General features: G+C 50.7%; 45 protein-coding genes and 2 pseudogenes (1 of these 47 running past the window's edge). 10 read left to right on the top strand and 37 right to left on the bottom strand.

Translation table 11 applies throughout. From position 1 onward, the window contains the following. The 6 genes in view from DU002_RS09400 to DU002_RS09375 are tightly spaced (at most 60 nt apart) and all read right to left on the bottom strand, a layout consistent with a single transcriptional unit that may run on beyond the window. On the bottom strand, positions 1-2,243 hold the 5' portion of the coding sequence (locus DU002_RS09400) for a YhdP family protein (RefSeq protein ID WP_114338128.1). It extends 1,846 nt beyond the left edge of the window; only the first 2,243 of its 4,089 coding nucleotides appear in the window; the start codon lies at positions 2,241-2,243; its stop codon lies beyond the left edge, outside the window. Beyond that, entirely contained in the window at positions 2,244-3,719 is a 1,476-nt protein-coding gene (gene rng, locus DU002_RS09395) for a ribonuclease G (RefSeq protein ID WP_114338127.1), read from the bottom strand. Then, entirely contained in the window at positions 3,697-4,323 is a 627-nt protein-coding gene (locus tag DU002_RS09390) for a Maf family protein (protein WP_130567137.1), read from the bottom strand. The genes rng and DU002_RS09390 overlap by 23 nt, the downstream gene beginning before the upstream one ends. 11 nt (positions 4,324-4,334) lie before the next feature. Further along, a complete protein-coding gene (mreD, locus tag DU002_RS09385) occupies positions 4,335-4,823 on the bottom strand; it encodes a rod shape-determining protein MreD (protein ID WP_114338126.1) in 489 nt (162 codons plus the stop codon). Then, positions 4,820-5,674 (bottom strand): rod shape-determining protein MreC, encoded by an 855-nt coding sequence (gene mreC, locus DU002_RS09380; protein ID WP_114338125.1) that lies wholly within the window; start codon positions 5,672-5,674, stop codon positions 4,820-4,822. Before mreC ends, mreD begins: the two co-directional genes overlap by 4 nt. Positions 5,675-5,734: 60 nt before the next feature. Beyond that, positions 5,735-6,778 carry a rod shape-determining protein gene (locus DU002_RS09375; RefSeq protein WP_114338124.1) on the bottom strand — a complete coding sequence of 348 codons (1,044 nt, stop codon included), beginning with the start codon at positions 6,776-6,778 and terminating at the stop codon, positions 5,735-5,737. Between the two features lie 216 nt (positions 6,779-6,994). Between DU002_RS09375 and DU002_RS09370 the strand changes: the two genes are divergently transcribed. Beyond that, positions 6,995-7,471 (top strand): YbaK/EbsC family protein, encoded by a 477-nt coding sequence (locus DU002_RS09370; RefSeq protein WP_158538016.1) that lies wholly within the window; start codon positions 6,995-6,997, stop codon positions 7,469-7,471. Between the two features lie 27 nt (positions 7,472-7,498). Here the strand turns inward: DU002_RS09370 and DU002_RS09365 are convergent, their stop codons facing one another. The 18 genes from DU002_RS09365 to pilM all read right to left on the bottom strand — a co-directional run bounded on the left by DU002_RS09365 (position 7,499) and on the right by pilM (position 26,855). Then, positions 7,499-12,541: a DUF6701 domain-containing protein gene (locus tag DU002_RS09365; RefSeq protein WP_114338122.1), complete on the bottom strand. Its 5,043-nt coding sequence runs from the start codon at positions 12,539-12,541 to the stop codon at positions 7,499-7,501. Beyond that, positions 12,538-13,038 carry a hypothetical protein gene (locus DU002_RS09360; protein ID WP_114338121.1) on the bottom strand — a complete coding sequence of 167 codons (501 nt, stop codon included), beginning with the start codon at positions 13,036-13,038 and terminating at the stop codon, positions 12,538-12,540. The genes DU002_RS09365 and DU002_RS09360 overlap by 4 nt, the downstream gene beginning before the upstream one ends. Then, positions 13,028-13,870 carry a PulJ/GspJ family protein gene (locus DU002_RS09355; RefSeq protein WP_114338120.1) on the bottom strand — a complete coding sequence of 281 codons (843 nt, stop codon included), beginning with the start codon at positions 13,868-13,870 and terminating at the stop codon, positions 13,028-13,030. Before DU002_RS09355 ends, DU002_RS09360 begins: the two co-directional genes overlap by 11 nt. Next, positions 13,870-14,499 (bottom strand): type IV pilus modification PilV family protein, encoded by a 630-nt coding sequence (locus DU002_RS09350; RefSeq protein ID WP_114338119.1) that lies wholly within the window; start codon positions 14,497-14,499, stop codon positions 13,870-13,872. Before DU002_RS09350 ends, DU002_RS09355 begins: the two co-directional genes overlap by 1 nt. Then, the gene (locus DU002_RS09345) at positions 14,489-14,998 is read right to left on the bottom strand and encodes a pilus assembly FimT family protein (RefSeq protein WP_158538015.1); all 510 of its coding nucleotides are present in this window, start codon (positions 14,996-14,998) and stop codon (positions 14,489-14,491) included. Before DU002_RS09345 ends, DU002_RS09350 begins: the two co-directional genes overlap by 11 nt. A 184-nt stretch (positions 14,999-15,182) precedes the next feature. Beyond that, the gene (locus DU002_RS09340) at positions 15,183-15,695 is read right to left on the bottom strand and encodes a prepilin-type N-terminal cleavage/methylation domain-containing protein (protein WP_114338117.1); all 513 of its coding nucleotides are present in this window, start codon (positions 15,693-15,695) and stop codon (positions 15,183-15,185) included. 189 nt (positions 15,696-15,884) lie between these two features. Beyond that, positions 15,885-16,409, bottom strand: coding sequence for a type II secretion system protein (locus tag DU002_RS09335; RefSeq protein ID WP_114338116.1), 525 nt, complete (start codon positions 16,407-16,409; stop codon positions 15,885-15,887). Between the two features lie 30 nt (positions 16,410-16,439). After that, positions 16,440-17,039, bottom strand: coding sequence for a type II secretion system protein (locus tag DU002_RS09330; protein ID WP_114338115.1), 600 nt, complete (start codon positions 17,037-17,039; stop codon positions 16,440-16,442). A 53-nt stretch (positions 17,040-17,092) separates the two neighbouring features. Then, the gene (locus DU002_RS09325) at positions 17,093-17,620 is read right to left on the bottom strand and encodes a hypothetical protein (RefSeq protein ID WP_114338114.1); all 528 of its coding nucleotides are present in this window, start codon (positions 17,618-17,620) and stop codon (positions 17,093-17,095) included. A gap of 1 nt (position 17,621) precedes the next feature. Next, the gene (locus DU002_RS09320) at positions 17,622-18,848 is read right to left on the bottom strand and encodes a type II secretion system F family protein (protein ID WP_114338113.1); all 1,227 of its coding nucleotides are present in this window, start codon (positions 18,846-18,848) and stop codon (positions 17,622-17,624) included. A 10-nt stretch (positions 18,849-18,858) separates the two neighbouring features. Continuing rightward, positions 18,859-20,607 carry a GspE/PulE family protein gene (locus DU002_RS09315; RefSeq protein WP_114338112.1) on the bottom strand — a complete coding sequence of 583 codons (1,749 nt, stop codon included), beginning with the start codon at positions 20,605-20,607 and terminating at the stop codon, positions 18,859-18,861. After that, complete coding sequence (locus tag DU002_RS09310) at positions 20,607-21,797, bottom strand: tetratricopeptide repeat protein (RefSeq protein WP_114338111.1); 1,191 nt, start codon at positions 21,795-21,797, stop codon at positions 20,607-20,609. The genes DU002_RS09315 and DU002_RS09310 overlap by 1 nt, the downstream gene beginning before the upstream one ends. After that, complete coding sequence (locus DU002_RS09305) at positions 21,794-22,693, bottom strand: ExeA family protein (protein WP_114338110.1); 900 nt, start codon at positions 22,691-22,693, stop codon at positions 21,794-21,796. The genes DU002_RS09310 and DU002_RS09305 overlap by 4 nt, the downstream gene beginning before the upstream one ends. A 3-nt stretch (positions 22,694-22,696) precedes the next feature. Further along, positions 22,697-24,367, bottom strand: a complete 1,671-nt coding sequence (gene mshL / locus DU002_RS09300) for a pilus (MSHA type) biogenesis protein MshL (protein WP_233496463.1) — start codon at positions 24,365-24,367, stop codon at positions 22,697-22,699. Positions 24,368-24,378: 11 nt separating this feature from the next. Next, positions 24,379-24,711 (bottom strand): MSHA biogenesis protein MshK, encoded by a 333-nt coding sequence (locus DU002_RS09295; RefSeq protein WP_114338109.1) that lies wholly within the window; start codon positions 24,709-24,711, stop codon positions 24,379-24,381. Between the two features lies 1 nt (position 24,712). Beyond that, positions 24,713-25,363 (bottom strand): type II secretion system protein GspM, encoded by a 651-nt coding sequence (gspM, locus tag DU002_RS09290; protein WP_114338108.1) that lies wholly within the window; start codon positions 25,361-25,363, stop codon positions 24,713-24,715. Then, the gene (locus DU002_RS09285) at positions 25,360-25,953 is read right to left on the bottom strand and encodes a PilN domain-containing protein (RefSeq protein WP_114338107.1); all 594 of its coding nucleotides are present in this window, start codon (positions 25,951-25,953) and stop codon (positions 25,360-25,362) included. Before DU002_RS09285 ends, gspM begins: the two co-directional genes overlap by 4 nt. After that, on the bottom strand, positions 25,950-26,855 hold the full coding sequence (gene pilM / locus DU002_RS09280; RefSeq protein ID WP_114338106.1) for a type IV pilus biogenesis protein PilM: 906 nt from the start codon (positions 26,853-26,855) through the stop codon (positions 25,950-25,952). The genes DU002_RS09285 and pilM overlap by 4 nt, the downstream gene beginning before the upstream one ends. A 122-nt stretch (positions 26,856-26,977) precedes the next feature. Here pilM and DU002_RS09275 point away from each other — a divergent pair, with 122 nt between their 5' ends. Then, positions 26,978-27,943 (top strand): 1-aminocyclopropane-1-carboxylate deaminase/D-cysteine desulfhydrase, encoded by a 966-nt coding sequence (locus DU002_RS09275; RefSeq protein ID WP_199405210.1) that lies wholly within the window; start codon positions 26,978-26,980, stop codon positions 27,941-27,943. Here DU002_RS09275 and DU002_RS09270 read toward each other — a convergent pair. Then, on the bottom strand, positions 27,940-29,862 hold the full coding sequence (locus DU002_RS09270; RefSeq protein WP_114338105.1) for an EAL domain-containing protein: 1,923 nt from the start codon (positions 29,860-29,862) through the stop codon (positions 27,940-27,942). The two genes, DU002_RS09275 and DU002_RS09270, sit on opposite strands and share 4 nt — an antisense overlap. A 40-nt stretch (positions 29,863-29,902) precedes the next feature. Beyond that, positions 29,903-31,099 (bottom strand): EAL domain-containing response regulator, encoded by a 1,197-nt coding sequence (locus tag DU002_RS09265; protein WP_114338104.1) that lies wholly within the window; start codon positions 31,097-31,099, stop codon positions 29,903-29,905. Positions 31,100-31,352: 253 nt separating this feature from the next. On the opposite strand from DU002_RS09265, the gene DU002_RS09260 reads away from it, so the two are divergent. Continuing rightward, positions 31,353-32,369 (top strand): tetratricopeptide repeat protein, encoded by a 1,017-nt coding sequence (locus DU002_RS09260; RefSeq protein WP_158538014.1) that lies wholly within the window; start codon positions 31,353-31,355, stop codon positions 32,367-32,369. A gap of 373 nt (positions 32,370-32,742) precedes the next feature. After that, the gene (locus DU002_RS09255; RefSeq protein WP_114338102.1) at positions 32,743-34,788 is read left to right on the top strand and encodes a CotH kinase family protein; all 2,046 of its coding nucleotides are present in this window, start codon (positions 32,743-32,745) and stop codon (positions 34,786-34,788) included. Between the two features lie 151 nt (positions 34,789-34,939). Here DU002_RS09255 and DU002_RS09250 read toward each other — a convergent pair whose 3' ends face one another. Both DU002_RS09250 and DU002_RS09245 read right to left on the bottom strand, forming a co-directional pair. Further along, complete coding sequence (locus DU002_RS09250; RefSeq protein WP_114338101.1) at positions 34,940-36,187, bottom strand: ABC transporter permease; 1,248 nt, start codon at positions 36,185-36,187, stop codon at positions 34,940-34,942. After that, positions 36,178-36,858, bottom strand: a complete 681-nt coding sequence (locus DU002_RS09245) for an ABC transporter ATP-binding protein (protein WP_114338100.1) — start codon at positions 36,856-36,858, stop codon at positions 36,178-36,180. The genes DU002_RS09250 and DU002_RS09245 overlap by 10 nt, the downstream gene beginning before the upstream one ends. Positions 36,859-36,985: 127 nt before the next feature. Between DU002_RS09245 and DU002_RS09240 the strand changes: the two genes are divergently transcribed. Continuing rightward, positions 36,986-37,651 carry a DUF3299 domain-containing protein gene (locus tag DU002_RS09240; protein WP_233496462.1) on the top strand — a complete coding sequence of 222 codons (666 nt, stop codon included), beginning with the start codon at positions 36,986-36,988 and terminating at the stop codon, positions 37,649-37,651. Between the two features lie 25 nt (positions 37,652-37,676). Here DU002_RS09240 and DU002_RS09235 read toward each other — a convergent pair whose 3' ends face one another. The 6 genes from DU002_RS09235 to DU002_RS09210 form a co-directional block, all read right to left on the bottom strand. Continuing rightward, positions 37,677-38,069: a MerC domain-containing protein gene (locus tag DU002_RS09235; protein ID WP_233496461.1), complete on the bottom strand. Its 393-nt coding sequence runs from the start codon at positions 38,067-38,069 to the stop codon at positions 37,677-37,679. A gap of 29 nt (positions 38,070-38,098) precedes the next feature. Further along, a complete protein-coding gene (locus tag DU002_RS09230; RefSeq protein ID WP_114338098.1) occupies positions 38,099-38,557 on the bottom strand; it encodes a Fur family transcriptional regulator in 459 nt (152 codons plus the stop codon). 21 nt (positions 38,558-38,578) lie between these two features. Continuing rightward, the gene (locus DU002_RS09225; protein ID WP_114338097.1) at positions 38,579-39,211 is read right to left on the bottom strand and encodes a ZrgA family zinc uptake protein; all 633 of its coding nucleotides are present in this window, start codon (positions 39,209-39,211) and stop codon (positions 38,579-38,581) included. 278 nt (positions 39,212-39,489) lie between these two features. Further along, positions 39,490-40,104, bottom strand: coding sequence for a single-stranded DNA-binding protein (gene ssb, locus DU002_RS09220; RefSeq protein WP_114338096.1), 615 nt, complete (start codon positions 40,102-40,104; stop codon positions 39,490-39,492). 38 nt (positions 40,105-40,142) lie between these two features. Continuing rightward, a complete protein-coding gene (locus tag DU002_RS09215; RefSeq protein ID WP_114338095.1) occupies positions 40,143-41,507 on the bottom strand; it encodes an MFS transporter in 1,365 nt (454 codons plus the stop codon). Positions 41,508-41,644: 137 nt separating this feature from the next. Beyond that, positions 41,645-43,522, bottom strand: a complete 1,878-nt coding sequence (locus tag DU002_RS09210; RefSeq protein ID WP_114338094.1) for an alpha-amylase C-terminal beta-sheet domain-containing protein — start codon at positions 43,520-43,522, stop codon at positions 41,645-41,647. A gap of 299 nt (positions 43,523-43,821) precedes the next feature. Between DU002_RS09210 and uvrA the strand changes: the two genes are divergently transcribed. Next, positions 43,822-46,641, top strand: coding sequence for an excinuclease ABC subunit UvrA (gene uvrA, locus DU002_RS09205; RefSeq protein WP_114338093.1), 2,820 nt, complete (start codon positions 43,822-43,824; stop codon positions 46,639-46,641). A gap of 72 nt (positions 46,642-46,713) precedes the next feature. Here uvrA and DU002_RS09200 read toward each other — a convergent pair whose 3' ends face one another. Both DU002_RS09200 and DU002_RS09195 read right to left on the bottom strand, forming a co-directional pair. Further along, the gene (locus DU002_RS09200) at positions 46,714-47,025 is read right to left on the bottom strand and encodes a hypothetical protein (RefSeq protein ID WP_114338092.1); all 312 of its coding nucleotides are present in this window, start codon (positions 47,023-47,025) and stop codon (positions 46,714-46,716) included. Positions 47,026-47,282: 257 nt separating this feature from the next. Further along, on the bottom strand, positions 47,283-47,834 hold the full coding sequence (locus DU002_RS09195) for a lipid-binding SYLF domain-containing protein (RefSeq protein ID WP_114338091.1): 552 nt from the start codon (positions 47,832-47,834) through the stop codon (positions 47,283-47,285). Positions 47,835-48,092: 258 nt separating this feature from the next. Here DU002_RS09195 and ptsP (DU002_RS09190) point away from each other — a divergent pair, with 258 nt between their 5' ends. From ptsP (DU002_RS09190) to ptsG (DU002_RS09175), 4 genes and pseudogenes are all read left to right on the top strand, one after another. Then, positions 48,093-50,663 (top strand): phosphoenolpyruvate--protein phosphotransferase, encoded by a 2,571-nt coding sequence (gene ptsP, locus DU002_RS09190; RefSeq protein WP_114338090.1) that lies wholly within the window; start codon positions 48,093-48,095, stop codon positions 50,661-50,663. A 79-nt stretch (positions 50,664-50,742) separates the two neighbouring features. Further along, a pseudogene (ptsG, locus tag DU002_RS09185) lies at positions 50,743-52,155 on the top strand (PTS glucose transporter subunit IIBC); the annotation flags it as partial. 556 nt (positions 52,156-52,711) lie between these two features. Beyond that, a complete protein-coding gene (gene ptsP / locus DU002_RS09180; RefSeq protein ID WP_114338089.1) occupies positions 52,712-55,246 on the top strand; it encodes a phosphoenolpyruvate--protein phosphotransferase in 2,535 nt (844 codons plus the stop codon). Positions 55,247-55,281: 35 nt separating this feature from the next. After that, positions 55,282-56,718, top strand: a pseudogene (ptsG, locus tag DU002_RS09175) (PTS glucose transporter subunit IIBC); the annotation flags it as partial. Positions 56,719-57,387: 669 nt separating this feature from the next. On the opposite strand, the gene DU002_RS19495 reads toward ptsG (DU002_RS09175), so the two are convergent. Continuing rightward, on the bottom strand, positions 57,388-57,671 hold a 284-nt coding region (locus DU002_RS19495; RefSeq protein ID WP_233496460.1), incomplete at its 5' end, for a hypothetical protein.

Genomic DNA, 57,671 nt, shown 5'->3' with positions numbered 1-57,671 from the left:
CAGTGACCATCAACCGAGGCATCAATACGATAGTCATCATTACCCGTTTCGCGACCATCCAGATCAAAACGCACCGGCTCACCGTACAAGGTGGCGGTCGAGCTTCGCATCTGTATCGTGCTATCAACAAATGACAAACTGCCATTAACCTGCTGCAAGGTCATTCCTGCCGCGGCGATTGTCACCTCATTATTTTTGAAGAACACTTCACCTTTGGCTACTACAGGATCTTCTTCGTACAGCGGGATGGTTAAATCAAGTTTCGCTGTAACTCCGCCCTTAACCGGCAGATCTTCAAGCACTTGCCCCACCGGCTCTTGGAATGGCGATGCGTTCATTAACGCGGTAGCTTTGGGTCCATCACTGCGTGCCGATGCCTGAATAAAAAGCACAGACTTGTCTTGAAACTCCGGAATATCCGCTTGCAATGACAGCAGTTCAGTGCCCATCAAATCACCTCCAGAAGAGGTGATTTTAAGGCCATCATTCTCAAACATTAGCCGCAGATCAACCGGGTCTAACGCTGGCCATTCAGGGTCAAATTTAAATCTGGCTTTATCCAAGTTGAGGTGGGCTTGAAAGATGCCTTTATTATTACTGTAGGGGAATTCAGCAAAGCTACCATGCCAAAGCAAACCGCCCTGCTGGCTATTCCCGCCCTGTAAGGCATCAGTTAGATAAGCCACCAACTCCTCGTCCATCACCGGCAGCGGGTAATAACGGTAAGCCGACGCAGCATCATTCAACGAGGTATCCGCGTACAAAGATAAAGAGGTTTGTTCGGCAATATCTAAATGAAAACCAGCCGTCACCCCCAAGTCAGGTGTTGTCAGCGCGACACGATCGGAGAACAGTTGAAAATGCCCCGGCTGCTGCAACCAATAAAGCACGCCGCCCATCTGCTCAATCACTAGCGGTTCAGCGAACACCTCGCCGACATCAACGGCTAACTGCCGCCCTTGCAAACTCAGGTGACCACTTCCAGGGTTAATAACCAATCGACCATCGATGCCCTTCACCCCCGGTATGCCCTGCCAATGATTCCAACCCAGCCCCGACACATCGGCCGACAGATGTAAGCTCTGTTGACTCACATCCACATACATATTGAAGCGTTTCAGGATCCCCTCCGGCTTCAACCCCCTCAGCGGATCTTCAACCTCGGGTGGCAACACCGGCGCCAAGGTCAACAGGGGAAGTAAGCGACTGATATCCAGCTCTTTAACACTCACTGCCATTTTATCATTGTGGTATTTCCCGGCCACTTCGTAGTCTTTCCAGGTCTTACCATCGGTGGCAAATTGAGTACCACTGGAAGCGAACTGCCAGCCGCCTTCCGCTAATGGCAGCCATTTCGCACTGCCACCATTCAGAGTCAAACTGTGGCTCTCTCCACCTAGATCCCAGTTCAGGTGGTTTTCACCAAAATCAACCCAAACTCCGACAAGGCGATCCCAGGCAAAATCGACCCATACTTCAGCGCTTATTTCGTTTGATGTCACCTGATAAAAATCACCCAGCACCCTGTTCAGATAGCGGGTAAAATTGACCCCTTGAGCATCAATATAGAGTTCCCCCTGCAATGAATCAGGGTTACCCAATTCTCCAGCCACATTCAACACAAAATTAGCCGTTTCCTGAGACTGTGACTCTAAAACGATTTCACCCTGGCCCTGGTGTTTACCGTTGCGGTTTAACCAGCTCACCCGATTAATCTCGATTTTACGCCAGTGGTCATCCGCCTGACGTAACAAAAGCTCAGAATTGGTCAGTTCCACTTTCGATAAGTGCACCAGAAAAAATGTCGCTAATGTATGCCTGACATCGAGATCCATCTGATTATTAGCAGCTGACTTTGAAGGGTCGACAGTAAAACGCACGCCATCCAAGGTGAGATCTTTAAAGCGCAACTCGCGGTGATAGAGGGTACGCCAAAAATCCAGCTCGACGCGCGCTTCGGCCACTGACAACTGCAAGCTAGAGTCATCGACATCCAGCAGAGTTAAGCCTTGCAGAGAGAGGGATGGGCCTAACTTTTCCCAGCGCGCACTCAGGCTATCAATGGCAAGGTGAACATCGTACTCGTGCGCCATCCACTGCACGATCTCGTCACGGTAATCGTCGAGGTATGGCAACAACGCCCGCGCACCACTAACCGCCATGGCCGCTAGCACCAAAAATATGGCGACAATCAGCCAAGCCTTTTTCAACCAATAAAGTGGGGATATGAACCGTTTAGTCACTTACATCATCACCACATCAAACTGCTCTTGAGCATAAAGTGCTTCTTGCTGCACTGACACCTCTTTGCCAATAAACACCTTTAGTTCCGCAAGGTTATGAGACTCATCACCTTCACCTTCCAACGCTTCAGCCACACTCGGTGAAGCATAGACCACGAAGCGATCGGCTTGGTAAGCCTTATTCACTCGCAGGATCTCACGCAAAATTTCATAGCAAACTGTTTCCACGCTCTTCACCGATGCCCGCCCCTGGCATTCGGGGCATTCAGCGCACAACACATGCTCAAGGCTTTCCCGCGTGCGCTTACGCGTCATCTCCACCAAACCTAACGACGAAAAGCTACTAACACTAAAGCGGGCTTTATCTCTGGCTAACGCCAACTCCAAGCTATGCAGTACCCGGCGCTGATGGTCTTCATCCACCATGTCGATGAAATCAATAATAATAATACCGCCGAGGTTGCGTAATCTAAGCTGGCGGGCTATTGCCTGCGTCGCTTCCAAGTTGGTATTAAAGATAGTCTCTTCGAGATTTCGATGACCGACAAAAGCACCAGTATTGATGTCGATAGTCGTCATCGCTTCGGTCTGGTCGATAATCAGATAACCTCCAGACTTAAGCTCTACCTTTCTGTCCAATGCCCGTTGGATCTCATTTTCAACATCAAACAGGTCGAAAATAGGTCGATCACCGGCATGGTATTCAACGGTATCAGTAAGTTCAGGGACAAACTCTTGCAGAAACAGTTTTAATCTTTGGTAGGTTTGACGGGAATCGATACGCAAGCGGTCGATGCCGGTGCCAACATAATCTCGCAGAATACGAAACGCCAGCGGCAGATCTTCATATAAAACACTACAGGGCTGACACTCAGTGCGTCGCTGTTGAGTTTTTTGCCACAGTAGGCGTAGGAACTTGGCGTCTTGCTCGAACTCTTGGTCGCCGACACCCTCAGCAGCCGTACGAACAATAAAGCCACCCAGTTCATCAATATGTTTACTCGCTAGATCTTTCAGTCGAGTTTTCTCATCCTCACTCTCGATGCGTTGCGAGACACCCACATGGCTTTGCCCTGGCATAAAAACCAGATAACGAGAAGGTAGGGTGATATCCGTAGTCAAGCGCGCCCCTTTAGTGCCCAAGGGATCTTTTACTACTTGCACCATAATGTCCTGACCTTGGCGCACTAGCTCGGCAATATTGCCCGCTTGAAAATGCTCCTGTTCAACGTCAGCGACACATTCAGTATGGGGAACGATATCTGAAGCATGGAGAAAAGCGGCTTTATCTAAACCGATATCGACAAACGCTGCCTGCATTCCCGGCAGCACCCGACTCACCTTGCCTTGATATATATTGCCGACGATACCGCGCTTGGCACGTCGCTCAATATGTACCTCTTGCAAGATACCATTTTCAACCAGCGCAACCCGTGTTTCACTGGGTGTCACGTTAATCAATAATTCCACGTTCACCCAATTCTCCTGAATATTGTTTCACCAACGTCTGTTGAGCCTGCTGCAACAAATGCTCTGTCTCAACCAAAGGCAACCCGACCACAGCACTGTAACTGCCATTAATCCGCTCGACAAAGCGGCCACCCAAGCCCTGAATACCATACGCACCGGCTTTATCAGCAGGCTCTCCGGTTGCCCAATACTCGGTGATATCAGCGTTCGATAATGGCCGAAACCAGACTTGGGTTTCCACACATTGACTAAATACTTTATCCGTAAATGCCACCGAAATAGCGGTCATCACCTGATGTTCCTGACCTGATAATAGACCGAGCATGGTAAATGCATCTTGATCATTCTCCGGTTTCCCAAGGATCTCCCCTCGCGCAACCACGATGGTGTCGGCTGCCAGAACCAATGTATGGGGGTGCAACGCCGATACCGTCAGCGCTTTTTCCTGCGCCAGACGCGTCACATGCGCTCGGGGTTGCTCACCAACATGAGGGGTTTCATCGATATCGGCAGGTATGACAGCAAAAGAGGGCCATAGTTGGGATAATAACTCTTTCCGCCGTGGCGAAGCGGATGCCAGAGTGAGCGGAACGGTCAGATGCAGCGCCATAGTGCCCTCCGTTAACGGACTTTAAAACGCCGTCTGGTTTTTCTCAACAATAGAAATATCCACGGCCAAAGCACCATGCTGCTGAACACCGGATACAAGATCCCAGAGGTCAGAGCCACATCATCAAACAGATACGCCGCCCAGAAACGAAGCAACTGGTGCATTAAGCAGATGACGCCGACCAGCAAAGATTGCTGCCAGATTGAAAAATTTCTAAATCTTTGGAAATTCAAAGCAAAAACATAACAAGCCAAGCTAAAGCTCAGGGCATGCACGCCCAGCGGTGCCCCTAGCAATACATCTTGCAGCAAGCCCAGCACCCAGGCATGGCCAACATTCACGCGATGGGGCAATGCCAAGGTCCAATACAACAACACCAGCAACACCCAGGTAGGGCGCCAAGCAGACACCACACTAGGCAACGGCATAATGGTCAGCACTAACGCTAAAACCAAAGAGAAATAGATTGTTATTCGACCATTGGGCAGTTGTAGGCTCATTCTGCCGCCCCCTTAGTCCAAGGTTGGTCATCAGCATCAGGCCAAAGCAGTAGCAGGTAACGGAGGCGATCTAGCTCAGCAATTGGGCGCGCTGTCACCTGGGCAAATGGAAAGCTTTCATCGCTCTCAACACTGGTCACCTTAGCAACAGGATAGCCCTCAGGAAAACGCCCCCCCAAACCAGATGAGATCAGTAAATCACCTATCCGCACATCTGTGCTATGCGCTACATATTGCAGAGCTAATTTATCGACTTCACCGGTGCCGTTAAGGACGGCGCGGACATCATTGCGGTGAACCCTGACAGGGATCGAATGCAAGCTATCACCAATTAAAATCACGCGACTGGTGGTCGAGCCAACATCTTCTATCTGACCCACAACACCTTCATGATCAAGTACCGGTTGCCCGACATAAACACCATCAAAGCTGCCCTTATCGATCACCACTTGCAGACTGTATCTATCGCTATTGACGGCAAACACCTCTGCAACCATCTTTCTTACGGTTGAGCGCTTGGATGACCCCAACAATGCGCGTAAACGTTCGTTTTCCTGCTTCAACTGGGCAAACTGTTGCAACTGACCACTGTCCAGCAAAGCTTGTTCACGGAGGGCTTGGTTTTCAGCGATTAACTGTCGACGCGACTTTACATGGTCGATCGCCCAGTCCAAGGCACCTTGCGGCGCATTAGCCAGATACTGCAACGGGCTAACCAAGGTACTCAAATAGAACTTGAATTGACCCACCTGCGGCAAAGAACGATCAGCGATCATTAGCGCAAGCGAAAGACAGACAGCAATCACCAAACGCAGTTGCAGTGATGGTCCGCTACCAAAAATCGGTTTCATTAAAGCAGCCAACTCCGAGATGAAGTTGGCTTATCTGATAATGGTTCAAGTGACAGGTGATCACTCATAAGTGAACAGATCACCGCCATGAACATCAATCATCTCTAACGCTTTACCACCGCCACGAGCAACACAGGTCAGCGGATCATCAGCAACAACGACAGGGATCCCTGTCTCTTCCATCAACAGACGGTCGATATCTTTTAACAAAGCGCCACCACCGGTCATCATCATGCCGCGCTCCGAAATATCAGAAGCAAGCTCTGGTGGCGATTGCTCCAAGGCCACCATCACGGCACTGACTATGCCGGTCAATGGCTCTTGCAGTGCTTCAAGGATCTCATTGGAGTTGAGAGTAAAGCTGCGGGGAACCCCTTCAGCCAAGTTACGTCCACGGACTTCAATCTCCCGTAGCTCTTCACCTGGGTAAGCTGAGCCAATCTCATGCTTAATCCGTTCAGCGGTAGCTTCACCAATTAAGCTACCGTAATTTCGACGAACATAGTTGATGATCGCTTCATCAAACTTGTCACCGCCGATACGTACGGAAGAGGAGTAAACCACACCGTTCAAGGAGATGATCGCCACTTCCGTGGTACCACCACCAATATCTACCACCATCGAACCGCGGGCTTCAGACACCTGCATGCCAGCACCAATCGCGGCGGCCATCGGCTCTTCAATCAGGAACACTTCCCGACTACCGGCACCCATGGCTGATTCACGGATCGCACGCTTCTCAACTTGCGTCGCGCCACAAGGGACACACACCAGTACCCGTGGGCTGGGGCGTAGCAAGTTGTTCTGGTGAACTTGCTTGATAAAGTGCTGCAGCATTTTCTCAGTGACATAAAAGTCAGCGATCACACCATCTTTCATCGGCCGGATCGCGCGAATGTTGCCGGGAGTTCTTCCCAGCATCTGCTTAGCTGCATGACCTACAGCAGCGACACTTTTTGGCCCACCAGCACGTTCCTGGCGAATCGCCACGACGGAAGGCTCGTTCAAAACAATACCTTCATCGCGCACATAAATAAGAGTGTTGGCTGTCCCCAAATCAATGGAGAGATCATTTGAAAACAGGCCGCGGAGTTTCTTGAACATAGAGAGCGCCTACTGGGATGCTTAATTTGAGGGTTCCGGTTAACCGCGTAACTTTACCAATGCCCCTTGTTTTCAGCAAGCTGGCGAGTGTGATAGCTTTCAAGTAATGACTGGCTAACACGCGTTTTTGGCTATTTACGAGCAATTTTCACCCAATATATGGGCGCAGAGCGGTTGCAAGTTACGACCACAAGCAGCGCAAGAGGTTTCATTAAGTTGGACAAAAGCCTGAATCAGCAGATCAAACAGCTACTGCAACAACGAAATATTAGCTTTCAACAGTGGCAACACAGTGACGCTGTAGACTGTTATCAAAGTGCCGCATTGCGAGGCACGCCACTGCATCTTGGTGGTAAATCTTTGCTGTTTAAGAGTCGCCGTGGTTTCAGCATGTTTGTCATCTCGGCGGCCTATCGGATCAACTCCAATCGCGTACGCAAGATATTGCAACAACAGAAAGTGCGCTTCGCTAACGAACAAGAGCTAAAAGAGCTCGCAGGGGTCAGTAAGGGCGCACTCCCTCCCTTTGGCGGCCGCTTTATCGATTGCGAACTGTTTATCGACGAAACCATCTATGCCAACCAGGAGATAGTCTTTACCTGCGGCTCACTGACAGAGTCGATCAGCATGCAAGTAAGCGATTACCTAGCGCTGGTTGAAGGAACACGGGTGGACTGCTGCCACCCGCTTTAATCGCCTTCCCCGAAATCTATTTTGGTATTAATTAGCACCGGTCTCGCGCCAATAGATCACCCGTTCATTGCCACGATAGCGGCCAAAGAAGCCCTCAGCTACAGGCGGATTATCAACACCAAGACCATTACAACTGGTCAAGTCATTGGCGCAATCCCATTCAAACTGAAAAAACGGTAACGCATTTAAATTAAAGCGGATTTCAGCGCGTCCGGTGTTACCCTCGCCCGGCGCCGATAGCGTAAATTGCAGCTGACCTTGTCGAATAGGCTCAGCGTAGCCGGCATTGGTAGTGCCAGAGCCGTCCAACAGAGCGATATTGTCCAAGGTTCCCGCCGGTTCACTATTCATCGTGACATACGCCGTGTCTATGATGGTGCAGCTGTCGTCAATTTCTGTAATGAAACTACTGCCATCATAAGTTTCGACGCTGATCGGGATCGGCAAAGCCAACAGCTCAGAGCCATAATTACTTGCGGTCACCAAACGGCCAAAGCGCAGATCTAAGGTGCCACCAATACGGCGACTGCTGCACTCTCCGGACGTTATATCGCTATCATCAGTGCAATCACCGGGGGAGTCGGCATCCTCATCCAAGGTATCGAAATTCACCCCATCCATCTCAGTCGTGACAACTAGGCTCAGTTGTAACAAAGGAAACGGCCCATCAATGGCGCCAGTCAGCGCCTTTTCCAAACTCGCTGTATTACTGGAGAAGGTATACACACCCTCCTTCCAGGAGTCAGCTCGATCCGCCGCGATCACATTGACCAATCTGCCACCGAGATCAACACCATCACTGCTGTCTTCAGCCGCCAGGCCTAATATACCGGTCTCATAACCCAGCGTAGGATAATCATAATTTTTGGTCAGAGTGCCATTGGCACTGACAGCCTCAACCTGATACTCAACCGTGAGCGCTTCATCCCCCATATAACTAAAGCCAGCGACGCACAGCGGATTACTGCTGTTGCCATCGGTCGTTAAATCCGAAGTTAATACAAAATGGTCAGGGTAAAAACGCCCAATTGCCGGCTGTGTCGAGGCCGGTATGGTTAAACTGTTGCCTGTCACCTGCCAATCGCCGCTATCAATTCCTATCTGGATACTGCCCACCTCTGAAAAATAGAGCGAAGAGATAGTCGCAACCCCTTTATCAAAGACAGTTTCGGGCAGCGCTAGCGAAGCCCCCGGGGGCGCCCAAGGCGGTAGTGGTACAATCGGGGCAATCAGGCCTTCACCATCAACATATCGAAGTATGCCGTCTTTAGCGTTCGAATTAGATGGAGTATCACGCAACCGCGTTAACGCCAAACCAACCCGATAAGATGACGTCACCGTCGCGCCATCAACCGCCAGCGCCTGTATCACCATATCAAACGGTGCATCAGCAGCGACAAAGCCATCACTGTCAGTATCGCTAGCTGTTCCGCCGGGATTTAACGCCGTGATATCGCCACTTCTATATATTTTATCGATCCGTAAGCTTTGCGGACTAAACAGTATCTCGCTGCTACCCTGCAGGATCTCATCGCCTGTATCCGCGGGCGGATCCCCCGTGTCATAAAGGTCTTTCGCATGCAGCGAGATCTTCCCGGCGTCCCAATAAGTAACGTTGCTTAGGGTCGCAACACCCAGAGCAAATTCCGCCGCGATAGAGACAGCATTAGCCTCGCCAACGCCCAAGGCCACACCATCAATCTCCGCTAACAAGCCTGCCGCCGGATCAGGGTCAACATAGCCCTGCCACATCTCCAGCGATTTCGCCCCTTCAAAATCAACTAGCGGTTCACAACCGGGCTGACTGGGGTCATCACCGACAGCAGTCAACACCAAGTTAAAAGGTTGCCCGGCCAACTGATTTGGAATAGCAAAGCTAGGGTCATGCCAGGGGGTGATTTCGGCAAAAAAACCTTTGGCGCGAAAGGTGACAGCGGCGCTGTTGCTGGACAGTCCATCACTGACGGTAATAGTCACCGTTTCCGGTACGACATTATCAAGCCCAAGCACAATTTCACCGCCATCACTGGCGTTGAAGCTATAGCGGATGTCACCGTTGCCTAGATCCTGCAGTACGCCATTCGCATCGACCGCGGACCAGATACCGTTGTCGGTATCGGTATTGATTTGAATGTCACCTAAATACCCCCCCACCAACACGCCGTTTTGCTCTACCCGAATGCCTATCTCCTGCACCCGGCAGGTCAATGCGTCCGGCGAAGTGGTAATAATGAAGTCATAGATGGGATCCGTATTTGAGCGATACGTCAGCGCGATATACCCCACATCCTCAGGTAGGTGAGCACGGTCGCGGTCATTCGCCTGATCTTCATCGGTGACAAAACTTGCTGCCTGACGGAAATTCTGACAGCGGCGCAGCCAGCCGCCATCGCTGCCGTCTCGAGAATTTTTATTCGCCACCAGTACCGGCGGATCAATATAGTCATTGATATGGGAGTTTAAGTATTCACACTGCTGATCCAGATCTCGCGTACGGCCATTGTTGCCATGGGTACGTCCACGACCAAACTCATAAAGAATGGTTTCACTGTTGCTTTGAAAACTGCCACTCCCTGTACCCGCTAAGTAAGCGATAGTTTCGGGTGATGTCGGCCGTCCTTGGGCATTGGTACGTCCCGGTACTTCCGACATCTCTATCGCCAATTGCGCCCCGCTGCCAGTGACATTGCGGATCACTGTCGTCTTCCATAAATCAGGATTATTATTGCTCTGGATCTGACCAAGCACAGCCGGCGTTGTCGCAAACACAGCGTCAAAGCTAAGCGCTTCCCAACCGCCTCTTCCTGTACCGCTGTCGGTCGTTTTACCCTGATATTTTTGCGTCTCTATCGTTCCCGCTTCAAACTCACCACCGCCCGGCATCTGTACCCGCCCCGGCAAAGTGACAAAATAATCCACATCAACCATCGGCTTCTGACCCGGCTGACTGGTATAACGATTAGGCGCTTCCAGTTGCACGATATCAAAACCGGTAGAAGTCACATTGCGCACAGCGACAGACGCAGGGCCATCCTGCAAAGCATCGGGGTAAACCATGGTCGGCATCACGAACACCAGCGGAGTAATGCCAAGGTAATCATTGCTAAACGTCACCGAGCCCGACCCGTTGTTCATCTCGGTTCGGCCCCATTCATAGGTCGGCGGCGGACAGCGTTCAAGCACGGCATCAGCCACAATAGAAAAACTGCTGTCACTCGGGGCTTGCCACAGCAAGCGATAGGCATTGCTGCCGGATTCCTCTTCGTGACGATACTCAATCTCATGGTAACCCGCATCGAGACCCACACTCGCTTGATAGGTGGTGCAGTAGTTACAATCGCCATGGGCACCGTACCAGCCGGTTATCACCTCACCGTCGATTAACAGTTCCACCGCATCGTCACCATCCACAGCAAATTTATACTGACCGGTTTCCGGTACGTGGATATAGCCGATAAAACGGCTGAGAAAATAATCATCAGCGCCATGGGGGTTGCCAGAACCATCAATGGTCGCAACTACACTACGCCCTTGCTCGGTGCCCAAACGACCATAGTTATCCACCAGGGTTTGAAACTGCGCAGCATCTAACGGGGCTCCCGGTGGCTTATCAAAGGTATAAAAATCCAGCCCCGCGACGGGCACCGGACATTCTGGGATGATCGGCGGCTTGGTACTAAAACAGGTCGACAGGTTGTCGGTGGGTACAATGGTGAGGCTTGCACCATTAGCGATATCTGATGGCGTCTTCCAATACAGATAAAAGAACTCCTCGACCGCTAACTCCTGATGACGAAATTCGACACGGTGAAAGCCCTGCTCAAGCCCAATTTGCGCAGGGAATTGTGGAAGACCAGCACGAGCATGTTCACCATACCAACCCGTGATCACCTGACCATCGATCAGCACCTCGACGGCGTCATCACCATCAATAGCAAACTCGTAAATGCCATCTTCCGGCGCCTCGATATAGCCTGTAAATGTGCTGATGTAATAATCTTGTTGGCTGCTGTGGGGATTAATATCGGTACCACCACCGTTGATCTCATCAACGATAGAGCTACCAAACAGATAGGTATCATTGGCGTAGGTATTAATCAGCTGCTGGAATTCTGTGGCATCTGCCGCTGGCGTGTGCCCAACCGCTGAGCTGTCGAATGTAGACCAGGTGACTCCCGCGCCAATAGTTTCTGGGGATGGACAGGTTTGCGGAATATCAGGGAGAAGCGGCGGTTCATCGCCACAGATAGGCGAAAAATCGATACCAGTAACATCAACGCCATTAATATCGCCATCATTCATTACCACATTTTTTCCATTGACGGCCCCATTAAGCTCACTACCGTTATTCATCACAAAATCATTGTCAGCAAAAACAGTGGCCCATATTCTTCCATCATTAAACCGTGTGGTTTGGCCCGAATAAAACAACAGTCGTTTGGGATCACCATTGTTGTTGATGCGACCATTACCACTGTTCACTTCAAAGTGGTCTTTCACCATCACTGTTGCTGTACCACTGCCGCTAAGTTCAACCCGTCCATCGTTAAGCGTAAAAATACCGTTGACCCAAAATATCCCCTCGGGGAAAGTCAACCGGGCGCTGCTGTTATTGATTTGGATCGAGCCCACTTTGTATTCACTGTGATTAGCAGAAAACTCAACGCGACCACCATTGATCTGAATAGCGCCAAATTCATTGCCATTAAAGGGAGCTTCCCCTAGGACGATCTGTTCACCGTTATTCGCTTGAATAAATTCGTTACTGCTGGAGACTTGAAAGGTAAAAGTGTCACGACCAACGGCAGAAGTCCCTGTAATCGAACAAACGTCTGGCCCAGGAATGCTTCTACAGGAGTTATTTGGTAAAGGATCCGGCGTGCTGTTTACAAAAGGCAATTGGCCATCGATGCTGTTGTATATGCGGGAGTTGTTATACATGGTCAAACGACCATTAATGTCCCAAGATTGCGCAGGCTTGGTAAACAAGGCATCGCAAGTCACCGCCAACGAAAACGGAGAAACAAGCAGAAAGGTAAACAAAACAACCAAACGCAGCATCGACTTCATAACGATTTTGCCTCAACTTCCACTTGCCGACTCATCACCAGCGCGGTAGAGCCACCACCCACCGTACAGGTCGCAGTGCTCACCAAATAATAATAGGTCACGCCCAAGTGTTTGCGATCGCTGCACTCCACCACCACACTCGCGCAGTTTGCCAGGCCAGTTATGCCTGCCAGATTTAACGCCGTAGTGCCACTGGAGCTAAAACTATCATCAAGCAAAGGGCTGGTAGGAGTGCCGTCACAATGCTGATCAAGACCACCAGCAGGAAACAGCGTGGTTAACACCCGTTCCACGCCCGTTTGTGCCGCCTGCATCGCTCGCACCCCATACACTTCAAAGGTCACGCTCTCTGACGAGGAGCCAAGCAAGCGGATCATCCCCGCCCCCAGCACAAACAACACCACAATAATAAACAGAGCGAGCAGCAAAGCACTGCCGCGCTGACGAGATGCCACGGTTAGGTCGTTGCGCTTTGCAGAGATAGGATCAGGGTACATTCGGCACCTGCACCTCATGGTTATAAGCCAATGTTTCGGCATCATCTACCCGTGTCAGTCGCAGGCGCACAATCACCAACGCATTGCGATTTAGTGTCGCACCAGCAAAACGAAAAACAGGCTCAGCGATCAGGTTATTTGACACTTGTGTTGCCATCAGCAAACCGCCACTGGCAAAGAGCGGCTGGCTCGACTGGTAGCCATAATTCAGGTGCAGATAGACACTGCCATTGCGCACACAATAGCTCAGTGGCTGCGCCGCAAGATAGAAACGTTTACCCGGCGAATCGGCGGCAAACTGGGTCGCTGCTGCAAAGTCGATCTGTTGCAGATCTTCCTCCCCCGACACATCACTTATCGCCGTGACCGTATGGCGTCGCCCACTATTAGCGTATACATGATCCGTTAACAGCGGATACACCAACATCTGATCACCACTGCTAAAACTGTAATTATTAATCTTAATCACCTGCGCCTGAGCAGCCGCTGTTAACACCGGAAGATCAATATAGCTGGCACTGCCCCGCAGTGGCAGCAACTCCAGACACTGTACCTGGGCGCCACTGACAGCACCGGATCTCACACGCACACTGTTGGGCACCGCACTCCGAATATCGCGAGTGATCCGCTCCAAAACAAAACGACTTTCACTAAGTAGCTGTTCACGCGCAGCGACATCCACATAGATCTCACTGCCTATCTCGATAAAGCGGGTGATCCCCGCCGACAAGATCGCCAACAACAGGATAGTGACAATCATCTCTATCAGGGTGAAACCGCGGCGCATGCGCGGAGTTCGTGGCACTATCAACTTAGCTTGAGCAATAGCCATCAGTAGTTCCCCCGATAGCCGCTAAATGCGATCTGCTCACCCGACGGCAGGGTGACCAAAATGGTGACCCGTTTCGCCGCACTGTTATTTGCCAATCCCAAGGCCGCACCGTCGTACGCCACACTGACCTGCAAGCGGTAATTTTGATAGAAGTCAGTCAAGGGCTCACCGAGGGCATTTTCAATCTGATCTCCGCTTTGGTCGAGGCAGTGATAATCATCGACATCGTTATAAGTGGCGCGATCGTTTCCCTCTTCTGTTGCCGCACTCATCCCCGATGCCGGACAGGTGGGGATAGTCGCAATACAAGCAACCAAAACACCTGCGGGCCCAGCTTCGTCACAGCGGTAGCTGCCAGCCGGGTTATTACTGCAATCAGTATCGGAGCGCTCATCGCCAGTGTGACCTGAGCACTCATCAAACTTCTTCGTCAAAATTTCATTCAGCAAGGAGTGACCCAGCTCTGAAGCACGCACCTGATGGAAAGGGTCAACACTGCGGCTGGCCTGCGGAAAAATCATGGTCAACATAGTGACAAGCGCTACCGCCAAAACAATAATGCCGATCACCAGCTCGATGAGACTAAAGCCGTTGTTGCTCGTTAGGGGCGTTCGGCCATCAACAGCCATGGATATAGCCCTCCGACTCAATACAGATGCGCAACGTCACCTCACCATTCACGGTAATTTCACAGCCACCAAAGCAAGCGGCTAAAGGACGGCCACTGCCATCAAAACGGATATCAGCAGGCAGTCCTGATGTGCGATTAAAGCCATAAACGACGCGGCCAGATTCTCCGGCTAAATCAGCGCTGCGATTGGGTTCGAGTGGCGTAGAAAAATAGTCGCCGCTGTAGCCCCGGGACGAGGCACAGGGGTTCAGATTAGGAACGCCAAAACGGGTTGCTTCCAGCAGCAACTGATGGCAGGTTTCAGCTCTATCATTCATGGCATTGAGCTGAATTAGACGCAAACTCGCCAGCAGGCGATCCCGGTAGGTGTATTCTTCAAAGCCGCCGCGGCCAAAAAATTTACCAGCCACCACCACCGCAATGATCCCCACAAGAATAATGGTGGTGACCAATTCAACCAAAGTGAAACCGCGGTGGGCGCGTTGAAAACTCAGCAACAGAAGGCACCTAACAAATTGAGTTACTTAACTAAGTCTTCTTAGCATAGCTGGCCTAGCGAAGGATTGACCACTGCCACAAAGGTGAGAAAAACAAGCTAAACATCGCCATGCTTAATGAACAACTGTCTACAGTTGCATCAATTCAGCGCTCTGTTATCTAGATATGCAACAAATGCCAGATCTAACAGCCATCACTTGCCGTCACAATCACAGGACGGTTGTCGGTATCAATCGCCTCGTTATATTCAACCTGACATTTATCTGCAAGAGTGTCTGTGCCATCGGTACCTGACAAAGTAATCACCGCATCGGCGGTCAAACTGAAATCGATGTCCCACTCTTCACCATTACTGCCATCACCAAAAATAGTCTCTAGCACCACACTTAAGTCTCGCTGCGTAGCTCGGGGGTAACCATAAACCGTATTGACTTCATTATCTCCATTACAGCTGCTTGTTGGTGTGCCAGAGAGCAGCACACAAGCAAAAGGTGCTCGCTGCTTATCCTGAATCGCCGCTTTACTGTAGGTGAGTGTCGAGGCCCCTTCTAGCGCAGCCTTCATCCCCTGTAGGGTTGATTCTCGGGCGTCCCCTTGCAGGTCAATAAACTTAGGCGCCGCGGTCACAGCCAAAATTCCTAGAATAACGATCACCACAACCAGTTCTATCAGAGTAAAGCCTTGCTGCCGCATCATCTAACCACCTCATAAACAAGGTTATTAACACCAGTTTAGTGGCTGAATGTAGCCCTGACACAGTTCTTTCATCGGGAAGTGACCAAGGTCACCGATTGCTAATGGAAGATAAAACCCGCACACAGGGGGGAAGCAGCAACAAAAAAGGCGCCGAAGGCGCCTTTCATGATCTGTGACTAACTGTAAGCTTTAGCAGCCAGCGGTTTCAGTCACAATAACAGGACGACTATTCGCATCGTTCGCTTCGTTATACTCAACTTGGCATTTATCCGCGGGAGTGTTAGTGCCATCGGTACCCGACAGAGTGATCACCGCGTCCGCAGTCAAAGTCAAATCGATGTCCCACTCTTCACCGCCTGAACCGTCACCGAATACTGTTTCCAGTACTTTCTGTAGATCCGCGGTAGCAGCCTTTGGATAGCCATATACAACGTTCACTTCTGTTGCCGTTGCATCTGTACAAGTATCAGGATCGGCCGCTGTACCACTTAACGCCAAGCAAGCCGCAGCTTTCTTTTCGATACCACCAATAGCCGCTTTACTGTAGGTCAGCGTAGACGCCCCTTCCAAAGCCGCTTTCATACCTTGCATGGTTGACTCTCGCGCATCGCCTTGCAGGTCAATAAATTTAGGCGCGGCAGTGACTGCCAAAATCCCCAGAATAATGATCACGACGACCAGCTCAATCAGGGTAAAACCTTGTTGCTTTCTCATACTTAAAACCTCAGGAGTAGTTAACTAAGCTTAGTTATTAATATTAATGGTCACACGCCCTGTGGCCGGTTCGTACTGGAAGTTATTGCCTACCGTCTCATCGGCAGGAGGTACATACTCATTATTTCCATCTTTATTGAGCGTAGTAACTAAATAAAAATTACATAGCGTGTCGTTGCCATCTACATCTGTAACTGCCAAATAACGGAACGCATTCTTTTGATTCACATCATTTAAGTCATCAGGATCGTTAGTTATCGTTGGTGGGTTTTGAAGAATCCCATCCCACACATCAAGGCAAACCACGGCGGACGGCACAGAAACTGAGGTTTTGCTAAGGGGATAGCCAGGTGAAACAGTCTCAAAAACTTCTGATGTAAGATAAAGTTGAGTGCCATCATACCAAATTCGATTAACACCATTTTCATTGGGGCGGCCTTCTGCTTCCCATTGCGCTCTGACTAGCGAAACACCGGTAGCAAAACCACCTGCGATCCCTTCGATATTCGCCGCCTCAGCTTCATCCGTGATATTGAGGAACTTGGGCAAGGCGGTCACTGCCAAAATACCCAGAATGATCACGACGATCACAAGTTCGATCAGTGAGAAGCCGCGTTGCTGTTTCATCATATTTACCTGTTAGTTAACAAAATTAAGGATCACTACAGCCCTAATAGTAAGAGCTAATTCAATTGTTTGCCTAGCGCTTCATTGCCATTTTGTTGGATGGCTCGTAGTTTTTCCGCCCGTTGCGATAGGGTTCCATGACGTAAATCAACATCAAAGTACAGCTCCTCGCTAATCAGGTAGCGGCAATATTCTCCATGCAAACGCCGATCCACCATCGCCACGGCCGAGATCGGCCGCTGATTTATCTCCATTGGCTGTGCCAACATCAGCCGCCATAACTGATGGCAATCATAACTGCCATGGGAGGTACGCAGATCTGGAATACCAAACTTACCCATGGTCATAAGCGTACCCTCTAATTCCAGCTGTGGCGGGCGTCCGTGGATAGTCCACTGGGTTCTTACCATGTTTAACCGCACCAGAAAATTGTTAGTGAGACGGTTAAACGCAGAGTCTTCCACCTCGCGCTTGGCATCATCTTGACTGCTGAGCAACACGGTCGCCAACACCATTATCACCGCCAAAGCCGGTAAAAAATAGAACATGCGGCGTTCGGTATCCAGCTGTCGATTTTCTGGCACCTTAGCCCCCCTTCATGGCACTCATCATGTCCCACATCGGCAGGTAGATACCCAGCGCCAACAACAACACCATGCCTGCGACCACACCGATCAGAATGGGTTCAATGCGCGCAGTCAGTGTTTTCAAATCATAGTCCACTTCGCGCTCATAATACTCGGCGGCATCCAGCAATAGTTCATCTATACGTCCAGTCTCTTCCCCCACCGCAATCATCTGCATCACTAGGGGGGTAAACAGCTCTGAACTGTTGGCGGTGCGCAGCAGGCTTTCACCACGCTCAATCCCCTGCCGCATATCACGGATCTTTTGCCCCATAAATTCATTATCGACCGCATCAGCCACTAAGTTTAATGCATGGGTAAGTGGCACACCCGATTGCAACATCAACGAGAAGCTACGGGCATAACGGGCCAGCGTAGAGCGATTGATAATATCGCCCACAATCGGCATACGCAGCTTAAACCGGTCCCAACGCCAACGCCCTTTGGGCGTATTTATCGCGTAAATCGTACCGCTCACCAATGTCACAGCGCCGAGCAATAACGCCCACCAGTACTCGACAAAGAAGTTACTCATGCCGATCAAAATCCGCGTCGGTAAGGGTAGCTGGGCACCAAACTGTTTGAACATATCAGCGAACGCTGGGATCACCATGATATTCATAATGACCAAAGCGATGACGATGGCGATCACCACAAAACTGGGATAACGCAACGCGGTTTTAATCCGTTTACGGGTTTCTATCTCCAGTTCCAAATAGCCGGAAAGCTGCTTAAACGCATCTTCCAACCGGCCGGTGTTTTCACCCACATGGACGATCGCGACAAACAACTTACTGAAAATTTTGGGATGTTGGCTCATCGCGGTACTGATGGTACGCCCGCCCTCAAGCTCCTGCGCCACATCACTCAATGCCGCTTTCAGTGCTTTTGATGTCGATGACTGCGCCAGCCCATTGATCGCTCGCAGTATCGGTACCCCGGCCTTACTCAGAGAGAACATCTGACGAGTAAACAGCGACAGATCATCCAAGCTGACCTTGCTCGGCAACAGATCGTTGATATCAAAACTACTGCCCTCTGCAGCGCCCGCTTTCGCCTTAACCTGTAGTGGGATCACCTGGCGTTGCGATAACAGATCAGCAGCAGCACCGGCATTCGCAGCATCAATCTGCCCCTTAACTTCGCCACCCCGGCTGTCTCGTCCTCGGTATTCGAAAGTTGGCATAGGCGTCTAGTTAACCTTCCACTGCATCGGCGGTGACCTTCACCGCCTCGGGGATATGTTCAACATGCTCTGCCAGTCTGAGCACCTCATCAACGGTGGTGATACCGGCAAACGCATAATCCAACGCCGCTTCAGCTAACGGCTTAAAGCCCTTGCTGCGCTTCGCCGCCAGTGCAAACTGCTGTGGGTCGCTTTGGCGTAACGCCGCCATCATGGCATCGTCCAGCTCAAGTAGCTCAAACACACCGATCCGACCACGATAACCGGTATAATTACAGGACTGACACCCGACCCCTTTATGGAACACTTTGTCGGTCAGTGAGAAGCCTGACAGCCCTTCCAACCACACTTTTTCACTGTCATTTAAAGCATGAGGCTTGCCGCAATTGTCACAGATCCGCCGCACCAAACGCTGTGCCACCACCGCCCGCAAGGCACTGGCTACTAAGTAACCAGCCGCGCCCATATCGATCAAACGCAGTGCTGAGGTCACCGCATCGTTAGTATGCAGTGTGGTTAACACCAGGTGACCGGTTAAGGCACCCCGTAAACCAATTTCAACGGTTTCATGATCCCGCATCTCCCCCACCATGATGATGTCGGGATCCTGACGTAAGGTGGTTCTCAGGATCTGAGAGAAACTCAAACCGATCTTGCTATTCACCTGTACCTGATTAATCCGTGGCAGACGGTATTCCACCGGATCTTCCACCGTAATGATCTTTTTCCCCGGTTCGTTTAATTCGCTCAGCGCACCGTACAAAGTGGTGGTCTTACCGCTACCCGTCGGCCCGGTCACTAGGATCATGCCGTGAGGGCGTTTCAACTGATGGCGCAGCCGCCGCAATAGGTCATCCGGTAATCCGGTTTGTTCCATACTCAGCAGGCCAGCGGATTGATCCAGCAAACGCATCACCACCGACTCGCCATGCTGCACCGGCATGGTAGAGACACGTACATCGATGGAGTGACCACGCACCTTAATGTTAAAGCGGCCATCCTGGGGCAGGCGCTTTTCCGAAATATCCAGCCCCCCCATCAACTTAAGACGCAGCACCAAGGCCGCAGCAATACGCGACTCTTCGAGAATATTTTCCTGTAACAGGCCATCCACCCGCTGGCGGATCCGCAACGCGTTTTCATCCGGCTCTAAATGCACATCCGATGCACGCACCTGCACCGCATCTTCAAAAATAGACTGTAACAAGCGCGCGACCGTCGAGCTTTCACCCTCTTCATCGCCATCACCACCAAGGCTGAAATCTTCAGTCTGTGAGTACTCTTCGCCCAATTGGTTGGCAAATGAGGCGATCTCTGCCGTCCGCCGATAAAGTTGATCGTAAGCCTCGAGTAACTGCGCTTCCTTGACTACTGCCAGCTCAATTGGCTTGGACAACAACATCGCCAAGGCATCTTGCGCACTAAGATCTGCCGGATCGCTCATTGCCACCAACAGACTCTGCCCTTTATCCTGCACCACTAGCGCACGATGACGCCGAGCGTGTACTTCAGGGAGTAGTTGGGCAATTTTTGGATCCAGACGCAGATCCTGTAGATCGATAAATGGAATATTGAGCTGTTGTGATAAGAACTGCAGCAGCTGCTCTTCCGTCAGGTGTCCCAAATCGATAAGGGTCGCGCCCAGCTTGCGCCCACCGCTGCGCTGCGCCTGTAACGCTTGTGTCAGCTGCTCTTCGGTTATGATGGACTCATGCACCATCAAGTCACCTAACCGCATGCGTAACTTCGCTTGCGCCATTACAGCTCTCCCAATTGTTGAATTCGTTTCTTAGCATAACTGACTGCGGAGGCAGACAAATTGCGGCTTTTTAACGCTTGCTGAAATGCTGCCAGCGCGGTCTGGGTATCATTTAGCCCATCAGCGGCAATCCCCCATCCCAACCACCAGCGCCCTTGCTCTGGCTGGTATTGCGCCAACAAGCGATAGCTGCTCACCGCATCGGCATACTGTTTTAACTGTTGAGCCAAGGCACCGCGCAACGCATGAAAATCAACATCTTCAGCCGCAGGCAGTGGCCCTTGATTGAGGTACGCCAATGCTTGGCGTTCATTTTTTCCTTGCTGAAAAATACGTGCCAGCATCAAGCGAAACTCTACGTTACCAGGCTGTACCTTTAGCCCTTCACTCAATATTTCCGCCGCTTTGCCCGAATTCTTTTGGCCATAATAGAGGCTTGCTAAGCGCGCTCGCGCCTTTGCCTGATCAGGCTTAATCGCCAACACTTGACGCAATAAGTCTTGGGCTCCGCTAATATCTCCCGCCTCAATGCGCGCTTCGGCTTTGCGAAATTTCGCCGCTGCCAATTCACCCTGACTAAGACGCACCTCTTTGATCGCCATCACTTTGGGTGCTTTTGGCGGTTCGGCCACAACTGGCGCGGGTGCAACCACCGCTTTAGTCTCAGTGACAGGCTCAGCTTTAGGTACAACGACAGCAACTGCTTTGTCATCCGGCATTTTTTCGGGTTTTGCTTGTGGCTTTGCTTTCGCTACCGGTAGATCAGCTTGCGGCCGCACGGGATCTTCGGTGGGCTGTTCAACCATAAGAGGCACATTTTGTTGCGCCACCATCGACAGGCGATCCGCTGCATCGACGACGGTCAGAGGCTGTTGCGGTTCAGATTTTCCAGCAAGGTTATCGCCAGCTAACACGGGCTTCCCTTGCATCTTTGTGGACTGGACAACAGCTGTAGGCTCGGCAACCTCAGTTGCCGGGGTGCTCGGTAGTGAGAAATTGCCCGCAAATAACCACCATCCCCCTGCAAGCAAAAGCAGCACAAGCAAGAAAACAGCGGCCAACCAGCGAAAATTGAGGTTTTCTGGTGGTCGTTCAACCCGTCCGCCAGACACCAACGGTGACGTCGCACTGACCGGAGCATGTTGCTCACGCTTTTCCAGATCTTTGAGCATCTGATTGATCACACTCATAACCAATCTCCGCTGCTGACACCCCAAAGCAGAGCCACGACAGAGACCGAAGCCATGCACAGCCAGCGCCACAGTCCACTGCCCGTAGATGCCTCTTCCGTATCTCGAATAGCCGCCTTAACATCCTTTGCCAGCAGGTAGTGGCGCCCCTGACCATAAGCGAGGATCAGCGCTTTATGCGCAAGCACATTGATCAATCGAGGGATCCCTCGGCTGCCACGATGGATCTGTTTAGCGATATTGGTCGTGATCAAATCCGCCGACTTATTCCCCGCCACCCGCAAACGATAAACGATGTATTGGTGCACTTCGCTGGCGTTCAATGGCCGCAGGTTGTAAGAAAAAGTGATACGTTGGCGCAGCTGCCGCAGTTCGTCACCTGCCAAGCGCTGATCAAGTTCAGGCTGGCCAAATAACACCACTTGCAGCAGCTTACGGCGTTCTGTTTCCAAGTTAGTAAACAGGCGTAGCGCCTCCAGACTTTCCTTTGGCAGCGCTTGTGCTTCATCCAAGATCAACACGACGGAATGCCCTTGCTGATGCAACTGCAGAAGTTTGTCTTGAATGCGTTGAGTGAGCTGTTGCTGGTCTGGTTTGCCTGTCGTCCTCACCCCGAGCTCAGTGGCGACCGCCACTCTTAACTCTTCCGGTGACAGATAAGGGTTCGGGATATAGGCGGTAACAAAATGCTCAGGTAGATCGTTAAGCAGTTTACGACAGATCAGCGTCTTACCCGTTCCGACCTCGCCCACCACTTTGATAAAACCTTCACCGGTTTTTAAAGCTGTCAGTAGCGTCGCCAGCGCTTCCTGATGCGCTGGCAGCCCATAAAAAAATTCCGTATTAGGCGTAAGGGTGAACGGCAGCTCACGCAGGCCAAAATGATAAAGGTACATACCTCAGAATTCTTTCTCCGGCTCAGGATACCAACGCTCTAACAATTCCGAGGAGCGCTCTAACTCCTTGGTGGAGCTTTCACGGGTCAGCAAGGTTGGCTTAATCAAGATAACCAACTCAGCTTTTGACGAAAACTCACGTTTATTAGTGAAGAACTCACCCATAAACGGAATATCACCTAACAGCGGCACCTTAGAGTCGGTATACCCTGTCAATGAGGTCATCAAACCACCAATGACTACCACGTCACCACTGTGCGCTTTAATCACTGTATCGGTTTCCCGAATATCGCTCACCGCCAGCGGCAGATCGATGGTGTCGCCGCCAAACACAATCACTTTGTTCTCTTCAGTCACGTCGGTGATCGATGGGTGAACGTGCAATAAAACGGTACCGTCTTCATCGATCTGCGGGGTCACATCAAGGGAGATACCGCTAAAAAACGGGGTCAGTTCGATATCAGGCGTGGTTGAGGTCGCGGTGCCAGTCACTGTGGTGGTAGACACATCAGTAACATAATACTCATCCGTCCCCACTTTAATTAGCGCCTTTTGGTTGTTGGACGCAGAGATCCGTGGACTGGACAGCACGTTCACCTCCCCTTGCGTTGAGAGCAGGGAGATAACACCACTGAAATCACTGTTCGAAAAACTAAGATTAACGATACCGCCCAAGTTGGTGGTGAGTTCGTTACCCAGCGTCGCCGCTGTATTGGTGAAGTTGAAATCGGTGCTACCTATATGGCTAACCGCTCGCTCCCAGTTGATCCCCTGCTGGAAATCATCGTTCAGCGTCACCTCTATAATTTTAGCTTCCAGCAGAACCTGTCGTTGTAACGTTTCTTCCGAACGTGCCAAGTAATCACTGACCTTGCGCAGCTCTTCAGGATAGGCATGAACCGTCACCAAACCGGATTGCGGGCTCACAATCACCTTCCGTCCGGTGCCATCTCCTACCAGAGAATTCAAGATTGTCGTCAGCTCCGTCCAATAATCCGTTTGGCTCTTAGTGTGGATGAGCGTGCCACTTAAGCCCTGGCTGTTACTGTCAGAACCGCTGGAATCACTATAGCTGTCACTGCCACCTGAACTATCACTGTTGCTATTACTGTCATCATCATCGGTCAGACGCGTGGTCAGGATGGTCGTCCGCGACTCGCCGTCACGGGTCATAAACAGGTAATCAAGGGAAAATGTTTCGGTTCGCATACCGGCGGGGAAAATATTCAGCACTTTGCCACTGCGTCGAACATCGTAGCCGTATATATCTGTCACCACATCGAGCGTTTCAGCCAGAGTGACATCTTTCAGGTGTAAGGTAATATCCCCCACCACATCAGGGTGAACAGCCACGCTGTACGAGGAGTCATCGACCAAGCTGGCAAAAAACTGTCGCGCTGGAACGCCATCGGCACTGATCTCGAAACGGCGCTCCTGCAGTAACGCCTCCCCTGCCAAGGTCGGGGCGGCAGGTTGGGTCTCGGGCATCAATTCAGCCATCACATCCGCCGGCGGCGCGGTGGTTTCTATATCCGCTTGTTCATTTTGCCGGTTATTATCAATCGCTTCCTTAATGGCTTGTTTTTGCTCGGTATGGGCCAGTTTTGGCGTCGTTTCGCAGCCCAATAACAGGCCTAACCCACAAATCGCAATAACACTTCGCTTCATCAGCATGTTCACTTTTCCTATTTCGACGCCTGTTTGACCGTAGTAAACAGAGTCAACTTAACGCGCTTATCTCCGCGGATCAGTTCAACCTGATTGGCCGATATCTTCCCGACAGTGTATCCACGGATCTTCTGTCCTGTGCGCAATTGCTGGCCATTAATAATGACCAAGCTTTGCTCATCTTGAAATAAAATCTGTTGCAGCTGCAAAGAGGAAGGTTTTGCAGCCTGTTGCCCACCGCCAACGGCGGCTCTCTGCTGTCCGGGTGGACGCGTCGGATCCTTCAATTCAGTGGCAGCCATCGCCAGCGATGAAGCGCAGATCAGTAAGCTAAAAAACAGTCGTTTCATCCTAGCTCCCGATAAATGTTCGGCTGGTACTGAGGGTAAACAGCTCAATCACCAGTTGGGCTTTTGGATACGTACCCACTTGGTAATTAAAGCTCTTCCAGTAAAAACGTGTCGGCAGCCCCTCCACCTCGGCAATAAAACGCATCAAATCGAAGTAACGCCCCTCGAGCTGTAACTCAATACCATGTTGATAGAGGTTTATCTGCTGACCGGAATCATCCACCAGATCCAGCATCGGGATCGGTGTTTTAGAAGTCAGCGCCAACAGCTTCACGCCTTTGCCTTTATCCAGCACCTGTTCCAACACGGCGGCCATCCGGTAGGCTGGCACCAAATCAACGGTTTGCGTTTCTAACTGCTGGTCGAGTTTGCGAATAGCAAGCTCTGCTTCCTCAATCTCTTGCGTCAATAGCTCATTCAGATCCTTGCTTAGGCGGATCTCAATATCGGCGATCTGAGTCTGGGTACGAGACTGTTCATCAAGCGCCTTGACCATATTGGCCTGAGTTTTTCGCAACTGAAGATAGGCAGGATCGACAAATAGGCTGTAGCCACCGAAAAGCACCAACACTAACCCAGAAACCAGAATGAGCACCCGTTCCCGGATGCTTAATCCATGATAGCGCGTAAGTAACTGCTGCCACTGGCTCATTCACTCTCTCCCGGTAAGCTGCTGAGAGTAAACAGCAAGCGCTGATTTTCATCTCGACTCATAGACAGCGAAGCGAACCCGGCCTTTTGCAATCTTGGCCCTTGGTGGAACCCCTGCACCCAACGGGGTACAGCTTTCGACGTGCGGGTGAAGCCGGTCAAAGCCAGATTAGTTTCGCTGGCTTTTATACCACTCAACCAGACATCATCATCGTGGTGCTTAGCTAGCTCCAACATCAACTGTGAGAACCCCTGATTCTTTAGCGGTTCACGGTTACTTAGCTCACGTAGTAAATGGGTTTTCACTTTATGTTCGGCGGTTACCAACTCTTTTTTCCGCACCAAGTTGCTGGATGGCTGTCGCTGTTGCAGCTGCTGGGTCAATGCCGCCAGCTGCTGATTGAGTTGTTTGTTGGTCATCTGTGTCATCGACAGTTGATATTGCGCGTCAGCCAAACGGGAATTCAACCAGATGGCACTCCCGGCAATAAACAAAATAGAGAGACACCAAAACACCAGCACAACCGGCAATGACAACGACTCTCTTTGCGGTCGTAAGGCATCAACATAAAGATTGATATGTTGCTTCATTCGTCCCCCATGCCGGCAGCAAATACCCCAGCAAAACTGAGTAACTCACCGCTGTTCAAATTGGCAGAGATCGCCACTTCAGGCTCGAAGGTGACCACGGGAATAAAGAAATTGGCAGACATTAACTCAAGGAGCAACGGGGTATTGTCACCCGGCAAAGCGACCACTATCTGTTTCACTGGCGCTTGTCTTAACTGGCTTTCAAAGTAATCCAACGAACGCTGAACTTCCAAGCTCAAATTATCAACAACACCGGCTCTTAGCTCTTCGCCAGTCATCGACACCAGCAGGTCATAGCCACGAATACGTCTTGAGAAAAACAACATCCCCTGCTTCACAATTAACAGCAGCAGCTCTTCATTTGCCTGTTGCACTAACAGCAGTTGCGCTTCGTCGGTCACTGGAAACAGTTTTGGCAACGTCAGCTCATCAACCGCGATGCCGCTTAACGGCAGCTTAGCCGCGTGTATGCCATCAACCATTGGCTTGAGCACTTGAATATCGGCACAAACCACATTGAGCTTATTGGCTCCGGCAGGCTGCACCGGCAGTTCGAAGTAATCGAGGATCATATTTTCGGGTGCGATAGGCACCAGATCTTTGATCGCCCAAGAGAGCGCTTGAGCGATCTCTGCGTCATCGACTGCTGGGCGATCAACTTGCACGATGTGATAGTAACTAGGTCCCACCACCAGCTGGCAGTCACTGGCGTTAGGGGGCAGCGCTTCGCCCGTGGCAAGCGTTTGCTCAAAAGTGATGTCTGAGCGATAACTCAAACTCTCCGCGGATATGGTATGAGGTGCTCCGGCGCGAAAGCGGCACAGAGTTAACGTATCATTGCTGACCCTAATACCGATACGTTCTCCGGACGCCTTGCGGCCAAACAAACGACCGAGCGGCATTCATATCTCCCTTGCGGCCTCTGCGGGCCTTTATCATAGGTTACAGCTTGCGCTGTATAGTTTAGGATTATCGCTTAAACGCCCCGCTTATCAATGAACTAATAGCCTAAACTGTTGTGCCTGTGGCAAAAATTGACGATGTTCACGCAAAATTAAGAGATCTAGCACAGGCTTCACCACTGATGCCGGTGCCATTACCACTGTGTCAGCGCCATGGCATCACCCTCTATTGCAAGCGCGATGATCTAATCCATGGGGAAATTTCCGGTAATAAATGGCGTAAATTAAAGTATGGCTTGCTCTACGCCGCAGAAAGGGAGCTGACGCATCTGCTCAGTTTTGGTGGTGCCTTCTCCAATCATATTGCTGCGCTGGCGGCAGCCGGTCACCACTTTGGATTTACCACCACCGGCATTATTCGCGGCGAGCCGGATGCCGCCAACCCGACACTCAAACGCGCCGCTGAGCTGGGGATGAAATTACACTTTGTCGATCGCCAAACCTATCGGCGCAGACATGAACCGGAATATCTTGAGCAACTGCAACGCCAACATCGCAATACGCTGATTTTGCCTGAGGGCGGTAGTCATGCCTTAGCATTGCCCGGCGTTGGCGAGATCCTGACAGAAATAGATATTGAATATGACAGCTTGATCACCGCTGTTGGCTCGGGAGGTACGCTTGCCGGGCTCATTGCCGCTGATCAGGGAAAACACCAACTGCTTGGCATACCTGTGGTAAAAGACAACAGTTTGGCAGCACGTATTCAGCGGTTAGTCGCGGAGCAAGCGCCACACTACCAAGCAGCGCCGAGTCACTGGCAGCTGCTGCATGGTTACAGCGCAGGGGGGTACGGAAAAGTCCCAGCAACACTGCAACAGGAGTTGATTGAACTGGCGCAACATTGCCCTATCCCGCTTGAACCTGTCTATACCGGCAAAGCGTTTTTAGCACTGATGAGTTTAATTAAAGAGGGCTATTTCCCCGCCGGTCACAAAATTATTTTTCTGCATACTGGCGGGTTACAAGGCCTGGCCGGATTGGCTTACCGCGGGCTATTTCAGATGCCCAACACTAAGCCAAATTAGCTGCTTTCGGTACACTCAGCAACCCGTTCCAGTGATTCAGAAAAGAAGTGGCCTTGGCCACCGTAGACACCAAGATTTCGCAAGGTGCGCCATTCCGCTTCGGTCTCCACACCCAGCGCAAAAATATGCACTTTTTGCTCCTCCAAACTACCGGACAAACTGCGGACAAATAGCTGATTTTCAGGCCTGTTTTGGATATCTCTGACGATACTGTGGTGCAGTTTCAGGTAGTCAATCTTTAGCTTGTTGATGTAGTGACTTCCCACCACAGTCTGCCCAACCCGATCAACCAACAACTGGCAGCCTGTTTGCTGAAGCTTTAGCAGAGGCGCCTGTATATCATCTTGATGGTGACTGACGTGGTATTCAGAGACTTCAATGATAATGCGATGTGCGATCGCTGGGTGGCTGTCCAACGTGGCGAGTAACCACGTCATGAACTCATCATTCATCAATGAGTCACAGGACAAATTGATACTGCAACGCTCGGTATCGGCTTTTTCATACTCAAGTAGCTTTATCAACTGCTCGATAATAATGCGGTCAATTTTTGGCAATAGCCCGCAGCGAGACGCCATAGGCAAAAACACCCCTGCGCTCACCAGCTGGCCTTTATCATCACGCACCCGAGTCAACACCTCATGGTGATGGATCCGACTGGCTGAGCTGGTAACGGCACTTTGAGTAAACATGACAAAGGTACGTCGGGCAATCGCATTCTCTAAAAGAGCACGCCAACGTACCGAGCCTAAAGCATGACCTCGTTCGATCACTCCGCGGTCATACATAAACCAGCAGCTTGGGCCCTGCAGTTGCGCAGCCCGTAGTGCCATATCGGCTTCTGAAAGCACCTGATAGCCTTCATCTCCCTGAGCAAACAAAGCCACACCAATATGAATAAAGCACTCGCGGTCGACAATTTCCGGTACAGCTAAGCGACGCAGACCCCGTTGCAGTTTATTGGCAAGATCTTCCACCTCTCGAGGCATCAAATTAGGCACTAATGCGGCAAAATCCGCGCTGGAACGCCGGGCTATCACTGTATCGTTATAACCAGCCAGAAGCTGCCCGAGTATATTACTGAATTGGGAAACCAACTCGGCACTGGCTTCCTCACCCAGTTGCTCTTTAATCAGGTCAAGTTCTTGCAGTTGGATCAGATAAACCGCACCGCCATCATTGGCTTCACTATCACGCAGAACGCCATCTAAACGGTTATCAAAAAATCGGCGATTACCAAACCCCGATTCCAGATCAGTAAAAGTATTGTCGCGAATAAACTGGTCAAAACGGCTGCGCTCTTGTTGCGCAGATTTGATCTGTTGCTGCAACTGATCCAATGCCTGGCTAACGGCAGCAGGCGATTCTCCCGCCTCGGCTTGCGCGGCCTGACCATTTAAGATCCCTTCGCCCCGCTGCTGCAGCAGCGCCACACCCTGCATCTGTTGCCTGCTGGTGCGGCCAGCATAAAGCACAGCAAAACTACTCACCATCACAGCAACTAGCAGGGCAACCAACCACCAAAGACTGCTAAATACACTGATAAATAAAGGTTTTAGGCCAAGTAAACCCCAGCGTTTTTGGTGGGTCGGTAAGCGTAGTCTCACCACCGAAATCCCCTGCGTGGCGAGATCTTCACCAGCCGGGTACTGATAAATAGTATGTCCACTCTGCTTAACGGTCAGAAAGACTAAATCATCAATCAAGGCCAGTGCAGGCTGCAACGACTCATGGTTTGCCTCTGCTTCATTACTCTCTGCAAAATGCGTATCCAGCAGCCCTTCGATCACCGCAACCTGGTCAGCCCGTTGCTGCGAGGCGTGCAGCAAAGCTGCCGAGGCAAACAACAGGGCAACCAAGACCGTTGATAACAGCAAGCTGCCGGTCCATGCTCGCTGTAACTTTCGGCTTAATTCCATAGGTATTCCTTTACGTTAATCAACCAGTGACTATCGATAACTAAACGGCCCATTGCTGCTGCCAGGCATCAAGATCCGCACTCATCATAGGTTCGGCGGCATAATACCCCTGACAATAGTCACAACCTAATTCTCTTAATAACTGCCAACCTGCGGCATCTTCTACCCCTTCGGCAACAGTCGACAGGCCAAGCTTTTTCGCCACATCGAGACTCGCCTCAACGATAGCCCGCAACTTTGGCTTACGTGCCGCATCACGAACAAAACTCTGATCAATTTTAAGCTCTGTAAATGGGATCTGGCCAAGCTTTTCCAATGACGAGTAGCCAGTACCAAAATCATCAATCGCCAGTTGCACACCGTTCATACGTAAGCGTGCCAGCGTTTCAATCATAGGGCCTAGATCGGCCGTCAACTCACACTCGGTCAATTCGATCATGCATAGTTCAGGCGGTACCTGATAGCGCTTAAGCAAACGCATAAAACGATCGCAAAACTTGGTGTCAGTCATAGAGTTAGGCGGCAAGTTGACGGCCACCGTGACCTCTTGCCCCTGTTTGATAAATTGGCGAGATTGAGCCAGCGACGCACTTAACATCACTTCACTCAGTAACTCGATCTCTCCCGCCCGTTCGAGCAGGGGCAAAAAGAAACCAGGCGTGATCACGCCGCGCGATGGGTGGTACCAACGCACTAGACTTTCAACACCGATCCACTGCCGATTATCGAAACGCACTTTCGGCTGAAACACGGCATTAAACTCTCCCTGTTCCAACCCTTCCATCACCTCATGCAGTGCGATAGGCAGTTCGTTATCAGTTAGAGATTCAGCACTAGATTGATGAGTCAACATAGGCACCAGTTGCGAAGGTTGCACTGGCTTGGCCAAGGTACCAAAAACCTTTAAGCCATACTCGGTCGCCATCGCCTCGGCGGAATGCAGCAGCATATCGGATTCAGCGCTGACCAAAATAAGCCCGCCATGAAAACTGCGTTGGCCCAGATGGCGAATAAACTCTAGCCCATCCATGTTTGGCATCTGCAGATCACACAGAATGATATCGAACAGGATCCCCTCAGACAGCAGCTGCAAAGCTTGCTTACCATCCTCAGCCTGCCAAGATTGCTCTACTCCAAGTCGCTCCAGCAGCTGCAACAGCAGTTGCCGCGGCACAGGTTGATCTTCCACCAGCAAAATCCGCAGTTCACGGATCTTGTCTCTCTCTTCTACGGTCATCCTTTCCCCAAAAAGCAGCGCTATACTTATCAACAAGATCCTTTCAAAGGAATATGCGATGCGCGCTGTCCATCAAATGTTCATGGGTGTCATAGCTCTGCTATGTTTGGCTAGTATATCGGGCTGCAGCTCCAATACTGCCCTACATTCACAAGTTAAGCCGAAAATTCCAAATTCGCTATGGCAAGACAGCGCTTTTGTTAACCGCCCCACGATCCCTTCGCAGGCCGAAATCTTCACGATCTCACCACAGATGCAAGACTACCTTAAATCTAAACTTAGTGGTCATAGTAAAGGAAGTCACACAAAGCTGGAGCGACTGGTCGATCTTTTACGCTCAGAAGATGAACTGATGCTCAGCTATGACAATCGAGCGACACTAACCGTTTCGGAGGCATATCAGCAACGTTTAGGTAATTGCCTGACACTCTCTTTGCTGACCCAAGCCATTGCAGATGCATGGGAGTTAGATGTGCGTTTACAGCAACCCGATTTCCCAGAGCTGTGGGAGCATAGGGACGATATCTATCTGGTTAGCCAGCACGTTAATGTAAAAATCGACATACCCAGTGCCTATGGCATTGGTGAAGCTGCCACCGACAACGCACATACCATCGACTTTAGCGGCAACCCCAGCCTTCGCTATCTGCCGCAGAAATCGTTATCAACCGAACGTGTGGTGGCGATGTTTTACAACAACCGAGCAGCTCAGGCGATAGCGAATAAAGATTTTGACAGCGCATACTGGCTAAGCAAAGCGGCACTGACTGCAGATCCAGGCTTTATCTCAGGCTACGCCACACTAGGGGTAATATATGCTCGCTCCGGCCAGCTCACACAAGCAAACCAAGCCTACCGAACAGGCTTAGCACATCAAGCCGATCATCCACTACTACTCGCCAACCTAGCCATTTTGCTAGAACGGCAAGGAGACAGCGAGGCACTGGCAGAGATCCAGCCCCGCCTGCAAAAAGTGATTGAAACCAATCCATTTCACTATCATGAGCAAGGAGAGCAGGCATTCAAGGCTGGCGAGTATCGCACAGCCCTTCGGTATTACGAGCGAGGCATTAAACTCTCTCCCTATATCCACGATCTCTATTTTGGCTTAGCCAAAAGCTACTACGCCCTTGGCCATACTCAAAAAGCGAAAAAGTATTTAGAAGTGGCGATGGAGTTAGGCAGCAGTTATGCCATACAACAAAAATACCGCCGTAAGTTGCAACAATTGGACAGCTATACGCAAACAACAGCGGCATTAAACCAGTAACCAAAGCTCTGTTACTGTCTCTGTTGGATTTGCTCTGCACTTATCGCTTGGAGACGCATTCGCTCCCATTTAAGTCGTCGCACGCTGTGCCCCTACGTCGGCCATTCTTTCATCTGACAAGTGTGACTCACTCTGCTCAGGCAGAGGCCTGTTGCTAATCCCAAAGCTGTCTCTGCATACGATAAAGTGGCCATGAGTCGACGGTTCACGGCCACGTAGAAGTCACAACAATCTTGAGTAAGTCACAGTCGGTGAACCACAACTACTGTATGTTCAATGGCATAGGAAATAGATAGATGCCTTTGTCTCTTTCTACCTAACTCGGCACACCAACAAGCAAAAATAACTACTTATTCCGACATTTGGATAGACGATGTATTTCAATACTTTAAAGGGAACCGCCCTGCTCTTTGGCTTACTCCTAAGCTTTACTAGCCAGGCACTGAATGACACTAGCTACTTAAACGACGCGGATCATCAATTCTGGTTTGAGCTAAATGATCTACCCACGGTCAAATTACACTTCACTGAAGAACAGTGGCGTCTGCTATTAACCTCGACCAGCAGCGACCGCGAGGAGGTCAGCGGTGATCTAACCTATGTAAAGGATGGCATTGAATACCCGCTAAATAATCTGGGGATTAAGGTCAGCGGCAACACCAGCTTTGTCTTACCTGAAGACCACAACGGGAACTATGTACAAGCCAATTTCACCCTTGATTTTGATGAGTTTGTCGATGACCAGACCTTACGAGGCATCACCAAACTCAAGCTAAAACGGTTCAAGGATGACTCAAGCTATGTGCGCGAACCACTATCTAACCAGATCATGCACAACTTCGGTGTCTGGACAGCACACTCTTCGACTTACGCCCGCTTGGTGATCAGCATTGGCGACCGAGCTGACGCCTATTTTGGCATCTACCGGATGAATGAAAGCGTCAACCGTAAGGAGTATTTGGATAAACGCTTTGGGCCAGACAACGACGGCGGCTTTCTATGGCAGGGAAATCATAAATCCTGGGGTAAGGCACACTTTTCCAAGATCAACGCACAATGGGGCGGCGTAGGTGACTTTGAACAGGCCAGCTTTGAATATAAAGGCAAAGGCTCAAAATACCTTGAAGGGCATGCCCAACTGGTTAACTTAGCGGAGAACTTTACCAACCTGCAAGGCGAAGAGTTTGAGGCCTATGTTGCGCAACACATCAATATTCCCCTACTCCTAAAAGGGTTAGCCAGTGAGGCGGTACTCGGCCATTGGGATGGCTTTTGGGGAAATGGTAATAACTATTTTATCTATATTGATGAAAGTGAAGTGATGCATTTTGTCCCCTATGACACAGATAACACCCTGGGAACATCGTTGCTGGTCAGTGATTCCGGTGAGCGCGATCCCTTGGTATTCGCACCGCCTGCCGATGCGCCATTACTGGTGCGTAAGATCCTCGCCATTGACCGCTACATGGACGAGTATAAAACCTATATTGAAGCACTGGTGACGGATAGCGGGCTGATGGTAGAGGGTGACTCGGTGCAATGGATAGCGACTATTCATCAGCTTATCGAAGCCGATATTGCAAACGCCACTGGCGACAATCAGATCATCGCCGACCGACCCGCCTACTGGGGAAACCAAAGCAACTATCGCATCTATGAGACCAACTCAGGAAAGAACTGGTATTCAACCCGCCGCACCGCGGTGTTAAATGCCTTAGATGGCTCTAATCACGCCTACCCAACCGTGTATTACCGTGGCGTCACCAACGATTGGGGCGCGAGCCTGATGACTCAGGTATCTGCAGATGTTTGGCGTATCACGGTTAATAGCGACGAGGCGACCAATGCCTCCGGAGATCCGCGGTTTAAATTCGATATCTACGCAGACTGGAGCCACAACTATGGTGACAACGATGCCGACGGAATGGTTGAGGAGGGGGGCAATTCAATCCACTTCGGCGATGGCTTTGGTGAGTATCAGATCACTTTCTTTGCTGCCGACGGGCGCTACGAAGTGGTGAAAGCGGTCACCCCACCTCCAGTCGTTCTGCAGCCGCCAGTGGCTGACGCTGGCGACGATATTCAGATAGAAGAGGGAGAGTATGCTTATTTTGATGGTGCAGGCTCCGCAGATGCAGATGGGCAGATCTTGAGCTACCAATGGTCTAACGACATGGTCGGCGTCAACCCGTCTCAGCTCTACGCCAACGCAGGAACCTACACCGTGACCTTAACGGTAACGGATAATGATGCCCTGAGTGCAACCGACAGTGTGGTCGTTACCGTCACAGCAAAAGCCGAAGAGGAAAACGAAGGTGAACTAGAGGAGGCCGCCTCAGGCGGCGGAGGCGCAATTGGGTTCGGCCTGCTACTCCTGATGGCTGCGGGCGTTCGACGAAGAAGCCACTGCAATAGTTAAGTTTGCAGAGGTCGGTTCCAGCAAGCAATCGAAGCAAAAAGCCAGCGCCTAATTGCGCTGGCTTGAGCATAAACCATCAATCTATTTTCAGGTGACACGGTGGCGTAACTAAACAACAGACTTAGCAACGAACACGCATCGTCAAACAGATTCATTGCCCGGCTGATTTGATCCCCCTGTGATAGGCGGATACCGCCGGTATGGTGCTGACCAACACTGTTGCCGCAATGACAGCCGCCATCATGCTCAATGACGACTGAGAGATAAAGTTGGCACTGATATGCAGGCCATACTCAGTGCTCAGGTAACCGTTCAGCACCAGCAACGACGCACTGAGTACGCCCCCCGCCAGTGCCATAGACAGCAAAACGATAATCAGCGCCTCTACTTGTATCAGCCGGAACAGGAACCAGGGCGACGCACCGATCAAGCGCATCACTTGGATCTCTCTTTGCCGCTCGCGAATAGAGGCGAGCATCATGGCACTTAAGCCCAACAGTGAAGCGACGAGGATCAGCACGGAGATAAGACGCAGTGTATTTTCCATCACCGCCATCATCTGCCATAACTCGCTTAACGCCACACCGGGCAGAATTGCTGTCAGCGCCTCACCACGATACTGATTAATCGCACGTTGCACCCGGAACGTCGATATCTTCGAATTTAACCCCACCATCATCGCAGTAATACTTTGCGGCAACAGCTGGTTGGGATCGATAAGCGGAGCAGGAGACGCGGTAACCGGCAACTTCACCCCTTGCTGCCAATTGATATGAATCGCTTCAATGCCCGCCAAGCTCACGTGCAGTGCTTGATCAACCGGTGTACCTGTTGGTGCCAGGATGCCAACCACGGTAAACGGTTTATCGTCATGACTACTGAACTGGGTGCTCACGAGGCCATGGGATAAAATCAAGCTGTCGCCCAGTTGATAATTAAGCTTACGCGCGACATCTGCCCCTAACACCACATCGAACAGGTCGCTGAATCCATCGCCCGCTGAAAAGCTCAAGCTTTGCTGCTGGCCATACCGAAAATGCGTAAAGTAATCCGTTGTCGTTCCCATCACCCGATAGCCCTTATGGGAATCCCCCAGAGAGATCGGTATCGTCCAGGCGATATCAGGCAGTTCAGTGATCTTCTGATAGGTCGACCAACCAATATTATTGGTCGCGTTCCCCATCCGAAAGACCGAATAGAGCAACAGATTAGTAGAGCTGGTGCGAGCGCCAACAATAAGGTCCACGCCGGAAACAGTCTGGCGAAAACTCTCTTTCGATTGCTGACGAATATGCTCAACCCCCAGTAGTACAATAATACTGACGGTCAACGCCAACACAGTCAGCAGTACAGACCCCTTGCGACTATACAAGCTTTTCCAACAGAGGCTTAAAAACACGAGAGCTCCTCCGTGGCTTGATTGATATCGAGTATCGATTCATGACGCACAAAATGACTGGCTAGGTCATCCTCGTGACTGACAAATATCAGGGTGGTTGGGTGCTCCGCTAGCATCGCCATCAGCAAGGTCATAAACTGGTCACGATTTTTCTTGTCCAGCGCGGAGGTGGGCTCATCCATGATCAACAATGCCGGCCGATTAATCAAAGCTCTGGCAATGGCCACCCGCTGCTGTTGTCCCACGCTTAACTGCTGGCTAGCTTGATGCCACAACGACGTTGGGATCCCCAAATCATCCAGCAAAGACTCAGCGAGCTGACCGGAACCACCGTTGCTGGCGAAATATGCAGCTAAGCGCACATTCTCCAGCGCACTTAAGTAAGGCACCAGATTAAACTGCTGAAACACGCAGCCGATGTGATTAGCTCGAAACTTATCCCGCTGACGGGCACTCATCTTGTCCAGTCGCTGACCACAGATCTCCAACTGCCCCTGCGTCACAGGGAAAGTACCGTTCAGAACATTGATAAGGGTGGTCTTGCCTGACCCCGATGGCCCCTGTAAAAAAACATGCTCTGCGCCATGGGCTGACCATTGTGGAATATTAAGCACTGGCGTTTGTGCTTGTCCCGGGTACGAAAATAATAATTCGTGAATAACAATCGACATGGACTTGTTCGCTAATCCGAGGTGTATGATTGGCCCAACCCTTTGCAGGATAGTTCCACTCTAGCCGTTATGATATAACGTCAATATTGATGCATGTTATGTTATGTTCTCTTCAACAAGGTCCACTGTGAATCTCATACAGCCTAACCGCATACTTATCCCCAACACTTTCCTGCTTGTCATATTTTGCCTCAGTTTGACATCCTGCAGCGAACCAGAGAGCGCCAGCACCAAGAACCAAGCGATTGCAGGTTCTATCACTGAACCAGTACCACAAGACCAAGCAGCAGACGAAACACCTAAAACGTACCGCACCATTGAGTGGATTGAGTTAATGCCTGCCGATGACCTCGAAGCATTGCTTAACCCGCCAGAGTTTCTTGGCGAAATTGCCGATGGCTCGGATGAAGACCTGATCGATAGTAAGCTGCAACTCGACACCAGCAGTGTCGGCGATAGCCCCTATGAGCAAGCATTGGTTTCCACCCGAGTGATCGAGGCGATGAATAACCAAGCTATTCGTATTCCGGCGTTTGTCGTACCACTGGATTTTGACGATACCATGGTCACCAAAGAGTTCTTCTTAGTCCCCTTCTTCGGTGCCTGCATCCATGTGCCACCACCGCCACCAAACCAGATCATCTATGTGAAACACCCTAACGGTGTGCAACTCAGTTCACTGTACGATGTGTTCTGGTTTTCTGGGACTTTAATCGCTGAACTAAATACCAATGACACTGCGACCGCGGCATATACACTGCAAATCGACCAGATTGAGCCCTATCTGGATTGAGAGGATGAACACACATCTAGATCGTTCAGGCGTGACAGCGACCCGCTTTGCAGTATCGAAAGTTCTTAATATGGCCAATAGCGATCAGTAACGAACCACCCAAGGTCAACACTTTTTCACCCAGCTCTCCAAGCAGGTGGTGGCCAAACAATGCAGCAAGAATGAGCGTCAATAAGCCCGCCACGCCCCAACCGAACAGATGCCAGTGGCGGTGCTTTCGACATCCCATAAACAGTGCGATCACACTGGTAGGTACAATGCCGAGTAACAATATCAGATGAAATTTTTCATCCATTAAGGCTGAGCCAGCCAGTGCGGGTAACGCCACCACTAACATGGGTAACAAAATGCAATGCACGGCACACGCCGTTGAGATCCCAATAGCCAACATGTCCATCGTCAGGGTTTTAGATTTCACCAGTTATTCCTTTCAGTTCTGTTTTTTGATTAAGCTGCCTGTTGGCATTCGGGACACACGCAATTCAGTTCAAGCTGGGGAGATGTAAGCTTGTAGCCAACATCTGCGATACTATGCTGAAGCTGGTCAATTAAGGCTATATCGACGCCAAGCTCTTTCACTTCACCGCACTGCTGGCAGATTAAAAACTGCGCTATTTGGTGGGTATGGCTGCAAGTGATATGCGCACAAGCCACATACTTATTGGCCAATTGCAGCTTATGCACCAGATGCTCTTGCTCCAGAAACTCCAGCATGCGGTAGACCGACATCACTGGAATGGTTTGCCCCTCTTCTTCGCGACAGATATCGGCAATCTCATAGGCGGACAATGCCTTAGTTGAATGCAGCAGTGCCGAAAGCACCAGTTTTCGCTTATTAGTCAGACGAGCGCCAGATTGCTTACATTGCTGTTCGGCCACTGCCAGAACTTTTTCAGAACGGTTCATAACTAATCCTCGGTCATCGCACTACTTGAGTGACACGCGTTGCTCGCCATTTTTAAGTGTGACAGCGCCCTGCTGACCATATGCAACCCACTGGACATTCAGGCTTTCGATGGCTGGGAAAGAGGAGAACAGTAGTAGATCTACCGATCGAACGGCAGCCATTTGATCACAGCTAAACTGGTAACTGGCGGCGATATCCGCATGCCCGCCATCATCATGTTCATGTTCATGTTCATGTTCATGTTCATGTTCATGTTCACCATGATGATGCTGAGATGCGACGTTTTGATGGTGATGGTCATGACCATCACCATTCACAGCCAGCTTGCCAATATCACTTTGGTAATCCACCAATTTGCACTGCCCGCCATCGATAAGGAGCTGCGCACTGGCATCAGCCAACGTTTGTTTAGCGATCTCAACACGTTTGTCCTGGGCCTGGGTCGTGGCTTTGTGCTCAAAGCCAACCAAATTGTCTGCGGGGGATCTAAGCTCAACCAGCAATAGGTTCTGGTCAGCAATAATGTTTACTTCCGCCGCCCCATGAACATGGGGTTGGCTAGCGATAGCAACAGAAAAAGCCGCAGGCAGCGCCGCCAATACTGTACCTAGGCCAAGTTCACAATAGCGAAAGCGCTTACTGTTCACGCTCATAACCCACCCAATCTCAATCGTTTACCTCAAATAGCAATGTTACAACATATCATTTAATTCGCAATTAAATTTAGCTGTGAAATAGTCATGCACCGATAGTGATAGATAATCGAAAAGAACCGCCGGACCAAATTCATCGAGTGATATAAGCCCGCTTTGCAGCGAACTTTCTTATAGCGACTGTCATCGAATCCGAAGACCACAGCCTGGTAGCTAGCCGCAAAAAAGCCCCAAACATGGGGCTTTTTCATTGTTCAGCGGTAACCGAATGGCAACCCTTAGAACGGAATATCGTCATCGAAATCCAACGGTGGCTCGCCGCCCATTGGACCCGGGGCCTGCTGTGCAGGTTGCTGCTGCGGCATACCGGCTGGTTTCTGATTGAAACCCGGTTGTGCAGGCTGCTGCGCCGGTGCGGTTTGCGGTGCGGCATGCTGCTGTGGTTGGAAACCTTGCTGTGGCTGTGCAGCGGGCTGTTGCTTAGGCTGAAAGCCTTGTTGAGGCTGGAAACCACCGGCGTTAGCCTGCGGTTGACCGGCGCCTTGACCAGCACCACGGCTGTCTAGCATCTGCATTTCGTTAGCGACAATCTCTGTCGTATAACGATCTTGGCCCTGTTGATCTTGCCACTTACGAGTCTGCAAGCGCCCTTCGATATAAACCTTAGAGCCTTTACGCAGGTACTCACCGGCGATCTCAGCTAAACGACGATACATAGCGATACGGTGCCATTCCGTCTGCTCTTTCTGCTCGCCGGTCTGTTTGTCTTTCCAGCTTTCACTGGTTGCAACGGTAAAGTTGGCTACCGCTGCGCCATTTGGCATGTAACGGACTTCCGGATCTTGTCCCAAATTTCCGACCAATATGACTTTGTTCACGCCTCTGCTGGCCATGCCATGCTCTCCACTTTTACTTTTTCAGCAATATAACACTAACTACCGGCCAGTAATGCCTTGGCTGGTGCTAATTCAAATGTCTCATCTACTTTGAGATAAGTAATTCCTTCTTCGGCGACTATCGTCACCTCTTTAACGCCGGGCAGCTCTCTTAGCTGCTCGGCCAGCGCGACTGCGCCATCATGTTTAGTGAGCAATGCAGCAACGTCTAAGGTAACACTGCGATAACGCCCTGCTTCACTCATTCCCCAAGCGAACACTGCCCAAAGCAGCACCAAACAGGCCGCTACGAGAAATACTATCTTGGGGGTAAAAAATTGCATCACCACGCCGCCAAGCAGACCACCACAAAACGCACCGAAAAACTGGCTACTGGCGTAAATGCCCATGGCACTGCCTTTGGCTCCAGCGGGAGCAAATCTTGCGATCAATGTCGGCAAAGTCGCTTCAAGATAATTAAAGCCAGTGAAAAATACCACGATCCCGGTCACCACCAGCAAGTTTTCCGGCGCAAATGCGAACCCCATCAGGCTGACAAACAGCAGTAGCTGTGATGCTCTGACGCCACCGCGGCTGTTTCTTTTTTTCGCCGAAATGATCAACATAGGGATCATCAATACAAACGACAGTAATAAGGTTGGTAAATAGATATGCCAATGCTGCTCTGGTTGATAGCCCACCCGCACCAACTCTCCCGGCAAGGCAACAAACATGGCGGTCATCAAAAGATGTAGCGAGAAAATGCCCATATTCAGGCGGCTTAACTGTGGATCAGCAATGAGCGCTTTCAGCCTTGAGGGAATAGGTACCACATCCCCCTTGGGGGCGAAGGAGATAGCATTTGGCACGGTAAAACGTGTTAATAAAAAAGCCACCACAGCCAGTCCTGCGGTCACCCAAAACAAGCCTGATAGATACAGTTGTGCAGCCAAGATAGGCCCAGCTACTAAGGCAACAGCAAACGCAATGCCGATAAACATGCCGATCAGCGCCATCACCTTGGGTCGCTGCTCATCACGGGTTAAGTCGGCAGCCAATGCCATCACCACGCTGGAGATAGCGCCCATCCCCTGCAATGCCCGTCCGACTGTCACGCCATAAACGCTGTCACTCAAAGCCGCAACAACACTACCAACCACAAACAGCAGCAGGCCGAAGTAGATCACCGGTTTGCGACCGTAACGATCAGAGGCTAGCCCCATAGGTATCTGCATAACAGCTTGCGTCAGACCATAGGCACCAATCGCCAAACCGACCCAAAGCGGGCTATAACCAACCAGCTCTGCACCATAAAGCGCAAACACAGGCATGATCATAAACAATCCCAGCATGCGAATAGCAAAGATGGTCGCTAGCGAATACGCCGCTTTAGTTTCTAATGATGAAAGTCCAAACGCCATGCTTCAGGAAGTCTATCTGTTGTCACAAAAAGAGCAGCGAGTCTAACACGCTCAGCGGGCAGCTTCATCCGCTCACTTTAACGAAATAAAAAAAGGCGCCCGTAGGCGCCAATCAACAAGGGATGGCTAGTCCAGACTTAAAAATTGTGAATACTTACCGGCTCACTCTCACCCCGCTTGAATACGTTAACTTTGCCGCATTCAGCGAAATGGTTACCGGAAACATAAGGGGCACCAGCTTGGCTAACGTCCGCTTCCCAAGCAGGGCCGTTACTGATGAAGGTTTTCAACTCAAACCAAGTACCATCAACGGCCTTACTGCAATCCATATCGACATCCAGCATCCAGTAGTGAGCACCGTAAGCATTAAGCGGCTCTTCACCAAAACCATCAACGGCAACCGTCTTCACTGCGCCCCAATCTGCAGGCCAAGTGTTCGTTGTCCAATCAGCAGCTGACCCTTCGGCAGCACCACTTTGTGACGCTTCAGGTCCGTACCAATCTAGATAGTTGTCGTTTGCTTTCCACGGGGCAGTGGTGGCATTACGCAGGTTGTTGTGACGGATTGGCATTGCACATTCAAAGTTTGTCGCGGTGCAGCTACGCCCTAAGTTGGCGGCTGCATAATCATGATCAATACCACCACGGATAAACATATCCTGACCAGATTCAGTGAGACCCTCGATCAAAATAACGGTGCGTTTCCAGTCACCTGGAAGCTCAGATTTGGTCCAGATAGCCCAATCGGTACCCGCTTCAGCCAACGTCCAGTTGCCGCCGGCGGGGCTCCAACTACCATTACCCATCTTCATTGCCACGGTATCGCCGATATAAGCGGCATACAGACCTTGCTCAGCACGGTCAATGGTAACGGAAGAATCAGAGTGCAGGCCTTCGGCTTTACGCAGCGCCATCAGCGCCTTGATATCATCGCCTAAGCCCCAGTCAAAGTAATGTGCCCAGTAGATGGAAGGTACACCCGGATGAGTCAAGATATAAGCATAAGCCTGCATCACCTTGTCACACGGTACTGGCCAATGGCTTTGGCCATTGCCACACATCTCACTTGGACCTGTGTCATGGTTATCGACGAAGGTGACTGAGCGACTAGGCCAAGCACCAATGGTACCTTGAGGCTTGCCGTTACCATCACGCAGATGAGAGAAGTTGTAGGTTTCTAGAACCTTATTCAAGATCCCTTTAGTGGTGAAATCAAAAACAGCGCTGTTGCCGTTTGTTGAGTCAACCCAATCGAGCTGTAATTGACGATGCTGATCTGGGTACTCACCACCAAAGAAGCAGTCTTCGCCGTTGTAGCAAAGTGATGTCCAGTACTCTCCGACGCTGAAGTAAGGAGATGTGGCTTCGTTGTATTCGCCGTTATAACCACCCCAATAGCCTTTAACATAGTCATAGCGCCAGCCATCGAAACCAACACCTTTCAATACGTCGTTCATCCAAGTTTTCAAACTTTGACGCACATACCATTGGCTATGGTCGATATCACGAGCAGCCGCATAACCACCACCGGAATCTGCAGCTCCGCGAGTACCGGAACAATCCGAACCGGTCGCATCCCATGCTTCATCATCAGACGTAATCGCATCGTTACCCCAATCTGGATTAACAAAGTTACACCAGCTTCCAGTACCGTTACGGTGATTGATAACGATATCAGCAATTGCTTTGATATTTTTACCATGCAGAGTGGTAATCAGATCCCGTAGATCTTGTTCTGTACCATAGTTAGAGTTCAGGTTGTTATATTGCTCTGGCAGGTAACCTTCCAGAGAGCCAGCCTGTGAAGCGGGCGGTAACCACACCATGTCAAAGCCAGCGCTGGCGAGTTCATTTGCCTGGTGTCCGACCTGCTGATACCAATCACCAGCACTGGCTGAATGCCAGTGAAAGCCTTGGATCATGATGTCGTCATTATTTTCTGATACTGCAGCCAAAGTGGGGGTTGCCACAGCCATTGCCACCGCGAGCGGAAGCATGCGCCTGATCAAGTTCATTATCGGATTCCTGTTGTAGGGTAGAGGTACATTTTTTTCTAATAAAGCTTATTATTGTTATCGCTATCAAACGATGTAAATATGTTGCTCACAACGCTGAGAAAGCGAACACATAATGCTTAGTTATTGAGCAAAAAACAGCGATACCGGTCACACAACAATCAAAGAGAGTCAATTTATTGACGCTTCGTTAATTTATTGACACTCGTTCAATCTGCGCCACCATCATTTGAAGCAGGTAAGTTAGCTAAAAATGTGAGATGCTACGCGTTTCCCTTTTGGCAGCTGAATAGTGCTTTATGAACGAAATTGAGATCCGTGGCGCACGCACCCACAACTTAAAAAACATCAGCCTGACCCTGCCTCGAGACAAGCTCATTGTGATCACCGGGCTTTCTGGCTCAGGTAAGTCTTCACTCGCTTTTGACACCTTGTACGCCGAAGGACAAAGACGCTATGTCGAATCCCTATCGGCATATGCGCGTCAATTTCTCTCACTGATGGAAAAGCCCGATGTCGATGCCATCGAGGGCTTGTCTCCAGCGATCTCCATCGAACAGAAATCGACATCCCATAATCCCCGCTCAACGGTCGGCACGATCACCGAAATATACGACTATCTGCGCTTATTATTTGCCCGTGTTGGTGAGCCTCGCTGCCCAACCCACCACGCCCCACTGGCAGCACAAACGATCAGCCAAATGGTTGATCATGTGTTGGCGCAACCTGAAGGGAGTAAGTTGATGCTGCTGGCTCCAGTGGTGCAGGAGCGTAAAGGGGAACATACCAAAGTGCTTGAAGGGCTTTCCGCCCAAGGCTTTATCCGTGCTCGTATCGATGGTGAGATCTGTGATCTCAGTGATCCACCGGCATTAGAACTACAAAAGAAGCACACCATCGAAGTTGTGGTTGATCGTTTTAAAGTCAGAGAAGATCTGCAACTTCGCCTAGCGGAATCCTTTGAAACGGCGTTGGGCCTGTCCAATGGCAATGCCAAAGTCGCCTGGATGGATGACGCGGAAAAACCAGAACTGATATTTTCCGCTAACTTCGCCTGCCCACACTGCGGTTATTCCATCGCCGAACTTGAGCCAAGGCTATTCAGCTTCAATAATCCGGCCGGCGCTTGCCCGACCTGTGATGGTTTAGGCACCCAGCAGTTTTTCGATCCAGACCGGATCGTTACCAACTCGGAACTGACCCTCGCTGGTGGCGCTATTCGCGGCTGGGATAAACGCAATTTTTACTACTATCAGATGCTGGGCTCGCTGGCGGAACATTTTGGTTTTGAACTGGATATCCCCTTTGCTGAACTGACCGATAAAGCGAAAGAGGTGTTGCTAAATGGCAGTGGCAAACAGGAGATCGAATTTAAATACCTAAACGACCGTGGCGATATTGTTATTCGCCGCCACCCATTTGAAGGTATTGCCAACAACTTTGCCCGTCGCTACCGGGAAACCGAATCAAGTTCAGTGCGGGAAGAGCTGGCGAAGTACATCAGCCACAAGCCTTGCCGCAGTTGCAGTGGCACACGTCTACGCCAGGAAGCCAGAAATGTATTTGTCTCTGACACCACTCTGCCCCAAGTCGTGGAGCGCTCTATTGGCGATTGTCTGAGCTTCTTCGAACAACTGGAGCTATTTGGGCAGAAGGAGAAGATCGGTGAAAAGATCCTCAAGGAGATCAAAGACCGTCTGACCTTCTTGGTGAATGTTGGTCTTAACTACCTGACACTATCCCGTTCTGCCGAAACCCTGTCGGGCGGGGAAGCCCAGCGCATCAGGCTGGCCAGCCAGATCGGCGCGGGCCTTGTTGGCGTAATGTATGTGCTAGATGAGCCCTCCATCGGCCTGCACCAACGCGACAACGAGCGTTTACTGAAAACGCTGAATCACCTTCGCGATCTTGGTAACACAGTGATCGTCGTGGAACATGATGAAGATGCGATCCGCAGTGCTGATTACGTAGTAGATATCGGCCCTGGTGCAGGCGTGCATGGCGGCGAGATCATTGCCGAGGGTAGTGTCGACGACATCATGGCTAGCGATGCTTCTCTCACCGGAAAATACCTTTCTGGCGCGGTGAAAATTGAGGTTCCAGAAAAACGCACACCCGCTTCAGATCAGTGGCTAACACTCAAAGGCGCCACAGGTAACAATTTACAAGATGTCGAACTGACATTGCCAATAGGTCTAATGACCTGCGTCACCGGCGTATCCGGCTCCGGCAAATCAACCTTAATAAACGATACCCTGTTTCGTATTGCCCATCGCGAACTCAATGGTGCGACCACCGGAGAGCCGGCGCCTTATACCGACATTGAAGGGATGGATCTGCTAGACAAAGTGGTCGATATAGACCAAAGCCCAATTGGCAGGACACCCCGGTCAAATCCAGCAACTTACACCGGGATTTTCACTCCCATTCGCGAACTGTTTGCTGCCACGCAGGAATCCCGCTCTCGCGGCTATAAGCCAGGGCGTTTTAGTTTTAACGTCAAAGGGGGGCGCTGTGAAGCATGTCAGGGCGACGGTGTTATTAAGGTAGAGATGCACTTCCTGCCCGACGTTTATGTGCCCTGTGATGTCTGTAAAGGCAAACGTTACAACCGCGAAACATTAGAGGTGCGCTACAAAGGCAAAACCATTGATGAAGTACTGCAGATGACAGTGGAAGATGCGCGGGTTTACTTCGATCCGGTACCCGCTATCGCTCGCAAACTGCAAACCTTGATCGATGTCGGCCTCTCCTACATTCGCCTCGGCCAGTCCGCAACCACCTTGTCTGGCGGCGAAGCGCAACGGGTAAAGCTGGCAAAAGAGTTGTCCAAACGGGACACAGGGAAAACTTTATACATTCTCGATGAACCGACCACCGGCCTGCACTTCCATGATATTCAGCACCTTTTGGATGTGTTACATCGGCTGCGAGATCACGGCAATACCGTTGTGATCATTGAGCACAACTTGGATGTGGTGAAAACTGCAGACTGGGTAGTCGATTTAGGGCCTGAGGGTGGCTCAGGTGGTGGCCAGATAATCGCCAGCGGGACGCCAGAAGAGGTCAGCCAAAGTAAGGTCTCCCACACTGCGCGCTTTTTGCGATCTATGTTGTAAGCCGCTCGGAACAATCAGCTTTAATACAATAGAAAATGGCCGATATCACTCGGCCATTTTTCAATCTAATGCTTACTCTTTACTCGGGTCGTACTTTAATCCTTCACTCGGCAGTGTCGTACTAAGTGGCTCACCGATCCCTGAAATGGGAGGCGTAAACTGGCTATTCAACATATGTGCAAGATGCTTCAGATGGCCTCTGACATGCTCGTCGACGAGCATTTTGTCGGTAAAGGCGACGTTCTCGAGCGCACTGGCTAAGCGCTTTGCACTATCAGGTGCTAACTCCTTTAGCTGATTGGCCATCAACTGCTGTGCCACTTCAATCGCAGTTAATCGCTTGTGAACCGCGTTCAACTCATGCTGCAAGTCGAGATCGCTCATTGAATACTCCCCTATCACTTAAATTGGCAAACGCGGCCGAATGAACTTCGATAGTACCTAAAGGTATTAGCTAAAAACCGTTAGGCTACAGGCAATTTTGGACAAAAAAAGATTCAGATAACCTCTGTAGAGTACTGTGTTAGCAATCACCACCGCAACCAGATAACGTGCTAAGGCGACACATAAGAAGAGAGCGCAAGCATAGAAGCTAGCATGAGCGAAGCAGCTTTTAGCCACTTCGCCCGCAATTGAAGGGACTAATTCAGATCTTCATCCAGCCAATACTTGGTGCCACGAACCGTCGCTTGCAATACCAAGCCACTCTCGGTCATCTGATAGATCTCAATATCACTGACCACCGCCTGCCCGCTTGCCGCACCACCATCATCACCGGCTTTCGCGGACGCATCCGCCTCACCACCAAACTCCCAACCGCTATTAACAAATTTATCCATCACTTCCGCCGTTCTAAAAATAAAAACAGCACGAAAATCTTTCACTCCCAGGCCGAGACCGATGCCGCCTGTCCCCATCTTCATATAGGTATTTTTGCCAGTGTTATTGTTATGCACCACGCCATAGCCACCACCAACAGCAGCGATGAGCAAGTTGACATCAGCATTCTTAAAAACCGCATAGCCAGGAGCCGTTTGCACTTTAGTTTTCGCTTCCGGCTTTTCCTTATAAAGTTGGGCCAATGCTTTATCATGCATGGCCATCACTTCCGCGCGTTCGTCAGCCACCGAGTCGGCCCATACCGCAGGTATAAAACCAATCAGCAAACACAATGCAAACCAAATTTTCTTCATGAAATCACCGTTCAAACAAAGAGTTAGACTATTTTATTAAACTAGTCCGTTAATCCCTCTTTGCCAAGTCATAAGGTCAAGTTTTGCGCAGCAAAACAGGAAACATAACGCCGCCACCGTGTGCAATGTAACTTAGTGTAACGGCAGCGTAACCGACTGTTATTTAGTGTTTTCCCATTCCCCAAAAGTGATCTTGCGCAATTTATTTAAAGCGCATCACCATAGAATCGTCGCCAATTTCATTCGTCAGGAATCGTCATGGCCATCGCTCAACACGCTCAGATCCAACGCCAGACATCATCTCAGTCTGTTATTTTGCAAGCGCCTCTCAAAGGCATGATATACGACCTATCCGAAGTACCCGATCCTGTATTTGCACAAAAGATGGTCGGTGACGGTATCTCCATCGACCCAACTAGCGACACGCTATGTGCCCCATGTGCTGGCGAAGTTATTCAACTTCACCCCTCTCACCATGCCATCACAATACGTACCGCCGAGGGTATCGAAATATTGATGCACATAGGGTTAGATACCGTGATGCTGCGCGGTGAAGGATTTACTCCCCACGTCAGCGAAGGCGACAAAGTGTCTACCGGACAACCTTTGATCCACTTCTGCGCTGACCAAGTCGCTCTCAATGCCCGCAGCTTGATGACAGAGATAATCATTACCAACGGTGAGTTAGTAGAAAAGCAGATCCCCGCTAGCGGCCGTGTTGATGGCCCCAAAGACACTTTGCTAGAGCTGGTACTGAAACAAGTTGACGAGCAAGCAGCCAAAACTAGCCAGCCAAACTATCCACTGCTTAGCAGCCAACCAGTGTTGATCCCCAACCCAACAGGTTTACATGCCCGTCCATCCGCAACGCTGGCAAAACTAGCCAAGGAAAGTGGCTGTGATCTATTCCTCGAATGTAACGACAGTCAGGTTAACGCCAAAAGTGTTGTTGCCCTGATGGGACTCAACGTGCCTTTCGGTGCCTCTGTGATTTTGCATGCAGCAGGTGCCAACGCCGAAGCGACTCTGCAGCAGATAACGCAAGCGATCCGCGAAGGTCTCGGTGAAGATGTTCAACAATCACAAAACGAGGAAGTCGCGGAGCCAGAAGAAACCTCTTTGCTACTACCCAAGCAACAACAAGACGATCTGCTAGAAGGGGTCGCGGCATCACCAGGCTTAGCCATTGGTGAGATATTTGTTATCCAGCCTGAACGCTTTGACATCAAAGAAACCGCCAATAATTCGGCCGATGAAGCTGACCAGTTAAATCAAGCGATCAGTACCGCCACGCAACAACTAGCGACGTTGGCACAAACCTGGATCGATAAAGGTGATGCTGAGCGTGCCAAGATCTTTCAAGCGCACCAAGAGTTGCTCAGCGATCCCACCTTGTTGGAAGCGGCTGAGGTCACTATTACTGCAGGTAAATCGGCTGCATTCGCCTGGCAAAAAACTATCGAACAGCAAGCGCTCGTTTTCAGCCAAATGGACAATCAACTGCTAAGAGAGCGTGCCACTGATCTGCGGGATGTAGGAAATCGCGTACTCCGCATTATGCTCAACCTGCCAGCGCAAGGGCCTGAATTACCGAACAATAGCATTCTGATCGCCGACGACTTAACGCCATCCGACACTGCTAATCTGGACAAAGAAAAAGTAGTGGGTTTCGCTACGGTACAAGGAGGTTCCTCCTCCCATGTTGCCATTATTGCTCGCGCCATGGGGCTGCCAGCTATCGCCGGTATAGATCCCAGAGCGATGCAGCAAGCGAACGGCACCCAAGTTGTTTTGGACGGCCAGTCAGGGCAGCTAAAACTCAATGTCTCTGCCGCTGCGCTGAAAGAGATCACTAACCGTCAGCAAGCCGCTGACAGCCGCCGCCAGCATGCCCGTCTCAATGCCCATCAAGCGGCGATCACCAGCGACGGTCATCAACTGGAGGTGGTAGCAAATATTGGTGGCATCAAAGATGCCAGCCAGTCTGTGACCATGGGCGGTGAAGGTGTTGGCCTGCTGCGCTCAGAATTTCTCTACCTGGATCGCGTCACTGAGCCAACCGAACAAGAGCAGTATGAGATTTACCGTGATGTATTGCTGGAACTTGGCCCTGAACGCCCACTGATTGTTCGCACCCTTGATGTCGGTGGTGATAAGCCACTGAACTACTTACCCCTGCCAAGCGAAGAGAATCCATTCTTGGGTCTGCGGGGAATTCGTATTGGTTTGGATCGCCCAACCCTATTGCGCAAGCAAGTGCGTGCCATTCTGCGTGCATCTGCCCATGGCCGCATCCGCATCATGTTCCCGATGATCGCCACGCTCAATGAGCTGAAACTAGCTAAGCAGGTGGTTGAAGAAGAGCGCATCAAGCTGGATGTCGCCCCGATAGAGATCGGCATCATGGTAGAGGTACCGTCCACCGCGGTTCTCGCTGAGCAGTTTGCCCCAGAAGTCGACTTCTTCTCTATCGGCAGTAACGACCTGAGCCAATACACCCTGGCAATGGATCGCGGTCACCCGAAACTAGCGGCGTTTGTCGATGGCCTTAATCCTGCTGTTCTCAGCTTAATTAAGATGACTGCCGATGCAGCGAAGCGCCACGGCAAATGGGCCGGTGTCTGCGGTGGTATCGCCAGCGATCCACAAGCCGTTCCGCTACTGATCGGCCTTGGCGTACATGAGCTGTCAGTCAGCGTACCGGTACTGGCCGAAATCAAGTCACAGATACGTGAGTTAACACTCACTCAGTGTCAGGAGCTAGCAGCAAAAGCTTTGCAGCTAACTGACGCGAAAGAGGTTCGAGCATTAGTACCGACCGTTGATTAGCGGCAGTACAGGCTAAAACGAAGCACTAGAAAACTAAAAACATAATTAAATCTAAACACAAATAGATAGGTAACAGGCTATGAGCATTTGGAAAAACTCTTTTTCCGCCCTGCAAAAGGTCGGTAAATCGCTGATGTTACCCGTGTCCGTTCTACCGGTCGCGGGGATACTTCTCGGTGTCGGTGCAGCAAAATTCAGTTGGCTGCCCGAGATCGTTTCTCAAATCATGGAACAGGCCGGTGGTGCCGTATTTGGCAACATGGCGCTGTTGTTCGCCATTGGTGTTGCATTGGGCTTCACGAAAAATGATGGTGTTGCAGCACTTGCCGCTGCGGTCGGTTATGTGATCATGACCAAAACGTTGGCCGTTGTTGCGCCAGGCACCGATGTTGGTGTTCTAGGCGGTATTATTGCCGGTGGTATTGCGGGTTGGGCATTTAACCGCTTCTACCGCATCGAGCTGCCTGCTTACCTCGGCTTTTTTGCCGGGAAACGCTCGGTACCGATCATCACAGGTTTCGCCGCTATTGGTGTCGGCTGCGTGTTATCATTCATCTGGCCGCCTATCGGCAACCTGATTGCCAGCTTCTCTCATTGGGCGGCATATCAAAACCCAACTGTCGCCTTTGGTATCTACGGTGTGGTTGAGCGTGCTCTGATCCCATTCGGTTTGCACCATATCTGGAATGTGCCGTTCTTCTTTGAAGCAGGCCAATGTGTTAACGCTTCCGGTGAAACCATCAACGGTATCCTGAGCTGCTACAGTGCAGCGGATCCAGCCAGCCGCGCAGCGGGCAACGGCTTCGGTCAGTTAGCCGGTGGTTACATGTTCAAAATGTATGGTCTACCTGCCGCAGCTATCGCTATCTGGCACACAGCCAAGCCTGAAAACCGCGCCAAAGTCGGCGGTATCATGATCTCAGCTGCCCTGACCTCATTCCTAACGGGCATTACCGAACCAATCGAATTCGCGTTCCTATTTGTTGCACCAGTACTGTATGCGATCCACGCACTGATGGCTGGCTCTGCATTTGTTCTGACTAACGCTTTAGGTATGGTTCACGGCACCACCTTCTCTCACGGTTTGATCGACTTCATTGTGTTGTTTGCTAACTCGCAAAAAGGCTGGTTATTCCCGCTATTCGGTGTGATGTATGGTGCGCTGTACTATGTCGTGTTCCGTGTCGCTATCATCAAGCTCAACCTGAAAACGCCTGGCCGTGAAGATGAAACTGAAGCAGCTGAAGTTGCAAGCAGTGGCTCTGATCAGGCAAAACAACTGGTAATGGCCTTTGGCGGCGCTGCAAACATCACTAATCTGGATGCCTGTATCACTCGCCTTCGTGTCAGTGTGATTGATACCGCAAAGGTCGACCAAGCTAAACTTAAAGCGATGGGTGCCGCTGGTGTTGTTCAGGTAGGTGACGGTATGCAAGCCATTTTCGGTACGCAGTCTGAAAACCTGAAAACAGCGATGGACGAGTATCTTTCACAGTCAGGTTCGCTGCAGGAAGCACTTGCAGTCCCAAAGCCTGAAGCCGTTCACCGAGACGATAGTGCTGCGCCAGTCGCCACAACCGATGTCGCACCACTGGTTGCCACACTCATCGCTCAGATGGGCGGCCGTGATAACATCGAGAGCTTTCAAACCTGTGCTACCAGTCGCTTACGCTTAAAGCTAAAGGCGGCGGTGCAACCAGATGAGCAAGCACTCTCGGCAGCAGGCGTGACTGATGTAATGAAGATTAACGATACTGTATTTCATCTGTTGCTTGGCGAACTCGCATTGCCTTGTGAGGCAGAAGTTAGCCTGCAGCTCGGTCAATCTTAATAACTTAACGTGATACCTGCTTAAAGAGCCCCACCAATTGGGGCTCTTTTTTTATCCCAGCGAAGCGAGGGTAAACTCGCCAAAGGGTTACACCGGTTCGGTTACAACAATGTGACCTACACAGCCAAATTTTCTTTAACTTTCAATCATTACACCACGCAAATTGCATCCTGTGCACTATAGTTATTTTCATCTTCTTTTAATGGAGTATGAGAATATGGCCCAGCCATCTTTACAGCTTAAGGCCCCACTTTCCGGTTACATAAGATCAATCGAGGATGTGCCAGACCCCGTCTTTGCACAAAAAATGGTTGGCGATGGCATCGCCATAGACCCAACCAGTCAAGTCTTGGTGTCCCCGATTGACGGTACCATTGTTCAGATCCACCCCGCCAAACACGCTGTTACCATCCGCTCAGAGCAAGGCGTTGAAGTGTTGATGCATATTGGCTTAGACACTGTGCTGCTCAAGGGGGAAGGTTTTTTTCCTCTGGTGACAGAGGGCGAGCGAGTTACGGTTGGCCAACCCTTAGTTGACTTCGATGCGGATCAAATTGCACTCAATGCGCGTAGCCTATTAACGATTATCATTGTCACCAATGGCGAGCTCGTGCACTCCTATCAGTACGGTTCTGGCCATGTCGAAGCGGAGCAAGACACCGTACTTGAGTTATCGTTAGGGGAAACCTCGACTCAAGAGATAATAGATAAAGAAACCTACCAGCCAGTAACGAGCAGTGACATCGTTATTCCCAACCCGGCAGGTCTCCACGCCCGACCTTCCGCGACATTGGCAAACTTGGCCAAGCACTACCAGTCAGAGATCACTTTAGTTCGAGAAGGACTAACGGCCAATGCCAAGAGTGTTGTCGCTATCATGGGACTTAACGTGCAATTTGGTAGCACCATCCAGATCACTGCCAAAGGTCGTGATGGTGCCAAGGCAATCGAAGAGCTAACCGAGCAAATTCACTTGGGATTAGGTGAAGAGGTCGGTGAGCAAGTCGCTCCTTCCGCGGCCGCCGTCGCAGAGCCAGAAGAAGCCCCGTTGCTCCAAATTAAGAGTGACGAGCAGGATGTGTTAATTGGCGTCTCAGCATCCCCCGGCCTAGCTATTGGTGAAATCTATCAGATAGTCAAACAAACCCTCAGCTTTGATGAAGATGCTAACGACAGCAACACCGAGCAGGAAACCCTGGTCAACGCTATCGAATGCAGTCGAAGCGCATTGGAAAAACTGCAAACCAAACTTAAAGCTGAAGGTGCAACCGATCGTGCAGAGATCTTCTCCGCCCACCAGGAGTTGCTGGAAGATCCGGGGATCTATCATGAAGCCAAGCGCCTAATACACACCGGAAAGTCGGCCGCGTTTGCCTGGGACTCTGCGATAAAAATGCAGAAAGCAGTGCTCACTCAGCTCGATAACGAAGTACTCGCAGCGCGAGCGAATGATCTAGAAGATGTTGGTCAACGTGTACTTCACCACATATTAGGTTATGGCGATCAAAGCTATGACTTTCCACAGAACAGCATATTAATTGCGGAAGATCTAACACCATCAGACACCGCGAATTTGGATAAAGAAAAGGTGATCGGTTTCTGCACCTCCCTTGGCGGATCCAGCTCCCATGTTGCCATTATCGCTCGGTCGATGAATCTACCAGCCATTGCAGGGATTGATAAGGCCGCCCTAGAGTTACCTGCGGGACGCTCGGTGATCCTTGATGGCGGCAAGGGCAAACTCTACACCGCGCCAACAGCGGAGAAGATCAAGCAGATAGAAGAGCAGCAAGCACAGCATGCTACCGCAAGAGCTGAGGCGCTCAGCAGCTGCATGGAGCCAGCAGTAACGACTGACGGCCACCATATGGAGATTGTTGCCAATATCGGCAGTAACGCTGATGCCATAGAGTCGATCAAGTTGGGAGGCGAAGGGGTCGGCTTACTCCGCTCTGAATTCCTTTACCTCGACCGCGTCTCCGAGCCTGATGAAGAGACCCAAACGCAGATCTACAGTGAAATAGCTGAAACCTTGGGTAAGGATAAACCACTCATTATCCGAACCCTAGATGTTGGTGGCGATAAACCCTTGGCCTATATGCCTTTGCCGGAGGAAGAGAATCCCTTCCTTGGTGAGCGCGGTATCCGCGTCGGACTTAATCGCCCCTCCATGCTAAGACGCCAGGTTAGGGCAGTTCTGCGGGCCAACGAAAAAGGCAAAGTACGGATCATGTTCCCTATGATTGCCACTCTGCCAGAGCTGCTTGCCGCGAAAGGTGTCGTCATTGAAGAAGCTGAGAAGCTTGAAATTACCGGTGTAGAGATCGGCATCATGATCGAAGTACCTGCCGCCGCAGTCATGGCAGAAATCTTCGCTGAGCATGTCGACTTCTTCTCCATCGGCACCAATGACCTGACCCAATACACTTTAGCGATGGATCGCGGTCATCCAGTATTAGCCCCCATGGTTGATGCATTAAACCCGGCGGTACTGCGCCTGATCGATATGACAGTGAAAGGGGCGAATGCCCACGGCAAATGGGTCGGTGTCTGCGGAGGGGTAGCAGGCGACCCGATCGCGGTGCCCATTTTGGTAGGACTCGGCGTAGCCGAGCTCTCAGTAAGTGTACCTGTACTCCCTGAAGTAAAAGCAAATGTACGAAAACTCAATTATGAACAATGCAAACAGTTCGCGGTTAAAGCCCTCGCTCAACCTGATGCGACTGCAGTTCGCAATTTGAGCATGGACTAACACGCGGCCAACAACTACTAGAAAAGGAACGCCCTATGAGTGTCTGGAGACATTCCTTCGCAGCATTGCAGAAGGTAGGTAAATCGTTAATGTTGCCAGTATCAGTATTACCTGTTGCTGGTATTTTATTGGGAGTCGGTGCAGCCAAATTTGGCTTCTTACCGGAGCTTCTCTCCCAAATCATGGAACAATCTGGTGGCGCGATATTTGGCAATATGGCATTGCTATTCGCTATCGGCGTCGCACTTGGTTTCACCGAAAATGATGGTGTCGCAGCCCTCGCAGCAACGGTTGGTTATGTCATCATGATCAAAACCTTGTCCGTTGTTGCACCAGGAACGGATGTCGGGGTACTCGGTGGTATCATCGCGGGCGGGATCGCAGCGTGGGCATTTAAACACTTCTATAAGATCCAACTTCCAGCCTATTTAGGGTTCTTCGCTGGTAAACGCTCCGTCCCAATTATTACCGGCTTCAGCGCTATTATTGCGGGCGTGATCCTCTCTTTCGTCTGGCCGCCAATCGGTGACGCAATCAGTGCCTTTTCGCACTGGGCCGCAAATCAAAATCCAACTGTCGCATTTGGTATATATGGCGTCGTAGAACGTTCACTCATCCCCTTCGGCCTCCACCACATCTGGAACGTACCCTTCTTCTTTGAAGCCGGTGAGTGTGTGAATGCATCAGGCGAAAAAGTGAATGGTGTTCTTAGTTGCTATCTCGCTGCAGACCCTGCGAGCCGAGCAGCGGGTAATGGCTTTGGCCAACTCGCTGGTGGCTATATGTTCAAGATGTATGGCTTACCTGCCGCCGCCATCGCTATATGGCACACCGCACGGCCTGAAAACCGCGCCAAAGTTGGCGGTATCATGATGTCAGCAGCGTTGACCTCTTTCCTGACGGGTATCACCGAACCAATCGAGTTTTCTTTCCTATTTGTAGCACCAGTACTTTACGGCATTCACGCGTTACTTGCTGGCTCTGCATTCGTACTGACTAATGCGATAGGAATGGTTCACGGTACCTCGTTCTCACATGGCTTAATTGACTTTATTGTGCTCTACTCCAACTCTCAAGAGGGCTGGTTGTTCCCCGTCTTTGGCTTAATGTACGCCGCCATTTACTACGTTTTATTTAGAGTCGTTATCCAAACCATGAACTTAGCCACACCGGGCCGAGAAGACGCCATGGTTGTCGATGATGACGAAGAAGAGACATCCAGTAGCGGAGATCCAGCAGCAGATAAAACCCTCGCACTTATCGCGGCATTTGGCGGTAAAGACAACATCTCCAGCCTTGATGCCTGTATCACTCGGCTACGTGTGGGCGTTAAGGATATCGCCCAGGTTAATCAAGACAAATTAAAGTCGATGGGCGCGGCTGGCGTCGTGGTTGTTGGGAATGGGATCCAAGCGATTTTTGGCACCCAATCTGAAAACCTAAAAACCGATATGGATGAGGCGATACGCTCGGGAAAGGCTGATGGCGTTGCACCCACAACTACGGCCCAGGTGCAGGCGCCAGTGGAATCTTCCACATCGGTATCATCGACGGCCGTAGATATTAGCGATGACGTTAAGCAACATATAGATATCATTTGCGAGGCGATGGGAGGCGCGGCAAACGTTGCCGATGTGATCGCCTGCGCAACCAGCAGATTAAGGATATCTATTAAGCAACCCGTTGATGTCGAGCTAGCCCAGCTTGAAGGCGCTGGTGTGAAGGACTTCATGCGGATTAACGACAACCTTTACCACTTACTGGTTCAGGATAATCCGACAGCTCACGAAGCTGAACTCAGAAGTCGTATTAAATAGAGCGCCTTAATAAACCAGCAAAGCCCATCCAAGTGATGGGCTTTTTGTTGCCTGAAGTCGCCAGCATGGGAAATACCCCTTTCATGTAGTCTGCTTATTTTACTAGTTGACTGGCAGCGAAGTAGGCCGGAGATAGTCAGCTAAAAAGTGCTTAACTATTTATCAGTATCCAGGCCTGATTGACGACTCTTTCAACTTGATGACAACACTAAAGGCTGCCGACGCTAAACGTACAGAAAATAAAAAAGCCCCTCGCTTTCGCGAAGGGCTTTGCTGTTTTCAACGGTCTAAAACGCAAAAAGGCTACCCTATCGGGTAGCCTCTTCACTGTATTAGGTGTCTGGCGGAGTCCTGCCTACGGGCATAGCCCTTCAGCGTTCGTGACTGAGTGAGATAATCAATCTCACGCCAGGCGTCACTCACCCTACTAGCACAGGCTAAGGAGGCGCCGTTGGCGCGCTGTCTACCTCCCCATGTGAGAGCGACACTAAACGCACTGGAAATAAAAAAGCCCTTCGCTTTCGCGAAGGGCTTTTCTATTTTATTAGGTGTCTGGCGGTGACCTACTCTCACATGGGGAAGCCCCACACTACCATCGGCGCAATTGC

The sequence above is a fragment of the Corallincola holothuriorum genome, from assembly GCF_003336225.1.
In the GTDB taxonomy this organism is placed as follows: Bacteria; Pseudomonadota; Gammaproteobacteria; order Enterobacterales; family Neiellaceae; genus Corallincola; species Corallincola holothuriorum.
Note: the sequence above shows the minus strand (reverse complement) of the source record. Positions and strands in the feature narration are given on the sequence as shown.

Excerpts from the sequence above, each read along its gene's own strand:
- DU002_RS09390 (WP_130567137.1), bottom strand. The coding sequence starts at position 4,323 with ATGGCGCTGCATCTGACCGTTCCGCTCACTCTGGCATCCGCTTCGCCA.
- mreD (WP_114338126.1), bottom strand. The coding sequence starts at position 4,823 with ATGAGCCTACAACTGCCCAATGGTCGAATAACAATCTATTTCTCTTTG.
- mreC (WP_114338125.1), bottom strand. The coding sequence starts at position 5,674 with ATGAAACCGATTTTTGGTAGCGGACCATCACTGCAACTGCGTTTGGTG.
- DU002_RS09375 (WP_114338124.1), bottom strand. The coding sequence starts at position 6,778 with ATGTTCAAGAAACTCCGCGGCCTGTTTTCAAATGATCTCTCCATTGAT.
- DU002_RS09365 (WP_114338122.1), bottom strand. The coding sequence starts at position 12,541 with ATGAAGTCGATGCTGCGTTTGGTTGTTTTGTTTACCTTTCTGCTTGTT.
- DU002_RS09360 (WP_114338121.1), bottom strand. The coding sequence starts at position 13,038 with ATGTACCCTGATCCTATCTCTGCAAAGCGCAACGACCTAACCGTGGCA.
- DU002_RS09355 (WP_114338120.1), bottom strand. The coding sequence starts at position 13,870 with ATGGCTATTGCTCAAGCTAAGTTGATAGTGCCACGAACTCCGCGCATG.
- DU002_RS09350 (WP_114338119.1), bottom strand. The coding sequence starts at position 14,499 with ATGGCTGTTGATGGCCGAACGCCCCTAACGAGCAACAACGGCTTTAGT.
- DU002_RS09340 (WP_114338117.1), bottom strand. The coding sequence starts at position 15,695 with ATGATGCGGCAGCAAGGCTTTACTCTGATAGAACTGGTTGTGGTGATC.
- DU002_RS09335 (WP_114338116.1), bottom strand. The coding sequence starts at position 16,409 with ATGAGAAAGCAACAAGGTTTTACCCTGATTGAGCTGGTCGTCGTGATC.
- DU002_RS09330 (WP_114338115.1), bottom strand. The coding sequence starts at position 17,039 with ATGATGAAACAGCAACGCGGCTTCTCACTGATCGAACTTGTGATCGTC.
- DU002_RS09320 (WP_114338113.1), bottom strand. The coding sequence starts at position 18,848 with ATGCCAACTTTCGAATACCGAGGACGAGACAGCCGGGGTGGCGAAGTT.
- DU002_RS09315 (WP_114338112.1), bottom strand. The coding sequence starts at position 20,607 with ATGGCGCAAGCGAAGTTACGCATGCGGTTAGGTGACTTGATGGTGCAT.
- DU002_RS09310 (WP_114338111.1), bottom strand. The coding sequence starts at position 21,797 with ATGAGTGTGATCAATCAGATGCTCAAAGATCTGGAAAAGCGTGAGCAA.
- DU002_RS09305 (WP_114338110.1), bottom strand. The coding sequence starts at position 22,693 with ATGTACCTTTATCATTTTGGCCTGCGTGAGCTGCCGTTCACCCTTACG.
- mshL (WP_233496463.1), bottom strand. The coding sequence starts at position 24,367 with ATGCTGATGAAGCGAAGTGTTATTGCGATTTGTGGGTTAGGCCTGTTA.
- DU002_RS09295 (WP_114338109.1), bottom strand. The coding sequence starts at position 24,711 with ATGAAACGACTGTTTTTTAGCTTACTGATCTGCGCTTCATCGCTGGCG.
- gspM (WP_114338108.1), bottom strand. The coding sequence starts at position 25,363 with ATGAGCCAGTGGCAGCAGTTACTTACGCGCTATCATGGATTAAGCATC.
- DU002_RS09285 (WP_114338107.1), bottom strand. The coding sequence starts at position 25,953 with ATGAAGCAACATATCAATCTTTATGTTGATGCCTTACGACCGCAAAGA.
- pilM (WP_114338106.1), bottom strand. The coding sequence starts at position 26,855 with ATGCCGCTCGGTCGTTTGTTTGGCCGCAAGGCGTCCGGAGAACGTATC.
- DU002_RS09270 (WP_114338105.1), bottom strand. The coding sequence starts at position 29,862 with ATGGAATTAAGCCGAAAGTTACAGCGAGCATGGACCGGCAGCTTGCTG.
- DU002_RS09265 (WP_114338104.1), bottom strand. The coding sequence starts at position 31,099 with ATGACCGTAGAAGAGAGAGACAAGATCCGTGAACTGCGGATTTTGCTG.
- DU002_RS09260 (WP_158538014.1), top strand. The coding sequence starts at position 31,353 with ATGCAAGACTACCTTAAATCTAAACTTAGTGGTCATAGTAAAGGAAGT.
- DU002_RS09255 (WP_114338102.1), top strand. The coding sequence starts at position 32,743 with ATGTATTTCAATACTTTAAAGGGAACCGCCCTGCTCTTTGGCTTACTC.
- DU002_RS09245 (WP_114338100.1), bottom strand. The coding sequence starts at position 36,858 with ATGTCGATTGTTATTCACGAATTATTATTTTCGTACCCGGGACAAGCA.
- DU002_RS09230 (WP_114338098.1), bottom strand. The coding sequence starts at position 38,557 with ATGAACCGTTCTGAAAAAGTTCTGGCAGTGGCCGAACAGCAATGTAAG.
- DU002_RS09225 (WP_114338097.1), bottom strand. The coding sequence starts at position 39,211 with ATGAGCGTGAACAGTAAGCGCTTTCGCTATTGTGAACTTGGCCTAGGT.
- ssb (WP_114338096.1), bottom strand. The coding sequence starts at position 40,104 with ATGGCCAGCAGAGGCGTGAACAAAGTCATATTGGTCGGAAATTTGGGA.
- DU002_RS09215 (WP_114338095.1), bottom strand. The coding sequence starts at position 41,507 with ATGGCGTTTGGACTTTCATCATTAGAAACTAAAGCGGCGTATTCGCTA.
- DU002_RS09210 (WP_114338094.1), bottom strand. The coding sequence starts at position 43,522 with ATGAACTTGATCAGGCGCATGCTTCCGCTCGCGGTGGCAATGGCTGTG.
- uvrA (WP_114338093.1), top strand. The coding sequence starts at position 43,822 with ATGAACGAAATTGAGATCCGTGGCGCACGCACCCACAACTTAAAAAAC.
- DU002_RS09200 (WP_114338092.1), bottom strand. The coding sequence starts at position 47,025 with ATGAGCGATCTCGACTTGCAGCATGAGTTGAACGCGGTTCACAAGCGA.
- DU002_RS09195 (WP_114338091.1), bottom strand. The coding sequence starts at position 47,834 with ATGAAGAAAATTTGGTTTGCATTGTGTTTGCTGATTGGTTTTATACCT.
- ptsP (WP_114338090.1), top strand. The coding sequence starts at position 48,093 with ATGGCCATCGCTCAACACGCTCAGATCCAACGCCAGACATCATCTCAG.
- ptsP (WP_114338089.1), top strand. The coding sequence starts at position 52,712 with ATGGCCCAGCCATCTTTACAGCTTAAGGCCCCACTTTCCGGTTACATA.